This window comes from Nocardia aurea (assembly GCF_003123685.1).
GTDB classification, from domain to species: Bacteria; Actinomycetota; Actinomycetes; order Mycobacteriales; family Mycobacteriaceae; genus Nocardia; species Nocardia aurea.
Genome location: NZ_QCYJ01000131.1, coordinates 1 through 57671, shown reverse-complemented (window position 1 = coordinate 57671; position 57671 = coordinate 1). Strand labels below are relative to the sequence as shown.

Annotated in this window: 49 protein-coding genes and 2 tRNA genes (1 of these 51 running past the window's edge); 38 read left to right on the top strand and 13 right to left on the bottom strand. The window is 67.4% G+C overall.

Features of this window, described 5'->3' with window-relative positions; all coding sequences use genetic code 11:
- Positions 1–272, bottom strand: partial view of an Lrp/AsnC family transcriptional regulator gene (locus tag DAT37_RS35015; protein WP_109529266.1) — the 5' portion only. It extends 244 nt beyond the left edge of the window; 272 of the gene's 516 nt are visible here — the first part of the coding sequence; it begins with the start codon at positions 270–272; the stop codon falls past the left edge of the window.
- 160 nt (positions 273–432) lie between these two features.
- On the opposite strand from DAT37_RS35015, the gene pdhA reads away from it, so the two are divergent.
- The 3 genes from pdhA to DAT37_RS35000 are packed head-to-tail and all read left to right on the top strand — an operon-like array spanning position 433 to position 3877.
- Positions 433–1545, top strand: a complete 1113-nt coding sequence (pdhA, locus tag DAT37_RS35010; RefSeq protein WP_109529220.1) for a pyruvate dehydrogenase (acetyl-transferring) E1 component subunit alpha — start codon at positions 433–435, stop codon at positions 1543–1545.
- Positions 1542–2519: an alpha-ketoacid dehydrogenase subunit beta gene (locus DAT37_RS35005; protein ID WP_109529219.1), complete on the top strand. Its 978-nt coding sequence runs from the start codon at positions 1542–1544 to the stop codon at positions 2517–2519. The genes pdhA and DAT37_RS35005 overlap by 4 nt, the downstream gene beginning before the upstream one ends.
- A gap of 29 nt (positions 2520–2548) precedes the next feature.
- Entirely contained in the window at positions 2549–3877 is a 1329-nt protein-coding gene (locus tag DAT37_RS35000; protein ID WP_109529218.1) for a dihydrolipoamide acetyltransferase family protein, read from the top strand.
- Positions 3878–3919: 42 nt separating this feature from the next.
- Here the strand turns inward: DAT37_RS35000 and DAT37_RS34995 are convergent, their stop codons facing one another.
- Entirely contained in the window at positions 3920–5344 is a 1425-nt protein-coding gene (locus tag DAT37_RS34995) for a benzoate/H(+) symporter BenE family transporter (RefSeq protein ID WP_232840194.1), read from the bottom strand.
- 198 nt (positions 5345–5542) lie between these two features.
- On the opposite strand from DAT37_RS34995, the gene DAT37_RS34990 reads away from it, so the two are divergent.
- The gene (locus DAT37_RS34990; RefSeq protein ID WP_109529217.1) at positions 5543–6376 is read left to right on the top strand and encodes a sulfurtransferase; all 834 of its coding nucleotides are present in this window, start codon (positions 5543–5545) and stop codon (positions 6374–6376) included.
- Between the two features lie 103 nt (positions 6377–6479).
- On the opposite strand, the gene DAT37_RS34985 is transcribed toward DAT37_RS34990, so the two are convergent.
- Together DAT37_RS34985 and DAT37_RS34980 are read right to left on the bottom strand one after the other, a co-directional pair.
- Positions 6480–7157 carry an HNH endonuclease family protein gene (locus DAT37_RS34985; protein ID WP_109529216.1) on the bottom strand — a complete coding sequence of 226 codons (678 nt, stop codon included), beginning with the start codon at positions 7155–7157 and terminating at the stop codon, positions 6480–6482.
- A gap of 113 nt (positions 7158–7270) precedes the next feature.
- Positions 7271–7633, bottom strand: coding sequence for a hypothetical protein (locus DAT37_RS34980; RefSeq protein ID WP_109529215.1), 363 nt, complete (start codon positions 7631–7633; stop codon positions 7271–7273).
- Positions 7634–7855: 222 nt separating this feature from the next.
- Here DAT37_RS34980 and DAT37_RS34975 point away from each other — a divergent pair, with 222 nt between their 5' ends.
- The 4 genes from DAT37_RS34975 (at position 7856) to DAT37_RS34960 (ending at position 15259) form a co-directional block, all read left to right on the top strand.
- On the top strand, positions 7856–10693 hold the full coding sequence (locus tag DAT37_RS34975; protein ID WP_109529214.1) for a DEAD/DEAH box helicase: 2838 nt from the start codon (positions 7856–7858) through the stop codon (positions 10691–10693).
- Positions 10690–11457, top strand: a complete 768-nt coding sequence (locus DAT37_RS34970) for an SWIM zinc finger family protein (protein ID WP_109529213.1) — start codon at positions 10690–10692, stop codon at positions 11455–11457. The genes DAT37_RS34975 and DAT37_RS34970 overlap by 4 nt, the downstream gene beginning before the upstream one ends.
- A gap of 328 nt (positions 11458–11785) precedes the next feature.
- The gene (locus tag DAT37_RS34965) at positions 11786–13954 is read left to right on the top strand and encodes an acyl-CoA dehydrogenase (RefSeq protein ID WP_109529212.1); all 2169 of its coding nucleotides are present in this window, start codon (positions 11786–11788) and stop codon (positions 13952–13954) included.
- Positions 13955–14476: 522 nt separating this feature from the next.
- Positions 14477–15259, top strand: coding sequence for a helical backbone metal receptor (locus tag DAT37_RS34960; RefSeq protein WP_109529211.1), 783 nt, complete (start codon positions 14477–14479; stop codon positions 15257–15259).
- On the opposite strand, the gene DAT37_RS34955 is transcribed toward DAT37_RS34960, so the two are convergent.
- Both DAT37_RS34955 and icmF read right to left on the bottom strand, forming a co-directional pair.
- Entirely contained in the window at positions 15244–15651 is a 408-nt protein-coding gene (locus DAT37_RS34955; protein WP_109529210.1) for a DUF3224 domain-containing protein, read from the bottom strand. The two genes, DAT37_RS34960 and DAT37_RS34955, sit on opposite strands and share 16 nt — an antisense overlap.
- 54 nt (positions 15652–15705) lie before the next feature.
- A complete protein-coding gene (gene icmF / locus DAT37_RS34950) occupies positions 15706–18924 on the bottom strand; it encodes a fused isobutyryl-CoA mutase/GTPase IcmF (protein ID WP_109529209.1) in 3219 nt (1072 codons plus the stop codon).
- A gap of 213 nt (positions 18925–19137) precedes the next feature.
- Here icmF and DAT37_RS34945 point away from each other — a divergent pair, with 213 nt between their 5' ends.
- Genes DAT37_RS34945 through DAT37_RS34925 form a run of 5 tightly spaced genes read left to right on the top strand, consistent with a single transcriptional unit; the run spans position 19138 to position 24548 of the window.
- The gene (locus DAT37_RS34945; protein ID WP_109529208.1) at positions 19138–20670 is read left to right on the top strand and encodes a CoA-acylating methylmalonate-semialdehyde dehydrogenase; all 1533 of its coding nucleotides are present in this window, start codon (positions 19138–19140) and stop codon (positions 20668–20670) included.
- A gap of 2 nt (positions 20671–20672) precedes the next feature.
- Positions 20673–21812 carry an acyl-CoA dehydrogenase family protein gene (locus DAT37_RS34940; protein WP_109529207.1) on the top strand — a complete coding sequence of 380 codons (1140 nt, stop codon included), beginning with the start codon at positions 20673–20675 and terminating at the stop codon, positions 21810–21812.
- A complete protein-coding gene (locus DAT37_RS34935; RefSeq protein ID WP_408637481.1) occupies positions 21809–22879 on the top strand; it encodes an enoyl-CoA hydratase/isomerase family protein in 1071 nt (356 codons plus the stop codon). Before DAT37_RS34940 ends, DAT37_RS34935 begins: the two co-directional genes overlap by 4 nt.
- Complete coding sequence (mmsB, locus tag DAT37_RS34930) at positions 22876–23775, top strand: 3-hydroxyisobutyrate dehydrogenase (RefSeq protein WP_269814823.1); 900 nt, start codon at positions 22876–22878, stop codon at positions 23773–23775. Before DAT37_RS34935 ends, mmsB begins: the two co-directional genes overlap by 4 nt.
- Positions 23772–24548 carry an enoyl-CoA hydratase gene (locus DAT37_RS34925; protein ID WP_109529205.1) on the top strand — a complete coding sequence of 259 codons (777 nt, stop codon included), beginning with the start codon at positions 23772–23774 and terminating at the stop codon, positions 24546–24548. The genes mmsB and DAT37_RS34925 overlap by 4 nt, the downstream gene beginning before the upstream one ends.
- Before the next feature lie 49 nt (positions 24549–24597).
- Here the strand turns inward: DAT37_RS34925 and DAT37_RS34920 are convergent, their stop codons facing one another.
- Positions 24598–25653, bottom strand: coding sequence for an Hsp70 family protein (locus tag DAT37_RS34920; RefSeq protein WP_109529204.1), 1056 nt, complete (start codon positions 25651–25653; stop codon positions 24598–24600).
- A 128-nt stretch (positions 25654–25781) separates the two neighbouring features.
- Positions 25782–26330, bottom strand: coding sequence for a MarR family winged helix-turn-helix transcriptional regulator (locus DAT37_RS34915; protein WP_109529263.1), 549 nt, complete (start codon positions 26328–26330; stop codon positions 25782–25784).
- A gap of 126 nt (positions 26331–26456) precedes the next feature.
- Between DAT37_RS34915 and DAT37_RS34910 the strand changes: the two genes are divergently transcribed.
- Positions 26457–26528 (top strand) — tRNA-Cys (locus DAT37_RS34910).
- A gap of 90 nt (positions 26529–26618) precedes the next feature.
- Here the strand turns inward: DAT37_RS34910 and DAT37_RS34905 are convergent.
- Entirely contained in the window at positions 26619–28025 is a 1407-nt protein-coding gene (locus DAT37_RS34905; protein ID WP_109529262.1) for a purple acid phosphatase family protein, read from the bottom strand.
- A gap of 101 nt (positions 28026–28126) precedes the next feature.
- Positions 28127–28255, bottom strand: coding sequence for a hypothetical protein (locus DAT37_RS46155; RefSeq protein WP_269814822.1), 129 nt, complete (start codon positions 28253–28255; stop codon positions 28127–28129).
- Between the two features lie 19 nt (positions 28256–28274).
- Between DAT37_RS46155 and DAT37_RS34900 the strand changes: the two genes are divergently transcribed.
- Entirely contained in the window at positions 28275–30185 is a 1911-nt protein-coding gene (locus tag DAT37_RS34900) for an alkyl/aryl-sulfatase (RefSeq protein WP_109529203.1), read from the top strand.
- Between the two features lie 94 nt (positions 30186–30279).
- Here the strand turns inward: DAT37_RS34900 and DAT37_RS34895 are convergent.
- The 3 genes from DAT37_RS34895 to DAT37_RS34885 form a co-directional block, all read right to left on the bottom strand.
- Positions 30280–30352: transfer RNA gene (locus tag DAT37_RS34895), tRNA-Arg, on the bottom strand.
- A 106-nt stretch (positions 30353–30458) separates the two neighbouring features.
- Complete coding sequence (locus DAT37_RS34890) at positions 30459–31103, bottom strand: DUF305 domain-containing protein (protein ID WP_232840199.1); 645 nt, start codon at positions 31101–31103, stop codon at positions 30459–30461.
- A gap of 212 nt (positions 31104–31315) precedes the next feature.
- Positions 31316–32212: a DUF3105 domain-containing protein gene (locus DAT37_RS34885; RefSeq protein WP_109529202.1), complete on the bottom strand. Its 897-nt coding sequence runs from the start codon at positions 32210–32212 to the stop codon at positions 31316–31318.
- 92 nt (positions 32213–32304) lie between these two features.
- Between DAT37_RS34885 and argS the strand changes: the two genes are divergently transcribed.
- The 23 genes from argS (at position 32305) to murA (ending at position 57273) form a co-directional block, all read left to right on the top strand.
- The gene (argS, locus tag DAT37_RS34880; RefSeq protein ID WP_109529201.1) at positions 32305–33963 is read left to right on the top strand and encodes an arginine--tRNA ligase; all 1659 of its coding nucleotides are present in this window, start codon (positions 32305–32307) and stop codon (positions 33961–33963) included.
- Between the two features lie 55 nt (positions 33964–34018).
- Positions 34019–35443 (top strand): diaminopimelate decarboxylase, encoded by a 1425-nt coding sequence (gene lysA / locus DAT37_RS34875; RefSeq protein ID WP_109529200.1) that lies wholly within the window; start codon positions 34019–34021, stop codon positions 35441–35443.
- Positions 35440–36795 (top strand): homoserine dehydrogenase, encoded by a 1356-nt coding sequence (locus tag DAT37_RS34870; protein WP_109529199.1) that lies wholly within the window; start codon positions 35440–35442, stop codon positions 36793–36795. The genes lysA and DAT37_RS34870 overlap by 4 nt, the downstream gene beginning before the upstream one ends.
- Positions 36792–37907, top strand: coding sequence for a threonine synthase (gene thrC, locus DAT37_RS34865; protein ID WP_109529198.1), 1116 nt, complete (start codon positions 36792–36794; stop codon positions 37905–37907). The genes DAT37_RS34870 and thrC overlap by 4 nt, the downstream gene beginning before the upstream one ends.
- Before the next feature lie 25 nt (positions 37908–37932).
- A complete protein-coding gene (gene thrB / locus DAT37_RS34860) occupies positions 37933–38889 on the top strand; it encodes a homoserine kinase (protein ID WP_109529260.1) in 957 nt (318 codons plus the stop codon).
- A 310-nt stretch (positions 38890–39199) separates the two neighbouring features.
- Positions 39200–41398, top strand: a complete 2199-nt coding sequence (rho, locus tag DAT37_RS34855) for a transcription termination factor Rho (RefSeq protein WP_198654587.1) — start codon at positions 39200–39202, stop codon at positions 41396–41398.
- 234 nt (positions 41399–41632) lie between these two features.
- Positions 41633–41875: a 50S ribosomal protein L31 gene (gene rpmE, locus DAT37_RS34850; protein WP_109529258.1), complete on the top strand. Its 243-nt coding sequence runs from the start codon at positions 41633–41635 to the stop codon at positions 41873–41875.
- A 113-nt stretch (positions 41876–41988) separates the two neighbouring features.
- The gene (gene prfA / locus DAT37_RS34845) at positions 41989–43059 is read left to right on the top strand and encodes a peptide chain release factor 1 (protein ID WP_109529197.1); all 1071 of its coding nucleotides are present in this window, start codon (positions 41989–41991) and stop codon (positions 43057–43059) included.
- Between the two features lie 28 nt (positions 43060–43087).
- Positions 43088–43981 carry a peptide chain release factor N(5)-glutamine methyltransferase gene (gene prmC, locus DAT37_RS34840; RefSeq protein WP_109529196.1) on the top strand — a complete coding sequence of 298 codons (894 nt, stop codon included), beginning with the start codon at positions 43088–43090 and terminating at the stop codon, positions 43979–43981.
- Between the two features lie 196 nt (positions 43982–44177).
- Positions 44178–44843, top strand: coding sequence for an L-threonylcarbamoyladenylate synthase (locus tag DAT37_RS34835; protein ID WP_109529257.1), 666 nt, complete (start codon positions 44178–44180; stop codon positions 44841–44843).
- 57 nt (positions 44844–44900) lie between these two features.
- The gene (locus DAT37_RS34830) at positions 44901–46046 is read left to right on the top strand and encodes a glycosyltransferase family 4 protein (RefSeq protein ID WP_109529195.1); all 1146 of its coding nucleotides are present in this window, start codon (positions 44901–44903) and stop codon (positions 46044–46046) included.
- An 82-nt stretch (positions 46047–46128) separates the two neighbouring features.
- The gene (locus tag DAT37_RS34825) at positions 46129–46587 is read left to right on the top strand and encodes a hypothetical protein (RefSeq protein WP_109529194.1); all 459 of its coding nucleotides are present in this window, start codon (positions 46129–46131) and stop codon (positions 46585–46587) included.
- 243 nt (positions 46588–46830) lie between these two features.
- Positions 46831–47679: a F0F1 ATP synthase subunit A gene (atpB, locus tag DAT37_RS34820; protein WP_109529193.1), complete on the top strand. Its 849-nt coding sequence runs from the start codon at positions 46831–46833 to the stop codon at positions 47677–47679.
- Positions 47680–47760: 81 nt separating this feature from the next.
- Positions 47761–48009, top strand: a complete 249-nt coding sequence (locus tag DAT37_RS34815) for an ATP synthase F0 subunit C (protein WP_040704792.1) — start codon at positions 47761–47763, stop codon at positions 48007–48009.
- A gap of 5 nt (positions 48010–48014) precedes the next feature.
- Positions 48015–48575 carry a F0F1 ATP synthase subunit B gene (locus tag DAT37_RS34810; protein ID WP_109529192.1) on the top strand — a complete coding sequence of 187 codons (561 nt, stop codon included), beginning with the start codon at positions 48015–48017 and terminating at the stop codon, positions 48573–48575.
- Between the two features lie 19 nt (positions 48576–48594).
- Positions 48595–49404, top strand: a complete 810-nt coding sequence (locus DAT37_RS34805) for a F0F1 ATP synthase subunit delta (RefSeq protein WP_109529191.1) — start codon at positions 48595–48597, stop codon at positions 49402–49404.
- A 58-nt stretch (positions 49405–49462) separates the two neighbouring features.
- Positions 49463–51100: a F0F1 ATP synthase subunit alpha gene (atpA, locus tag DAT37_RS34800; RefSeq protein WP_109529190.1), complete on the top strand. Its 1638-nt coding sequence runs from the start codon at positions 49463–49465 to the stop codon at positions 51098–51100.
- A 116-nt stretch (positions 51101–51216) separates the two neighbouring features.
- Positions 51217–52188, top strand: a complete 972-nt coding sequence (locus DAT37_RS34795; protein ID WP_109529189.1) for a F0F1 ATP synthase subunit gamma — start codon at positions 51217–51219, stop codon at positions 52186–52188.
- 96 nt (positions 52189–52284) lie between these two features.
- Positions 52285–53733 carry a F0F1 ATP synthase subunit beta gene (gene atpD / locus DAT37_RS34790; protein ID WP_109529188.1) on the top strand — a complete coding sequence of 483 codons (1449 nt, stop codon included), beginning with the start codon at positions 52285–52287 and terminating at the stop codon, positions 53731–53733.
- Between the two features lie 6 nt (positions 53734–53739).
- The gene (locus DAT37_RS34785; protein WP_109529187.1) at positions 53740–54117 is read left to right on the top strand and encodes a F0F1 ATP synthase subunit epsilon; all 378 of its coding nucleotides are present in this window, start codon (positions 53740–53742) and stop codon (positions 54115–54117) included.
- A gap of 201 nt (positions 54118–54318) precedes the next feature.
- Positions 54319–54741, top strand: a complete 423-nt coding sequence (locus DAT37_RS34780; protein WP_198654586.1) for a DUF2550 domain-containing protein — start codon at positions 54319–54321, stop codon at positions 54739–54741.
- Between the two features lie 120 nt (positions 54742–54861).
- On the top strand, positions 54862–55443 hold the full coding sequence (locus DAT37_RS34775; protein ID WP_109529185.1) for a cob(I)yrinic acid a,c-diamide adenosyltransferase: 582 nt from the start codon (positions 54862–54864) through the stop codon (positions 55441–55443).
- 549 nt (positions 55444–55992) lie between these two features.
- Entirely contained in the window at positions 55993–57273 is a 1281-nt protein-coding gene (gene murA, locus DAT37_RS34770) for a UDP-N-acetylglucosamine 1-carboxyvinyltransferase (protein WP_198654585.1), read from the top strand.
- The last annotated feature ends 398 nt before the right edge of the window (positions 57274–57671 follow it).

Here is a 57671-nt window from a genome sequence, read left to right as displayed (position 1 = left end):
GCGACCACCGAATCGAGACGATGCTGATCGAGCACCACCGCGACGAACGCCGAGAGCGGATAGCCCAGTGCCCGCGGTTCCACCCGCAACTCGAAACTGCCGAGTACCCCGGCCGCCTCCCATCGCGACATCCTGGCCTGCACGGTATTGCGGGACAGGCCGAGGCGGGACGCGAGTTCGACGCCGGTCGCGCGGGGATTGGCGACGAGTTCGAGCAGTAGGCGCGCGTCGGTGGCGTCCAGCGTCGCCTCGGCGGATTCCTTGCCGGTCATGGAATGCAGTATGCCATCCGAAATGGTGGCCGAATTGTGCATTGTGCTCATCGAGTACCTGCCTGATTGCGCGTTAGGCTATGTAGTGAAAGGTGTGAAGTAGAGCACAGTGCGAGAGCGGGGGGCGTGCCACAGACGGACGGTCAGGAGGCGATCGGCGATGACGGACAAACCCGCGTATCCGGTCCAGTTGGTCCAGCCCGATGGACGCAGGGTGCTCGATCGTGAGCACGCCGCGCTCGTCGCCGATATCGGTACCGTGCGATTGCGGGCCCTGTACGAGGACCTGGTCGTCTCCCGGCGTATCGATACCGAGGCGACGGCACTGCAACGGCAGGGACAGCTCGGCCTGTGGCCGCCGCTACTCGGCCAGGAAGCCGCCCAGGTGGGGTCGGCCCGCGCGTTGCACACCGACGACTACGTCTTCTGCAGTTACCGGGAGGCGGCGGTCGCCTACTGTCGCGGTGTCGATCCCGGCGATCTGACGCGGCTGTGGCGCGGGGCCGCACACCACTGCTGGGATCCCGCCGAGATCAATATGACGAATCCGAATATCGTCGTCGGCTCGCAGGGGCTGCACGCCACCGGTTACGCCTACGCCGCCCACCTGGACGGCGCGGAGATCGCCGCCATCGCGTATTTCGGCGACGGCGCGAGCAGTCAGGGCGATATCGCCGAGGCTATGGGGTTCGCCGCGAGCTGGGGCGCGCCGGTGGTGTTCTTCTGCCAGAACAACCACTGGGCGATCAGCGCTCCGGTCCGGGTGCAGAGTGCCACGCCGATCGTGCAAAGGGCGTTCGGGTACGGCATCCCCGGCGTGCAGGTCGACGGGAACGACGTACTCGCCGTGCTCGCGGTGACCAGGAGGGCGATCGCGCGTGCCCGGGGTGGCGGCGGTCCGTCCTTCATCGAGGCGCTGACCTATCGGATGGGGCCGCACACCACCGCCGACGATCCCACCCGCTACCGCTTCGACGCGGAAACCGAGCAGTGGAAGCGCCGCGATCCGATCGATCGGCTCCGCAGACTCCTCGAACGCGAGGGGAGCTGGGACGGGGAATTCGAGGCGCGGGTCGCCGCGCGGGCCGACGAGGTGGCCCACCGGCTGCGCACCGCGACCATCGATATGCCCGACCCCGACCCCGCCGGGCTGTTCGATCACGTCTACGCCACCCCGCACCGGCTGCTCACCGAGCGGCGGCGGGCCCACGCGGAGTACCTCGCCGGCGATCCCGGCGCGGGCTCCGCGGTACCGGAAGGAGTCCGCCCATGATCACCACCTTCGCCGCCGCGCTCAATACCGGTCTGCGCCGGGCGTTGGAGGACGATCCGAAGGTCGTGCTGATGGGGGAGGACATCGGCAGGCTGGGTGGTGTCTTCCGGGTCACCGACACCTTGCAGAAGGATTTCGGCGACAACCGGGTCATCGATACGCCGCTCGCCGAATCCGGCATCGTGGGAACGGCTTTCGGGATGGCATTGCGCGGGTATCGGCCGGTGTGTGAGATACAGTTCGACGGGTTCGTCTATCCGGCCTTCGACCAGATCGTTTCGCAGGTGGCCAAAATTCATTACCGCACCGGGGGAAAGGTGACCGCTCCCATCACGATTCGCATACCATGCGGCGGCGGGATCGGCTCCGTCGAACATCACTCCGAGTCGCCGGAGGCGTATTTCGCCCATACCGCCGGATTGCGCGTGGTGATACCCAGTACTCCCGAAGACGCCTATCACATGGCGCGCCAAGCGATCGCGCTCGACGATCCGGTGATCTTCTTCGAACCGAAACGACGCTACTGGGATCGCGCCGAGGTCGATTTCGACGCCGAGCCCGAACTGCCGTTGGATCGTGCGCGGATCTGCGTCAGCGGCACCGACGCGACGATCGCCGCGTACGGCGGCACCGTCGCCACCGCCCTCACCGCCGCGAGAATCGCGGCCGAGGAGGGACATTCGCTGGAGGTGATCGATCTGCGCAGCCTCGCGCCGATCGATTTCGACACCATCGAGGAATCGGTCACCAAGACCGGAAGGCTCGTCGTCGTCCACGAAGCTCCGGTCACCGGCGGGCTGGGGGGTGAGATCGCGGCCGAGATCACCGAACGCTGCTTCTATCATCTGGAGGCGCCGGTACTTCGCGTCGGCGGCCACGATATTCCCTACCCCCCGGCGAAACTCGAGAAATATCACCTGCCGGACCCCGACCGCGTCCTGGCCGCGGTCGACCGTTCGCTGTCCGCCGCCTGACGTCCGACCGCCCAGTGAGAGGTGCCCCTGTGCAAGATGACGGCCACGTCCTGGAATTCCGGCTCCCGGATCTCGGGGAGGGTCTGGCGGACGCCGAACTGCTGTCGTGGTCGGTCGGCGTCGGGGACACCGTCGAGCTGAATCAGACGATCGCGGAGGTGGAGACGGCCAAAGCCGTGGTGGCGCTGCCGTCGCCGTTCTCCGGAACGGTCGTCGAACTGCTCGCGAAACCCGGTGACACCGTTCCGGTGGGAGCACCGTTGATCCGGGTGCGCAACGATCTCGCCGTCGCCGCGGCGCCCGAGGCCAACGGTGACCGCCGCACCTCGGTGCTGGTGGGTTACGGTCCGGAAGGCGAACCCGAATCCCGCCGACCCCGTCCCGCGCGGCAGGCCGAACCCACGGCGCCGCAGCAGGATCGGGAGCCGTCGAATGCCGGGCGCGCGGCCGCGACACCCGGTGCGCGCAAACTCGCCAAGGAACTCGGCATCGACCTGTGGTACATCGCGGGCTCGGGCCCCCGGGGCGCGGTGACCGTCGAGGACGTGCGCAGCGCGGTCCCGGTCTCCCAGCCCCGCACTCTCGCCCGTCCGGCGACGACAACGGCCGCCGCCGCGCCCGGGGGCAGCAGCGGGGAAGGTCTCATCAGACCCGCGGCCAGGGAGACTCGCACCCCGATCGCGGGAATCCGCAAACGCATCGCCGGATCGATGACCGTGAGCGCCCGCACCATCCCGCAGGCCAGCACCTTTCTCACCGTGGATTTCACCGCGTCGATGGAACTGCTCGACCATCTGCGCAGTACCAAGGCCTTCTCCGACCTCGCCCCGACGGCGCTCGCGCTGATCGCCAAGGCCGTGATCGCCGGGATCACCGAATTCCCCGGTGTCAACGCGACCTGGGACGACGCCAACCAGCAGATCGTCACCAAGCACTACGTCAACCTCGGCATCGCGGTCGCGACCGAACGCGGACTGCTCGTCCCCAATCTCAAGGAAGCGCAGAGCCTGAGCCTGCGTGACCTGTGCCGGGAGATCGGCTGGCTGGCCGAGACCGCGCGCGCCGGTAACGCGACACCGGTCGACCTGCGCGGCGGCACTTTCACCCTCACCAATATCGGGGTTTTCGGCGTGGATACCGGTGTGCCGCTCGTCAATCCCGGCGAGGGCGCGATCCTGTGCGTCGGCTCGATCAGGAAACGCCCGTGGGTGGTCCGTGACGAACTCGCGGTCCGCTGGGTCACCACACTCGGGGTCAGCTTCGATCACCGCATGATCGACGGTGAGCTGGCCGCGCGCTTCCTCGCGACGGTGGGCGGTCTGCTCGAGGACCCGTTGACATTGCTCAGCCGCGCCTGAGACGAGCACCCTCGATCGCGGCAGCACCGCCCGCGCGGCGGCTCAGTCCCGGTGATCGAGGACGCGGCGGACCACCAGGCCCGCGATCAATGCCCAGAAGGCCGCGCCGATTCCGAGGAAGCCGACGCCGGACGCGGCGATCAGGAAGGTGACGACGCCCGCTTCCCGGTGTCGTTCCGATCTCAGCGCGCCCGCCAGCGCCGCCGCCAGCGTGGCGAGCAGGGCCAGACCCGCGACGGTTTCGAGGGTGCCCGCAGGCGCGGCCGCGATGAACGTCACCAGTGCGGCGGAGCCGAGGGCGAGCAGCAGGTAGGCGCAGCCCGCGGTGACGGCCGCGATCCAGCGGCGTCTCGGGTCGGGGTGGGCGGCGGGCGCCGCGGACAGCGCCGCGCTGATCGCCGCCAGATTGATGGCGTGCCCGCCCGCGGGCGCGCCGAGAACGGTGCCGATCCCGGTGACGGTCATCGCCGCCCGCCACGGCACCCGGTAGTCGAAGGAGCGCATCACGGCGGTGCCCGGAATGTTCTGCGACGCCATGGTGACGATGTAGAGGGGTATCGCGACCCCCAGCATCGCCTGCCAATTCCAGTGCGGCAGTGTCAGTTCCACCGAGGGGACCATCGCGGACAGGTCCAGGCTCCGATGTCCGGCGACGATGCTGACACCGGCCCCGATCACGGCGGTCACGAACGCGGCGATCACCGCCCAGCGTTTCGCGAAGCGCTGCAACACCACCCAGACCACGATCACCGGCACCACCACACCCGGACTGGTGTGCACCGCCTCGACCGGTGCCAGACACAGCGGAACGAGCACCCCGGCCAACATCGCCTGGGCGATCTCCACCGGGATCGCCGCGACCAGATTGCCCAGCCGCTGCCACAATCCGGTGATCACCACCAGGACGCCGGTCAGCGCGAACGCCCCCACCGCGGCGGCCCAGCCGCCCGACACCGCACCCGTACTCGCCAGCAGCGCGGCTCCCGGCGTCGACCACGCAAGGGTGATCGGCATCCGGTACCGATAACTGAGCAGGATCATCCCGACGGCCTGGGTGACACACAGTGCGAGCAGCCCCGACGCGGCCTGCGCGTGCGTCGCGCCCACCGCGCTCAACCCGCTCAGCACCACCGCGAACGAACTGGTGAACCCGACGAGCGCGGTCACCACCCCCGCGCCGATCGGCTGCGCGATACCGGAGTCTGCGACCGGCGCGGAATCCGCGATGACCTCGTTGCCCGGCACGGCCGCCCCCGGTGGGCTCGGTGTGCCGACGGCCGTGGTCGCCGGATCGGGTCCGGATTCCGCGACATGGCCCGCCGACGGCCCGTGGGTGGATTCGGGCGCGGCCACCGATTCGCCCCTCGCCAACTGTGCCGACTGTGCCGACTGTGCCGACTGCGGCGACGCCGGTGATTCCGCCGCGTCGGTGCCCGGCTCGTCCCGCGCCGCTGGAATCTTCGACATTGCACGGATCTTTCCGCCGGTCGCACGGCGTGTCACCTGCCAGTCGGCGGAAACTGGCCTGAATTGTTCCCGCGAGATGTGACCATGGCGATACGGGGGTAGCGTCGCGAACTGCCCTCCTTCATTCCGCGGGGTGAAGCGATATGCGCGCGGGTCGTGCGTAGGGTGAGGGCGTCGGTGCGCGAGATGCGAATCTGAATGAGGAGTCATGGCGTGAGCGCGGTACTGATTTCGGCAACGGAACTCGGAGAAGCGTTGGCGGGCGGCAATACTCGGCTGCTCGATATTCGATGGGCGCTCGGCGACCCGGACGGTCCCCAGCACTATCTGGACGGCCACATCCCCGGTGCGGTCTTCGTCGACCTGGAGACCGAACTGGCCGCGCTGCCCACGCCGGCGAGCGGCAGGCATCCGCTACCCGATGTCGCGCAGTTGCAACGATGCGCGCGCAGCTGGGGGCTGCGGGTGGGCGAATCGGTGGTCGTCTACGACGCGACCGGCGGCATGGCCGCGGCCCGCGCCTGGTGGCTGTTGCGCTGGGCGGGGATCGAGGACGTCCGAATCCTCGACGGCGGGCTGCCCGCCTGGACGGCATCGGGCGGAGCCCTCGCGACGGGGCCCGAAACCGATCCCGAACCCGGCGACGTCAGCCTGGCGTCGGGCCGGTTGCCTGTGGTCGACGCCGACGCGGTCGCCCGCTGGCAGGGTGTGCTGCTCGACGCGCGAGCCTCCGAACGGTATCGCGGCGAGATCGAACCGATCGACCCCAAGGCCGGGCACATCCCCGGTGCGGTGAGCGCGCCGACGGCCGAGAATCTCGACGCCGACGGACGTTTCCGCGCCGCCGAGGATCTGCGCGAACGTTTCGCCGGATTGGGGCCGGGCCCGATCGCGGTCTACTGCGGTTCCGGCGTCACCGCCGCCCACCAGGTCGCCGCCCTCGCCGTGGTCGGCGTGGAAGCGGCGCTGTACCCGGGCTCGTGGTCGCAGTGGTCCAACGATCCCAAGCGCCCGGTCGCCACGGGAGTCTGACGCCGGGGGCATCGCGATGGTGGGCCACCAGCGCGTGGTCGGCCCTCGGGTCGAGTCGGCGAACCGGGTGCGAGGCCGCCGGCATCCGGCACCGGCATCCGGTTCACGGACACCCCCGCGCGACCTCGCGAAGGGCCGTTTCGTCGGCGGCCGTCACCGGAAGGTCGTAGTACACCGCGACCGTGAGGTATTTGGCGGCGTAGAAGCAGTGGTTGGCGGCGGCGGGCGGTAACCATTCGGCCGGGGTGCTGTCACCTTTGGCCTGATTGGTTTCCGCGTCGGTGGCGAGCAGATTGTTCTCGATGTCGTTGGCGAAAAGCACCCGTCGCTCGGGATGCCAGCGCGCGGCGCCCATATCCCAGGCCGCGGCCAGCGGATAGACGTGGTCGATCTGGACCGCGCGGGCCTCGGACTTGCTGAAGTCGACGCGCTGGCCCGTGTAGGGGTCGTCCAGGTTTCCCGACACGACGACGCAGTCGCGGGTGCCCGCCCGAAAGGTGACCGCCGTGAGCTGGGCCGCCAGCACATTGTTGCGGGTGTCGCAGCCGTCGTGACCCGCCGGTCCGGCGTGATCGTCGGTCCACGCCGGGCCGAATACGCAGGCCCGGCCGTCCGAGCAGTCCCGTTCGTAACCGCCCGGATGCGGGCGGGCGGCGACGACGCGCACCCGCGACAACAGATCGTTCAGCTGAACCCCGGGCGGGCTGCCCGGTGCGGGCGCGGTACCGACGTCGAGCGCGCATCCCGCGAGGGCGAGGGCTCCCGCCAGGACGAGCGGCATCCACCGGGGTGGTCCACCCGGGGAGAATTCTCGAGTATCGGCGCGCACCCGCCACTTGTACCCGGCGGCACCGACAGGATCCGGCGCCGCCGGATGTCAGTGCGGAGCGTGGTTCACAGCCAGGCCCGTGCGAGCAGTTCGTCCTCGGCGACCACGTTCGGGCGCGGCGGGAATCGGGTGGCCGCGATCGATTCGGTATGCGCGCCGTCGTGGCCGATCAACCACGAGCCGCCGCGTTCCTCGCATTCCGCGATCTTGGCGAAGGTCGTGAGGAGGAAGGTCACCGCGTCGGCCGGGTCGACCGTCCGGGCCAGCCGCTGTGATTCGCCCTGGCGGGAGAGATCGAGCCAGACCCCCGATTGACCGTCCAGTCGCATGTCGACGATCTTGTCGGCGTTGACGAAGGTGAATTTGCGCCGTTCCCACGGTGTGGTCGGCGTGAAGCTCTGCTCGAGTACCTGGAGCAGAATCGTCATGCTGCTGCCCTGCGCTTTCCTTGGACGCCCGGGCGGGTCGGCCACCCGGCGGTGATTCGCCGCGATGCCATGGCGACAGCGCCGCGATAACCATTCGGATAACGATTCAGATGCGATGACCTGCGGATATACCAGTTTATCCGCTCGGGTGCGGAAATCCAGGACGGTGCGATCGCGGAATTCGGCGCGACCGCTGTCGGAGCCACCTGATTGGATGGGCGGATGCTGCACGGTCTGTGGTCACCGGGGTCGGGGCTGCTGTTGTGGACCGACGACGACGAGGTTCCCGGCACACTTCCCGAGCCGCTCGGCGCGACGCTGCGCTCGTCGAAGTTCCGCCATCGTGCCGACGTCATGCGCGCCGAGGGGACCGACCGCGCGGAGATCGACCACGTGCGGGTGCACGCGATGGCGCCCGCGGCGGCGGCCACGGCGCTGCGGCAGCGATTGCCCGCCGAGGTCGTCTCCGGCGACCTGCGATATCTGGCCCACCTCGCGCACGGAATAGAACGGTGGGTGCGCGCCGGGCGCGTCGTACCGGAATTGCGCCGCGACGACGGTCAGTGGTGGGTGCGCTGGTGCCTGGTCGGGGGTGAACGCCAACGCGCCTGGCTCGCGGAAGCGGCGGTCGCCATGCCCGCCGCGCTCCAGGTGGCGGGCAGGCCCGCCGCGGTGCTGGAGGATCTGGTCGGCGAACTCACCGATCCGATCGCGCGGGAACTGCTCGAAGGGCAGTCCGCCTCGCACGCCTTGACGACCGCGCTGGTGGGGGACGTGCCGTTGGAAGGCGGCAGCCACCAGCTGGCCGAGACGCTGCAACGGTGGCGGGCCAGTCTCACCGTCGACCAGCCGGAACTGGTACTGCGACTGCTCGAGCCCGACGGCATGTTCGGCACCGACGACGAGTCGGTCGCGCTGTGGCGGCTGGAAGTCTGCCTGCGGCTGGCGGGTGAGGCCCCGGCTCCGATTCCGCTGCACGGTGATCCGAGCCTGGTGCGGACCACGATCGAGAAGTTGGGGGAGGCCCAGCGCGCCTATCCGCGTCTGCGTGATCTGCCCGGCGATCCGCAGAGCATGGACCTGCTGTTGCCGACTCCGGTCGTGGCCGATCTGGTCGAACACGGCGCGCACGCGCTGCGGGAGGCGGGCGTCGCCCTGCTGCTGCCGAGGGCCTGGAATATCTCCGCTCCGTCGCTGCGATTGCGGGTGGACAGCGCCGTCCCCGCCGCCGAGAGCACGGTCGGTATGCGCGGTCTGGTCTCCTACCGTTGGGAATTGGCGCTCGGCGATACCGTGCTCACCGCGGCCGAGATGGCCCGGCTGGTCAGCGGTAAATCCGACCTGGTGCAGCTGCGCGGCGAATGGGTGCAGGCCGATCACAAGGTGCTCGCCGCGGCGGCGCGCTACGTCGCCGCCCACACCGACCCCGCGCCGATCACCCTGGCCGATATGCTCGGCGAACTCGGCAGCGGGCGGGTCGACAAGGTGCCGATCACCGAGGTCACCGCGACCGGCTGGGCGGCCGAACTGTTCGACGCGCAACACGAGGTCGAACCCGTGGAACCACCGGTCGGGCTGAAAGCGCAGCTGCGGCCCTACCAACGTCGCGGGGTGACCTGGCTGGCCACCATGAGCCGCATGGGATGCGGCGCGATCCTGGCCGACGATATGGGACTCGGCAAGACCATCCAGGTACTCGCCCTGCTCCTGCACGAACGTGAAGTCGCGCAGACCTTCCCGCGAACCGGCGCGGACGCGACGGCAACCCCCGGACCGACGCTGCTGGTCTGTCCGATGTCGGTGGTCGGCAACTGGCATCGCGAGGCACAGCGGTTCGCGCCCGACCTGCGGGTTCTCGTCCATCACGGCGTCGGGCGGCGGACCGGTCAAGAATTCGACGCGGCGGTGGCCGAAGCGGATCTGGTGATCACCACCTACGCGCTGCTCGCCCGCGATATCGACGATATGCGGCGCGGCGAATGGGAACGAATCGTGCTGGACGAGGCCCAGCACATCAAGAACGCGGGAACGAGACAGGCGCGCGCGGCACGCGCGGTGCCCGCGCGACACCGGCTGGCGCTCACCGGAACCCCGGTGGAGAACCGGTTGGAGGAATTGCGTTCGATCCTCGATTTCGCGATGCCGTCGCTGCTCGGTAGCGCCCAGACCTTCCGCGCGCGTTTCGCGGTGCCGATCGAACGCGAACAGGACCAGAACGCGATATCGCGGTTACGTTTTCTCACCCAGCCGTTCGTGCTGCGCCGCGTGAAAACCGATCCGGCGGTCATCTCCGATCTTCCGGAGAAATTCGAGATGACCGTGCGCGCGAATCTCACCGTCGAGCAGGCCGCCCTCTACCAGGCGGTGGTCGACGACATGCTCGCCAAGATCAAGGACGCCAAGGGGATGGCGCGCAAGGGGGCGGTCCTCGGCGCGCTGACCCGGCTCAAACAGGTGTGCAACCATCCGGCGCATTTCCTCGGCGACGGTTCGGCGGTGCTGCTGCGCGGTCACCATCGCTCCGGAAAATTGGCGCTGGTGGAGGACATTCTCGAATCCGTGCTCGCCGACGGCGAGAAAGCGTTGCTGTTCACCCAGTTCCGGGAATTCGGCGATCTCGTCGCGCCGTATCTGGTGGAGCGTTTCGGCTCCGAACTCCCGTTCCTGCACGGTGGGGTCGCCAAGAAACGCCGCGACGCCATGGTCGAACGATTCCAGTCCGGCGACGGACCGCCGCTGATGCTGCTCTCGCTCAAGGCCGGTGGCACCGGGCTGAATCTCACCGCGGCCAACCATGTCGTGCACCTGGACCGATGGTGGAATCCGGCGGTGGAGAACCAGGCCACCGACCGCGCGTTCCGCATCGGTCAGCGGCGTGACGTGCAGGTGCGCAAACTGGTGTGCGTCGACACCATCGAGGAGAAGATCGACGAGATGATCAACGGCAAACGTCATCTCGCGGAATTGGCGGTCGGCGCGGGCGAGAACTGGATCACCGAAATGGGGACCGACGAATTGCGCGAGTTGTTCGCGCTCGGCGCGGAGGCGGTCGGCGAATGAGCCCCTTCGAGGACTACCGCACATACGGAAAGCGTCGTCCGGTCGACGGCGGGGTCTCCGCGCGCAGCAGGCGCGGCGGCTTCGGCCGGACCTGGTGGGGAAAGGCCCTGATCGACGCGGTGGAGGCGATGGCGGAGCCGGGCCGCCTCGCGCGCGGGCGCACCTACGCGCGATCCGGTCAGGTGGTCAGCTATCGCATCGAACCCGGTGCGGTGACGGCGGAAGTACAGGGGAGCCAGCCGCGTCCGTTCACGGCGGTCTTCACCGTGCGCCCGTTGCGCGAGGAGGAATTGGCGCTGCTGATCGAGACGATTCGCACCGCGCCCGGCATGCTGGCCGAAATAGCCTCCGGCGCGCTGCCGAGCGGACTCGGACCGCATCTGCTCCCGACCACGGCGGCGGATCTGGATTTCACCTGCACCTGCCCGGATCCGGGCTGGCCGTGTAAGCATGTGGCCGCGGTCTGCTACCTGCTGGCCGAACGGCTCGACGAGCGTCCGCGGGAAATCCTCACCCTGCGCGGTCTGGACCTGGACACCCTCATCGGCGGAATCGAACGTGATCCGCAGCCGACGGTCTCCGATGATCCGTACGGGGATCGGGTCACGCTGCCGGATCTGCCGACCCCGGAATTCCGCCCCGCCGCCGACGATCTCGATCCGGTGATCCTGCGCCGCGCCTTGCGGATGCTGGCCGAGGACGAGTCGAGCGCGGCCGCCGGGCTGCGGGAACTGCGGGCGCTGTACGACGTGCTCGGGCGCTGAGTCCGGGCTCCCGGGCCCGGCCGCGCTGGTCGCGCGAAGACACGGGTACTCGGGTTCTGCGGAAACGCGGAGGTTGGCGGGCACCCGGCAGCGCAACCGACCAAGCCTCCCGGACTCGTTCGGGCGGAGTTCGCCCGGTCAGCGCGGATCGGTAGCTTCCTCGCGCCGGGTGCCGTTGACAATTCTGCTCCCATCGCGGCTCGGTGAGAATGCCCTACCGCTGTACCAGCACTGCCACGAACGCGGTGCGCTCGCTCCGGGGAAACCCGGGAACCGGTGATGTCGAGTCCGGTACCGTACGGCTGACGGTATGTCGAGGAGGACACCGATGGGTATCGCATTGACCGACGATCACCGCGAGCTCGCCGCGGTCGCGCGCGCGTTCCTGACTGGCCACAAAGCACGCTGGTCGGCGCGGGAACTGCTCGACTCCGCCGAGGAGGGCCGCCCACCGTTCTGGGCGGAGCTGGCCGGACTCGGCTGGCTCGGTCTGCATATCGACGCCGAATACGGCGGCTCCGGCTTCGGCCTGCCGGAACTGGTGGTGGTCGTCGAGGAGTTGGGCCGTGCCGTGGCCCCGGGACCGTTCGTTCCGACCGTGATCGCCTCGGCCGTGCTGGCGTCCCGTGGCAGCGAGGAACAGAAGTCGCGCCTGCTGCCGGGACTGGCCGACGGATCGGTGACGGCGGCCGTCGGCTTCGGCGGCGAGGTCGGTGTGGACGGCGACGGTCGCGCCGCTGGTTCGGCCGGTGTCGTCCTCGGCGCGGGCATGGCCGACCTGCTGCTCGTGCTCGCCGGTGACGATGTCGTGCTGGTGGAACGCGAACGCGAAGGCGTGTCGGTCGAGGTGCCTGCGAATCTGGATCCGACCCGCAGATCGGGCCGGGTCACCCTGCGCGATGTCGCGGTCGCGCCGTCCGATGTCGTGCCCGCGGCGCGTTCGACCGCACTCGCGCTGGCCAGGACCCTGCTGGCGGCCGAAGCCGTCGGCGGCGCCTCGGACTGTGTCGAGACCGCGGTCGACTACGCCAAGGTGCGCAAGCAGTTCGGTCGCACCATCGCGACTTTCCAAGCCGTCAAACATCATTGCGCGAACATGCTGGTGGCGGCCGAATCGGCGGTGGCCACGGTCTGGGACGCCGCGCGTGCCGCGAGTGCGGACGAGGAGCAGTTCGCGTTGATCGCGGCGGCCGCGGCCGCGCTCGCCCTGCCCGCCTACGTCCACAATGCCGAACTCGATATCCAGGTGCACGGCGGCATCGGATTCACCTGGGAGCACGACGCCCACCTGCATCTGCGCCGTGCGCTCGCCCTGCGGGCCCTGTTCGGCGGCGACGCGCCCGCCCGCGATGTCTTCACGATGACGGCGGCGGGTATCACCAGGGAGAACAGTCTCGACCTGCCCGAGGGGACCGAGGAATTGCGCGCGACGATCGCCGTCGAAGCGCGGCGCCTCGCGGCGCTGGAGGAGACCGCGCAGCGCGACGAACTGATCGCGACCGGCTACATCATGCCGCACTGGCCCCGGCCGTGGGGACGTGCCGCGAGCGCCGTCGAGCAGCTCGTCATCGAGGAGGAATTCACCCGAGCGGGTGTGCGGCGGCCCGACTACTCGATCACCGGGTGGGTCGTCCTGACCTTGATCCAGCACGGAACACCCTGGCAGATCGAACGATTCGTCGAGAAAGCGCTGCGCCAGGAAGAGGTCTGGTGCCAGCTGTTCTCCGAACCCGATGCCGGATCGGACGCGGCGGCGGTCAAGACCAAGGCCACGCGGGTCGAGGGCGGCTGGCGCATCGACGGGCAGAAGGTGTGGACCAGCGGCGCGCATTACAGCCGTCGCGGGCTGGCGACCGTGCGTACGAATCCGGATGTGCCGAAACACGCGGGCATCACCACGGTGATCATCGATATGGAAGCGCCCGGCGTGGAAGTGCGCCCGCTGCGCATGCTCATCGGCGGCTCGGAATTCAACGAGGTGTTCTTCACCGATGTCTTCGTGCCCGACGAGGATGTCGTCGGCGCGCCCGACACCGGGTGGACGGTGGCGCGCGCGACCCTGGGCAACGAACGCGTCAGCATCGGCGGCGGATCGGGGGCGGGCGTCTTTCCGGCGGGAACGCTGGTGCCCATGGTCGCCCGGTATCGGGATCGCTGCGCCGACGCCGACATCAGGGTCGGTCGATTCCTGGCGGAGGAGCACGCGCTGCGTCTGCTCAACCTGCGCCGGGCCGCCCGCAGTATCGAAGGCGCCGGGCCCGGTCCCGAAGGCAATATCACCAAACTCAAACTGGCCGAACATATCGGCGAGCGAGCGGCGATCATGGCCGCGCTGCTCGGCCCCGATCTCGCGCTGGCCGAGGGGCCCACGGAGCTGGCCGGGCTGATGGTGCTCGGCGCGCGCGGCATGGCGATCGCGGGCGGTACCTCGGAAGTGACGCGCAATCAGATCGCGGAGCGGATCCTCGGCATGCCCCGTGATCCGCTCGTCAGCTGACGTCGCGGGCATGATCCGGCCCCCTGCGTCGGATCATGCCGTCGCACCCTCGGCCCCGCGGCGGAGTGTCGGTAGCGGCTCCGTCGCGGATTCGCTTGTCGCGTAACGATCCCGCCGAGTCGGCTCCCCGGAGCCGGTGGTGGATCGTCGCGGCACGCGCGGCCGATAGTGAGCACCCGGCATCGAGGGCGATGGTTCTGCCGGACGAGCTCGGGACGGGACCTTGTCCGGTGGCTACCGGTCTCCCGGCGCCGGGTGCTTCTCCCAGTGTGGTCCCCTCGGGAGCGTGCGGCTACTGCCCGGTCACTGCCACTACGCCGTCCTTCGCGCGGTTCGATACCGGCCGTCCGCATTTCGCGCCCCCGGCAATGTCGTCGGTTTCGATCGATAGTGACGGATGTGAGCTGGGACAACGGGTGTCGGCGCAGGCGCGGTCGGGCAGAGTGGCGGCGCGTCCGGCGGCCGGCGCCGTGTCGCCACCCCGTCGCGGCACGCCCGCGACCCGCGCGGGACCATGGACCCATGAACTCGGTGCGCGTCGAACCGGACGATCTCGGCTTCGTGACGACACTGCCCGCCTCGATCCGGCGGGTGGTGTCGCTGGTGCCGTCGCTCACCGAATCGGTCGCCCACACCTGTCCCGAACTGCTGGTGGCGGCGACCGAATGGTGCACCCATCCCGGCGAACTCGATATCGAACGGGTGCGCGGCACGAAGAATCCCGATATCCGGCGCATCGTTGAACTCGCGCCGGATCTGGTGCTGTGCAACAAGGAGGAGAATCGGCGCATCGACGTCGACCGTCTGCGGTCCGCCGGAGTCGCGGTGTGGGTCACCGACATCGAAACCGTCGATCAGGCCATCGGCTCGCTGACCAGGATGTTCACCTCCGCCCTCGGTCTCGAGCGGCCGGGCTGGCTGATCGAGGCCGAATCCGTCTGGGCGGCACCGGCTCCGGAACCGTCGCGCGCCGCCGTGATCCCGATCTGGCGCGATCCGTGGATGGTGGTCGGCCGTGACACCTTCACCGGTGATCTCGCGGCCCGGCTCGGTCTGTGCCTGGTCCACGCGGTCCGCCCCGACCGCTACCCGAGGATCTCCGTCGACGAACTCACCGTCGACGTGGCGCTGGCGGTCCTACCCGACGAACCCTACGTCTTCACCGAATCCGATGGCCCCGAGGCGTTTCCGGGCATACCGGTCGCGCTGGTCTCCGGCCGCGATCTGACCTGGTACGGGCCGTCGCTCGTCACCGCGCGGGCCGCGCTGCTCGCTCGACTGGCCGACGCTCAGGTGAGGTCGTAGTCGAGCCGGAGGTGATGGGTGCCGTCGGCGTCGACGGTGATGTCGCCGGTTCCGGTGATACCGGCCAATTCTCCGGTGCCGCTGTGCGGAACGATCAGGAAGAACGGATCGCTGCGGTCCCGGCCGGAGGTGGTCGCCGAATGCAGGAAGTTGAAACTGCCCGCGCGGCCGGCGATCACGCCCTCGAACGATTCCATCGCCAGGTAGGTCCCGGTGCCGCTGTCCTGGTCGAACGCGGCGGTGAACACGGTGGCCGCCTGCCCGGCGATCTCACCGTCGAAGATCTTGGTCATGGTGGCCACGCCCACCGGCAGCGCGGTGACGACCACGGGTTCGACGACCACCTCGGCGGGGACGAAGGCGGTCACGGTGAAGGTGCCGGTTGCTTCCATGCGCGCGATGGTAGCGACAGGCACCGACAATCCCGGCGACGCCCACCGGGCGTCTCACACATTGCGGCGGTACTGCCCTCCGACCCGGAAGAAGGTATCGGTGACCTGCTGCAACGTGCACACCCGCGCGGCGTCCATCAGCACATCGAAGATGTTGTCGTCGGTGCGGGCCACATCTTCCAGCCGGGCGAGTGCGGCGTGCGCGTCGTCGCGGTGACGTCGCTGGAAATCGCCGACCCGCGCCAGCTGTGACTGTTTCTCGGTCTCGGTGCCGCGCGCGAGTTCCAGCGTGTGATGGGGTTCGCCGTGCGGGTTGCGGAAGGTGTTGACGCCGATGATCGGCAGCGATCCGTCGTGTTTGCGATGTTCGTACCGCATCGACTCGTCCTGGATCTTGCCGCGCTGGTAGCCGGTCTCCATCGCCCCGAGCACCCCGCCGCGATCACTGATGCGCTCGAATTCGACGAGTACCGCCTCCTCGACCAGATCGGTGAGCTCATCGATGAGAAAGCTGCCCTGCAAAGGATTCTCGTTCATCGCGATACCCCATTCGCGATTGATGATGAGCTGGATGGCCAGTGCCCTGCGCACCGATTCCTCGGTCGGAGTGGTCACCGCCTCGTCGTAGGCGTTGGTGTGCAGACTGTTGCAGTTGTCGTAGATCGCGATCAGCGCCTGCAACGTGGTGCGGATATCGTTGAAATTCATCTCCTGGGCGTGCAGCGAACGGCCCGAGGTCTGAATGTGGTACTTGAGTTTCTGCGAGCGTTCGTCGGCACCGTACCGATCGCGCATCGCGACCGCCCAGATCCGTCGCGCCACCCGCCCGATCACCGAGTACTCGGGATCCATGCCGTTGGAGAAGAAGAACGACAGATTGGGCGCGAACTCGTCGATATCCATACCGCGGGCCAGATACGCCTCGACGTAGGTGAATCCGTTGGCGAGGGTGAACGCGAGCTGGCTGATCGGATTCGCGCCCGCTTCGGCGATGTGATAGCCGGAGATGGAGACCGAGTAGAAATTGCGGACGCCGTTGCGCACGAACCATTCCTGGATATCGGCCATCATGCGCAAGCTGAATTCGGTCGAGAAGATACAGGTGTTCTGGCCCTGATCCTCCTTCAGGATGTCGGCCTGCACGGTGCCGCGCACCATCGCCAGGGTCCTGGCGCGAATCTCGGCGGCCTCCTCGGTATTCGGCTCGCGACCCTTGTCCGTCGTGAACGCCAGCACCGCCTGATCGATCGCGGTGTTGAGGAAATACGCGAGGATGGTCGGCGCCGGACCGTTGATCGTCATCGAGACCGAGGTGGTCGGCGCGGTCAGGTCGAAACCGTCGTAGAGCGCCTTCATATCGTCGAGCGAGGCGATGGACACACCCGACGTGCCGACCTTGCCGTAGATATCGGGACGTTCGGCGGGGTCGTGGCCGTAGAGGGTCACCGAATCGAAGGCGGTGGACAGCCTCTTCGCGTCGGAATGCTCGCTGAGCACCTTGAAACGCCGGTTGGTGCGGAACGGGTCACCCTCCCCGGCGAACATGCGCGCCGGATCCTCGTTGTCGCGTTTGAACGGGAAGACACCCGCGGTGAACGGGAAATATCCCGGCAGATGTTCGGCGCGCAGGAATCGCAGCAGTTCGCCGTGATCGGTGAATCGGGGCAGGGCCACCCTCGGAATCGAATTACCCGACAGGGTCTCGCGCCGCAGCGGTGTGTGGATCTCACGGTCGCGTACCCGCACGACCCGTTCCGCACCCGAATACGACCGGGCCAGTGCGGGCCATTCGGCGAGGAGTGCCGCATTGTCGTCGGTCAGTTCGCCACGGGCGCCGTCGAGCAGAGCGCCCAGCGCCGTATCGTCCGGCAGTTCCGCCGCGACCAGTTCCAGCCGCTGCACGCGTTGGGCCGCCGCGGCCTGTCGCGCCGTCTCCGCGTGGTAACCGCGGACGGTTTCGGCGATCTCGGCCAGATAGCGCACCCGCGCGGGCGGGATGATCTGGGCGAATCGGGTCGACGCGCGCGTCTGTACGCGCGGCAGTACCCCCGGTTCCAGCGGTAATCCGAATTCGGTCAGGCGTGCGGTCAGATGTTGGTAGAGCGCGGTGACGCCGTCGTCGTTGAAGGTCGCGGCGCTGGTGCCGAAAACCGGCATATCCTCCGGCCCCGCGCCGAAGGCCTCGCGATTGCGGATCAATTGGCGTGACACATCGCGCAGCGCGTCCGCGCCGCCGCGTCGCTCGAATTTGTTGATCGCGACCACGTCCGCGAAATCCAGCATGTCGATCTTCTCCAGCTGCGATGCCGCCCCGAATTCGGGTGTCATCACATACAACGAGAGATCGACGTGGTCGATGATGGCGGCGTCGCCCTGACCGATACCGGGTGTCTCCAGGATCACCAGGTCGTATCCGGCGGCCTTGCACGCGGTCACGATGCCGTCGATATCGCCGGGCAATTCGTGCCCGCCCCTGGTGGCCAGCGACCGGAAGAAGAGGTGGTCGCCGTCGAGCGAGTTCATCCTGATGCGGTCGCCGAGCAGCGCGCCGCCGCCACGCCTGCGGGTGGGGTCGACCGCGAGGATCGCGACGCGCAGCTTGTCCTGCTGGTCCGATCGCAGCCTGCGCACCAATTCGTCGGTGAGCGAGGATTTCCCCGAACCGCCGGTGCCGGTGATGCCGAGGACCGGCACCGGGCGGGCCGCCGCCGCTTCGGTGAGGGCCTGCCGATCCGCGGCGGGCAGGGTGCCTTCCTGGAGACAGGTGATCGCCCGCGCCAGGGCCGGTCGTTCGCCCGCCAGCACGGCGTCGAGCACCGGGGGTGTGACGGCGAGGTCGTAGTCGCAGTCGCGGATCAGCCGGTTGATCATGCCCGGCAGGCCGAGCCGCTGTCCGTCCTCGGGGGAGAAGATGGTGACACCCGCGTCGGCCAGGCGCGCGATCTCCTCGTCGACGATCACCCCGCCACCGCCGCCGTAGATCCGGACGTGTCCGGCCCCCGCCTTTTTCAGCGCGTCGGCGAGATATTCGAAGTATTCGACGTGGCCGCCCTGATAGGAGCTGACCGCCACACCCTGCACGTCCTCGGTCAGCACGGCGTCGACGACTTCGCTGACCGCGCGGTTGTGGCCGAGGTGGATCACTTCGGCGCCCTGGGCCTGCAAGATCCTGCGCATGATGTTGATCGCCGCGTCGTGACCGTCGAAGAGGGCGGCCGAGGTGACGAATCGGATGGGGTTGTTCGGCGTGTGCAACGCGCGGTCATCGGCCACGAGAGTCCCTCCGGGGAGTCTGTCACGATTAAGTTCGATGCCCGATACTAGGACGTCAAACTAATCCTACGGTGATGGCCGTCACAGCGCTATGCAACCGCGCGCGGTGGGAAGGATCACATCACCGCCGTGGCCATTCATTTACTTGGACATCCAACTATAGGATGACCGTAGATCGCGCGATGCGCGATGTCGACAACGAAGAGGACTGGCATGGTTCGCGAACTCACGCACTTCATCGGTGGACAGCATGTCCCCGGCGCTTCCGGCAAATTCGGCGACGTCTTCGACCCGAATATCGGACAGGTGCAGGCCAGGGTGCCGCTGGCGAGCAAATCCGAGGTCGAGGCGGTCATCGCCGATGCCGAGGCCGCGCAGCCGGGCTGGGCCGCGACCAACCCGCAGAAGCGGGCCAGGGTCATGATGAAATTCCTGGCCCTGGTCCAGGACGAGATGGATTCCCTCGCGGCGCTGCTGTCCTCCGAACACGGCAAGACCATCGCCGACGCCAAGGGCGACATCCAGCGCGGACTCGAGGTCATCGAATTCGCTGTCGGCATCCCGCACCTGCTCAAGGGCGAGTACACCGAGGGCGCGGGCACCGGCATCGACGTCTACTCGATGCGTCAGCCGCTCGGCGTGGTCGCGGGTATCACCCCGTTCAACTTCCCGGCGATGATCCCGCTGTGGAAGGCGGGCCCCGCGCTGGCCACCGGTAACGCGTTCGTGCTCAAGCCGTCCGAGCGCGACCCCTCGGTGCCGCTGCGCCTGGCCGAACTGTTCCTGGAGGCGGGTCTGCCGCCCGGCGTGTTCAACGTCGTCAACGGTGACAAGGAAGCCGTCGACACGCTGCTGCACGATCCGCGCATCAAGGCGGTCGGCTTCGTCGGCTCCACCCCGATCGCGCAGTACATCTACGAGACCGCGACCGCGAACGGTAAGCGCGCGCAATGCTTCGGCGGCGCGAAGAACCACGCCATCGTCATGCCCGACGCCGATCTCGACGACGTCGCCGACCAGTTGATCGGCGCGGGCTACGGCTCGGCGGGCGAACGCTGCATGGCCATCTCGGTGGCGGTGCCGGTCGGCGAAGAGACCGCGGACCGCCTGGTCGCCAAGCTGACCGAGCGCGTGCACAAGCTCAATGTCGGGCGGTCCGACGATCTCGGCGCCGACTACGGGCCGCTGGTCGGGCTCGACGGCGTCAACCGGGTCAACAACTACGTCCAGGTCGGCATCGACGAGGGCGCCTCGCTCGTGGTCGACGGACGCGGCCTCACCGTCGAAGGCGGCGAGGACGGTTTCTTCGTCGGCGCGACCCTGTTCGACAATGTCACCCCCGAGATGCGGATCTACCAGGAAGAGATCTTCGGCCCGGTGCTGACCGTCGTGCGCGCCAAGGATTACGAAGAGGGCCTGCGCCTGGCCAACGAGCACGAATACGGCAACGGCGTCGCGATCTTCACCCGCGACGGCGACACCGCCCGTGATTTCGCCGCGCGCGTGCAGGTCGGCATGGTCGGCATCAACGTCCCGATCCCGGTCCCGATCGCGTACTACACCTTCGGCGGCTGGAAGCGTTCGGGCTTCGGCGACCTGAACCAGCACGGCCCGGACTCGATCCGCTTCTACACCAAGACGAAGACCGTCACGCAGCGCTGGCCGGAAGGCGAAAGGAAAGCAGCATCCCCGGGGCACTCCGCGAGCTCCGCGCCCAACGCCTTCGTCATTCCCACCATGGATTGACGATGTTCGATCTCGATGAAGACGAAAAGGCGATCCGCGACACCGCGCGCGGATTCGCCGACGAGTTCCTCGCGCCGCGCGCGCTGGAATGGGATGAGCAGAAACACTTCCCGGTGGACGTGCTGCGCAAGGCGGGCCCGCTCGGCCTCGGCGGCATCTACGTTCGCGAGGACGTGGGCGGTTCGGGGCTGCGCAGGCTCGACGCGGTGCGCATCTTCGAACAACTGGCCACCGGCTGCCCGTCCATCGCGGCGTACATCTCGATCCACAACATGGCCACCTGGATGATCGACAGCTACGGCGACGAGAGCCAGCGTCATCACTGGCTGCCGCGCCTGACCTCGATGGAACATCTGGCCAGCTACGCGCTGACCGAACCGGGCGTCGGCTCGGACGCGGCGGCGCTGAGCACCAAGGCGGTGCGTGACGGCGAGGACTACATCCTCAACGGCTCCAAGCAGTTCATCTCGGGCGCGGGGTCCAACGACGTCTACGTGATGATGGTGCGCACCGGAGACGACGGCGCACGCGGAATCTCGGCCTTCATCGTCCCGGCCGACACTCCCGGACTCTCGGTGGGGCCGAACGAGCGGAAGATGGGCTGGAACGCCCAGCCGACCCGCCAGGTGATCCTGGAAGATGCCAGGGTGCCCGCCGCCACCCGGCTCGGCGCCGAGGGCGACGGTTTCCGGATCGCCATGAACGGGCTCAACGGCGGTCGCCTGAATATCGCGGCCTGCTCGGTCGGCGGGGCCCAGGCCGCGCTCGACAAGACCGTCCCGTATCTGGCCGAGCGCAACGCGTTCGGCAAGGCGCTGCTGAAGAACCAGGCGTTGCAATTCGAACTCGCCGATATGCGTACCGAATTGGAGGCCGCGCGCACGCTGCTGTGGCGTGCGGCGGGCGCGCTCGACGCCGACTCTGCCGACAAGGTCGAAATGTGCGCCATGGCGAAACGTTTCGCGACCGACGTCGGCTTCGAGGTGGCCAACAAGGCGCTGCAATTACACGGTGGCTACGGCTACCTGGCCGAATACGGCCTGGAGAAGATCGTCAGGGATCTGCGCGTGCACCAGATCCTGGAAGGCACGAACGAGATCATGCGGGTGGTCGTCGCCCGCGCGGTGGTAGGAGCGGCATAGTGACCGAACCCGAAGTTCTGATCGACAAGCGCGACGGGCTCGGCCTGATCACGCTGAACCGGCCCAAGGCCATCAATGCGCTCAATCACGCGATGGCACTGGATATCACCCGCGCGCTGCGGGAATGGGCCGCCGACGACGAGGTGCGCACCGTCGTGGTCACCGGGGCCGGTGAACGCGGTCTGTGCGCGGGCGGCGATATCGTCGCCATCCACACCGACGCGAAAGGCGGTGGTGCGAACGTCGATTCGCCGACCGGCGTCTTCTGGCGCGACGAGTACATCCTCAACGCGCTCATCGGCCGCTACCCGAAGCCGTATGTCGTCGTCATGGACGGCATCGTGATGGGCGGCGGTGTGGGGCTGTCCGGGCACGGCAGCCACCGCATCGTCACCGAACGGTCCAAGATCGGCATGCCCGAGGTCGGCATCGGTTTCGTTCCCGACGTCGGCGGCACCTACCTGCTCTCGCGCACCCCCGGTGAGATCGGCACGCATGTCGCGCTGACCACCGCGCGGATGGGCGCGGGCGATGCCATCGCGGCCGGATTCGCGGACTACTACGTGACTTCGGAGAATATCGCGGCGCTGCTGGAAACCCTGCGGACCGAATCCGCCGATATCGCGATCGCCAAATTCGCCTCCGACGCACCGGAATCCGCGCTGGTGGCGCAGCGGAGCTGGATCGACGCCTGCTACAGCGCCGATTCGGTCGAGGAGATCGTCGCCCGATTGCGGGCCGACGGCACGCCCGAGGCCACCCGGGCCGCCGAGGACATCCTCGGTAAATCGCCTGTCGCGCTGAAGGTCACGTTGCGTTCGCTGCGCAACGCGCGCGGCCTGCCGAATCTGGAGGCGGTGCTGAACGAGGAGTACCGGGTGTCCATCGCGGCGCTGGCCTCCCACGACCTGGTCGAGGGCATTCGCGCCCAGGTCATCGACAAGGACCGCGATCCGCGGTGGAATCCGGCCACCCTGGCCGAGGTGTCCACGGCGGCGGTCGACGCCTACTTCGCCGAATTGGGCGTCGGGGAACTGGGTTTGAACATTCCGGAAGGACAGCAGTGACCAAGAAGATCGGCTTCCTCGGCCTCGGGCACATGGGCGGCCCGATGGCGGCCAACCTCGTCACGGCGGGCTACGACGTACTCGCCTTCGACCCGGTGCCCGCCGCGCAGGACAAGGCGCGCGAGGACGGCGCGACCGTCGTCGCCACCGCTGCGGCCGCCGCCACCGACCGCGACGTGGTCATCACCATGCTGCCCAACGGCAAACTGGTACTCGACGTCTACGCCGACCTGCTGCCCGCCGCCACCCCCGGCACCCTGTTCATCGACTGCTCGACCATCGATGTCGCCGACGCCAAAGCCGCGGCGGCACTGGCCGTCGGCGCGGGCCACCGCGCCCTGGACGCCCCCGTCTCCGGCGGAGTCGCGGGCGCGGCGGCGGGCACGCTCACCTTCATGGTCGGCGGCGGCGAACAGGATTTCGCCGATGCGGCCGATGTGCTGAACATCATGGGCGGCAAAGTGGTGCACTGCGGCGGGTCCGGCGTCGGCCAGGCCGCCAAGATCTGCAACAACATGCTGCTCGGCATCTCCATGATCGGCCTGTCCGAGGCACTGGTACTGGGCGAGAAACTGGGCCTGAGCCACCAGTCCTTCTTCGACGTGGTCTCGACCGCCTCGGGCCAGAGCTGGGCCCTGACCAGCTACTGCCCGGTGCCCGGCCCGGTGCCGACCAGCCCCGCCAACAACGACTACCAGCCCGGTTTCGCCACCGCGCTCATGACCAAGGATCTCGGCCTGGCCGCGAACGCCTTGCGCGACAACGGAGTCGACGGTCTGCTGGGCCTGCTCGCCTCGGAGATCTACACCCGGTTCAACCAGGATCGGGCCGGTCTGGACTTCTCCGCTATCGTCACCGATATCCGTAGCCGTTCCGATCAAGAGGATGCCGAGTGACCGATTTCGACACGATTCTGCTGGAACGTAAGGGCCGGGTCGGCTGGATCACGCTGAACCGCCCGAAGGCGCTCAACGCGCTCAACGAGCAGGTTCTCGACGACGTCATCGCCGCGCTCGACGAGCTGGAGCGCGACGAGGAGATCGGGGCGGTCGTGATCACCGGCTCCGAGCGGGCCTTCGCCGCGGGCGCCGACATCAAGGAAATGCAGCCCAAGTCGTACATGGACGTGTTCCTGAACGATTTCTTCGCGCGCTGGGACCGGCTGGCGAATTTCCGCAAGCCGACCATCGCCGCCGTCGCCGGGTACGCGCTCGGCGGTGGCTGTGAGCTCGCCATGCTCTGCGACATCCTGATCGCGGCCGACACGGCCAAATTCGGGCAGCCGGAAATCAAACTGGGCGTCATCCCCGGTATCGGCGGTTCACAGCGGCTGACCCGCGCGATCGGCAAGGCCAAGGCCATGGACCTGGTGCTGACCGGCCGGAACATGGACGTCGAGGAAGCCGAGCGGGCGGGTCTGATCTCGCGGATCGTGCCCGCCGCCGAACTGCTCGACACGGCACTCGAGGTGGCGACCACCATCGCCTCGATGTCGCTTCCGGTCGCCATGATCGCCAAGGAATCGGTCAACCGGTCCTTCGAGACGACCCTCGCCGAGGGCCTGCGCTTCGAACGCCGCGTCTTCCACTCCCTGTTCGCCCTCGAGGATCAGAAGGAAGGCATGGCCGCCTTCGTCGAGAAGCGTCCCGCGAAGTTCGAGAACCGCTGAGCGGCGGAGCCCGGCCGAAATCCCACGGCCGGGCTCCCACGGCCTTGGATCAGTTGTTCGACAGCTGAGGTCTCGTGCCCAGTTCCACCTGGGTCGGTGCGGTACCCCCGTCGGGGGTCCGGTCCGAATTATGTTCTATGGCAAGAAGTCCGGCGATCGTCGCGCCGAGGGCCACGGTCACGGCGACGGCGGCGATGACTTTGCGGCGGGTGACCGGCGGGCGCGGCATGACGATCGCCGCGCCTTTGCGCATCCGCGCCATCCTGACATCGCCGTGGTGACGTTCGGCGGCGAGCAGTACCGCGCCGCGTGCCGAGACGTATTCCGGCTCAGGGTCGTAGATGATCGGCAGATCGATCAGTGCGGCCAGTTCCGCGCGGACGTCAGGGCTGCGGCTGCACCCGCCGAGCAGGACCAGGCCGTCCGGTTGGACGCCGCTCTCCTCGATGAGTTGGTGGACGAACGAGGCCGAATGGTGGATCCCCGCCGAACACAATTCCACCAGGTCGCTGCGGGTGATGACGGCCCGCCCGCCGGAGATGGCGTCCAGCGCCGTGATCACCCGCGCGCTGCTCAGCGCCTCGCGATGTCTGCGGCTGGTTGATCTGTCGGTGAGGACGCCGCCGCGGGCCAGTTGCCAGCGCAACAGCGCGTCGTAGCCGTCGCCGCCCAGGACGGTGCTGTGTTTGCTCGACAGCACCGCGTCGGTCCGGCAGTCGACGTGGGTGAGCGTCAGCCCCGATGCCCCGAGGTCGTAGAGAATGACCGTGCCGCTGTCGGGGAGTTGTCCGGTGAAACGCAGGTAGCGCAGTTGGGCGAGGGGTTCGTCGACGATGGTGAGCGGTTCGTCGCCCGCGCCCGCCCGAATGGATTCGGCGTGCAGCGGGCACCGGCAGGTGACGGCGGTGCCGCTGATGAGTTCGTCACGCTGATCGGCCGAGCGGCGCATCCGCACGATCGCCTCGAGAACGGGTTCCTCGACACCGCCGCCCGCTCGGCGCGCGACGTGGCAGCGTTCGATCGGCGGAAGATGCGGTTGGTCGGAATGCGTCAGCACCGCGCGAGCGCCGCCGGCACCCGCCGACACTCCGAGAACCAGCACCATGGATCCATGGTGAACCTTTTCTCCGCCGCTGCCAAGACAATGGCTCGAGTAATTCGCTCGATGGATGCCGGACTGTCATCGAATGTCCGATTCGGCAGTATAAAGAACTGACCGGTCGGATTTAACGCCTAATTCTCCTGGGCAGACCACACCGGTGCGACACCCTCGGTGTCGAAGTCTCCGGCCGCGTGCCGGAACTCCGAGAGTAGCTGTAGCAGCAGTTGCACCCGGTCCGGTGGCAGCCCCGGCAGCGCGAACACTCGGGCGTTCAGATCCTCGGTGGCCCGCGCGACCAATTCTCGACCGGCATCGGTGATTTCGATCAGGGTGGCGCGCCGATCACTCGGATGCGGCACCCGCACGACCAACTCGGCGGCCTCCAATCGGTCGACCGTATTGGTCACGCTGGTCGGATGCACCTGAAGGCGCGCACTGGCCTTCGCCATCGGAAGCGCGCCGGTCTTGCTGAAGCTCAGCAGCATGAGCAGTTCGTACCGCGAGAAGGTCAGACCGGTGGGCTTGAGCGCCTCGTCCACCCGCGCCATGACGATTTGCTGAGCTCGCACCAGCGAGGTGACCGCGGCCATCCCATCGGCGACATCGCCCCACCCGTGACCGACCCATTGGCGGTGGGCCTCCTCGATCGGGTCGAGCGGGAGCGGGCGTGGCGGAGACATGAACTCGATCATCCCATGCCGGGCGAATCGAATGGCCGAGGCGGCGAAACGGCACCGCACGCATTGAAATCAGCGTGAACGCAAGCCTGGTCCCATGGCGACGCGACCGGCATTGTCGTTGACGAGGCGGGCGTGGCTGAGTGGTTGAGGCAACGGTCTGCAAAGCCGTTTACGCGGGTTCAATTCCCGCCGCTCGCTCGATGACAGGCACCGCGTGCGCTGTCGCGGGTCCGGAGAGACGAAGCGCCGTCGTCGATCCGGGCCCGCCCTCGTCTCGGCTGCTGCTCGTCAGGAAAGACCGGAGAAATCGCGTAGGACAACGTGATTGCGGTCGCCGGGAACGCCGAGTGTGTATTCGGGGAGCAAGCCGAAGTATTCGCCGCGTGTCACCGCGCTCCACGCTCGGGCGGCCGGGGTGCGGGTCTTGTAGAAATTCACCATGTAGCCGCCTTCGTACACGCGCAGCAGGGAATAGCCGCCCGGGTATTCCTTGACCGCGGCGACTTCCAGGAATTCCACGGCACAATCCGCGTCGGGACGGGTACGGCGATTGCGGTGGGTGTGGCCCGCGTGATGCAGGAAGACACCGGGCGCTCGCGTGTAGAGCGCTTGCAGTTCGGCGCTGTCGGCGGCGTTCAGGACGAAACCGGGTCCGGCGGTATTGGTGAGACCGGATTCCCTGGTGACGGGATGGTGGCCGAAGACCAGTGTCGGCCGGTCGGGGTCGGCGCGCAGTACCTGCGCCAGACGGTCGAATTGGGTCGGGTCGATCCGTCCGCCCGCCGCGTCGAGATCGCTGGTGTCGAGTCCGAGCACCCGCAGACCGCCGATCTCGTGCTCCACCAATTCCTGACGCGCGGTGAAGATTTCGCCCCAGCAGTCGTGATGATCGGCGGGGGCGGGGCGACAGTCGCGATAGTCGTCACCCAGGTGGGGGCGATCGTGATTACCACGCACCACGAGGTAGTCCTGTCCGAGCGCGCCCCACGAATCCAGTCGGGTGCGCACCGTCCTCGATTCCTCGGGCCGGGCCTCGCTGGTCAGGTCGCCCGCGAGAAGCAGTCGTTGCGCTGCGCGATCAGGTCGGCGCAGATCATCGAGAAGTGCGCTCAGCATGACCTCGGGGTAGGGCGGCTGCCCGGGCGCTTGGCGGAAACCGGGCGGAAAGTCTCCGACGACGAGACCGCTCACCGTCTCGCCGTAGTGCACGTCGTTCGCCAGGGCGAGAGTGCGCAGCAACCGACCCGGAGGCGGGACCAGGGTAGTGAACTCACCGGTCGTTTCCGGCGAACCCGGTGCCAGCGTGGTCAGGTTCAGCGCGGGAGTCGCGCGATTGCCGTCCGACCAGGCCTCGAACCGGTAGCGCCGTCCCGGCTCCAAGCCGTGGATCTCGGCGTAGTGGAACGGTGTCGACTCCGATTCCACGTATCGCACGGTCGGGGTCCGCGCCGCGTCCGCGGGTCCGATCCTGACCTCGCCGCCCGCCGCGACCGGCACCAATCCGCCGTCGGTACCGGGGGTGACGGTCGTCCACGTCATGATCACGGAGTCGCCGGTGACCGTCACCACTTCCAGATCGGTCGCGATCACCGGATTCGATTGGGCGCGAGCCGAACCCGTGCGCGCCAACGGTGTCAGCGCCGCGAGTCCGAGAATGCCGAGCGCGGTCCGGCGCGACGGTCCGCAGCAGGTCATGCGGCCGAGATTACCGGCCGCATCCGGGGTCGGGTCGGCCCGAGTGCCGACGACTTCCTCGTGTGCGCGGGGCGGCTGCCGTGCCGGGCGCTTCGACAGGGTCACCCCGGCGCGACGAACTCGTCGAGCGACTGCCCGATGTCCGTTTCGCCATCGTGCTGTTCACCCGCCGAGGGTGACGCCCACACCGACGCGGCTGTCGAGAATCTCGGGCAGGTGTAGCCGTCCATCGACTTCCCGGGAGACGAAATGACCGTTTCGGCACATGAGGCGACCTCGCAGACCAAGTCGATGGGTGAACAGGCGCGGGAGTACTTCGCCTTCGACGATCAGCGCGATTACGACGACGTCGGCCGTGGCATGATCGCCGAACTTCCCGACGGTGGGCGAATCACCGATCGGGACGGCCGGGTCGTCTGGGATCTGGCCGAATTGCGGCGATCGGTGAAATCCGATGCCCCCGACACCGTGCATCCGAGCCTGTGGCGGCAATCGCAGTTGATCACCGTCGGCGGGCTGTTCGAGGTCGTTCCCGGCATCTACCAGGTGCGCAACCACGACATCGCCAATGTCACCTTCGTCGAAACCGCCGATTCGGTGGTCCTGATCGACGCGGGCCAGGGCATCCGTAACTCCGAAGTCGCCCGCGATCTGTATTTCGCGCACCGTCCACGCAAACCGATCGCCGCGATCATCTATACCCACACCCACGGCGATCACTTCGGCGGTGCGCTCGCTTTCGCCTCGCGTGAGGATGTGGCGACCGGGAAAGTCGCCGTCATCGCACCCGGCCTCGACTTCGATCGCCTGGCCCTCGGCGAGAACGTCCTCGCGGGCAATGTCATGGCCCGGCGCGCCCAATACTTCTTCGGCGAACTCCTCCCGACCGGTGAGCGCGGCTTCGTCTCCTGCGGTATCGGCACCGCGATAACCCCCGCGGCCATCGGCTATATCGCCCCGACCGACCTCATCACCGAAACCGGCACCCGGCGCACCTTCGGCGGCATCACCTTCGAATTCCAGTACACGCCCGACACCGAGGCGCCGGAGGAAATGCATATCTGGATTCCTGAATATCGGGCGCTGACCTGCGCGGAGAACGCCAATCACAGCCTGCACAACATCCAGACCCTGCGCGGCGCGCGCACCCGCGACGCCTCGAAATTCGCCCACTATCTCGACGAGGCCCTCGAACGCTACGGCGACGAGGCCGAAGTCCACTTCGGCCCGCACACCTGGCCGGTGTGGGGTAACGCCCACGTGCGCGAATTCCTCGAATCCCAACGCGACGCCTACAAATACATCTACGACCAGGCCCTGCGTTTGGCCAACCACGGCTACCGGCCCATCGAGATCGCCGAACGCATCACCTTCCCCGAATCCCTGGACAAAGCCTGGTGGAACCGCGGCTACCACGGCACCCTCAGCCACGACCTCAAAGCCGTCTTCCACAAGGAACTCGGCTGGTTCAACGGCAATCCCGCCACCCTGTACCCGCATCCGGAGAACGTCTCGGCGCCCCGCTACGTCGAGGCCATGGGCGGCGCGGCGGCCGTCATCGACCTGGCGCGCACCGCGTGCGGCGACGGCGACTACCGCTGGGCGGTACAACTTCTCGACCACGTCGTCACCGCCGAACCCGACAACGCCGAAGCCAAGAACCTCCAGGCCGACGCCTACGAACAACTCGGCTACCAGGCCGAAGGCCCCCAGTGGCGCAACGCCTTCCTCACCGCCGCCCTCGAACTGCGCGAAGGCGCCCGCCGCGACGTCCCCACCGCCGCCGCGGGCCTGGACATGGTGATGGGCATGCCCATCGACCTACTCTTCGACTACGCCGCCATCCGCTTGAACGGCCCCGCCGCCGTCGAACACTCGGCCCGCTTCGCGCTGAACATCACCGACCTGGACGGCCCGCACTCCTTCCAGGTCCGCAACGGTGTCCTGCACTACTGGCCCAAAGAACTCGCCACCCCCGACGCCACCATCACCCTCGACCACCGGGGACTCGTGGCGATCGTCTTCCAGCCCTCGACCTTCGACAAACTGCTGGCCTCGGGCCAGATCACCGTCGACGGCGATGTCGAGAAGCTTCGGTCGGTGCTGCGGTTGTTCGACGAATTCGATCCGCAATTCAATATCGTCACCCCGATCGACTGACCCAGGGCCCACACCGGACCGAATGCGCGTCGGCGGTAAACAACGAGAAAGGCTCCGGCCAGCGTTCGTGCTGGTGCGGAGCCTTTGTCTTCGGTGCCCTCGGCAGGATTCGAACCTGCGGCCTTCTGCTCCGGAGGCAGACGCTCTATCCCCTGAGCTACGAGGGCGGGATAGTTCTCGATCGGGGGGATCAGCCGTCCGATCGGGCGGGGAAAGCGTATCGCATCGGGTGCTGTCCGCCAAAAAGTAGGTGGGGCCGGGGGATTTGGGGTGTCAGTTGAGGGGGAGGGGGGCACCGCCGCGAGCGGTCAGCAGGGTGGTGAGGAGTTGGGATTCGTTCTTCTGGCTGGCGGCCATTCCCGCCGCGAGGGTGCGCACGGCGGTCGTTTCGGCGTGATCGGCGGCGTATTCGATCATGGTGAGACCGCCTTGATGGTGGCGCAGCATGAGTCGCAGGAACATCGGATCCAACTCGGCGGGGGTGGCCTGGCGCAGGGCGGCGAGTTCGGCGGCGGTGGCCATGCCCGGCATGGTCGACGTGGGGCCGTTCATGCCGTGGTTGTCGGTGCCGCCGTGGTCGTGACCGCTGCCGCGGGTCTCGGTCATCCAGCCCATGTAGCCGTCGAGGCCCTGCGAGGGTTTGCCCCAGAGTTGGAGCCAGCCCTGCATGCGACCGATCTGGGCCTGCTGGGTGGTCATGATGTCGTAGGCGAGCCTGCGCACGTCGGCATCGGTGGAACGCATCAGGGCGATGCCCGCCATCTCGACCGCTTGCGCGTGATGGGCCGACATGTCCTGGGTGAAGCCGACGTCGACGGTTCCCGGGTCCGGTTCGGAGGAACCGTCGAGCGGGATGCGGGCCAGGGTGCCGATGGCGAAGCCGATGAGGATGGCGCCGATCGCGCCGATGATCAGCAGCGCGGTCCGCTGGGTGCGGAACTGAGCGCCGAATCCGTCTTCGGATGGTTCCTGGTCGCCGAGATTCGACGCGGTGGCGGAAACGTCCGCTGATTCGGCGGGTTCGCCGATCGAATCGCCCGAGGTGTGGGGTGCGGACGAAGCCAGGGCCGTGGGTTCTTCCGGATCGGACCCGAAAGACTCCGATCCGGGAGACGCGGGCGACGGTCCCACTACTGTCCAGGTACCGGAGCGGGCGCGAGACCGGTCGGCAACGACGGCACGCCGGGGATGTTCGGCATCGCGGGAACCCCGCCGCTACCGCTCAGCTCCGCCGGATCGGTGACGATGCCCGACCCGTCCATCGGCACCGCGTCGGGGCCTACGGGTGACGGATCGAACGGCGACGGGTTCTCGCGGTCGAAGTACGGATTGGAGCAGTCGGCGCCGACCTCGGGGTACACGCCGTAGGGGTTCTGGCGCAGCGCGGTGATGAACTGGTTGATCCGCTTGTCGTCGGGGCTGTCCAGTTTCAGCTGGTGACCCCAGGACTGCAACGAGATCGCCTTGTCGAGTCCCGGGTAGGGCGACATCAGCGTGTAGGCCTTGCCCTCGACCTTCTTGCTCAACGTCTCGACGCCCGCGGCGTCGACCTTGTCAGGGTTGTAGGCGATCCAGACCGCGCCGTGTTCGAGCGAGTGCACGGCGTTCTCGGAACGGATCGCCTTGCTGTAGACGACACCGGTGCACGCCGCCCACGCCGAATCGTGGGGTCCGCCGAAGGGCGGGGTCTGGTCGTAGGCCACCCGCTGGGTCGGCTCCACATGCTTGCCCGCGCCCTGCGCGTAGTCCTTCTTCAGCACACCCTCGATCTGGTCGGAGGGGTCCTTCTTCTGCGCGCTCGGCGTGAATTTCTCCAGGTCGGCTTGGTCGCGGTATTTCGGGACCAGGCTGTATGCCAGGGCGCCGATCAATGCGATGATCACCACGGCCCCGCCGATGGCCATCCACGGGATCTGGCGCTTCCCCGGAAGCCGGCTCTTGCCGCCGCCCCCTTTTTTGAGGGAGGGCGAGCCCTTCCCTGCGGCTCGGACGGCCTTGGCCGACTTCGAGGCATTGCTACTCGGCATCGCTCGTGTGCTCTCTCGACGTGATGATTGCGCTGTGCTGCGTGGTGCCCACCCGAAGGTGTTCACCTGCCCAGACCATAGGATAGAGACTCGTGACTCCAGCTGACCTTGCAGACCTCCTCCGTGCGATCGCCGCGAAGGTGCTCGCCGAACGTGGACTGGACCCCCAGGTCCTCCCCGACGAGGTCACTGTCGAGCGTCCGCGTAATCCGGAACACGGTGACTATGCCACGAATGTGGCGCTTCAGGTCGGGAAGAAGGCGGGCGCGAACCCGAGGGAGCTGGCGGGCTGGCTGGCCGAAGCGCTGGCCGCCGCGGACGATATCGCCTCGGCCGAGGTCGCCGGTCCCGGCTTCCTCAATATCCGTCTCGCCGCCGCCGCGCAGGGTGCGATCGTGTCGAAGGTGCTGGCCGCGGGCACGGCGTACGGCACCGGCGACGCGCTGGCCGGTACCGCGATCAATCTGGAATTCGTCTCCGCGAATCCGACCGGTCCGATCCACCTCGGCGGTACCCGGTGGGCGTCGGTCGGCGACGCTCTCGGCCGCATCCTGGCCGCGCAGGGCGGCGATGTCACCCGCGAGTACTACTTCAACGACAACGGCGCGCAGATCGACAGGTTCGCGAACTCGCTCGTCGCCGCCGCCACCGGCGCGCCGACCCCGCAGGACGGTTACGCGGGCGCCTACATCAACGAGATCGCCGCGACGCTGCTCGCCGAGCATCCGGACGCGCTGACCCTGCCGGAGCCGCAGCGTCACGAGCTGTTCCGGCGCGAGGGCGTCGAGTTGATGTTCACCCACATCAAACAGACCCTGCACGATTTCGGCACCGATTTCGACGTGTACTTCAACGAGAGTTCGCTGTTCGCCTCCGGCGCGGTCGAGAAGGCCGTTGAGGAGTTGAAGGCCTCGGGCAATCTGTACGAGAAGGACGGCGCCTGGTGGATCGCCAGCACCGAATACGGCGACGACAAGGACCGTGTCGTCATCAAGAGCGACGGCACCTCCGCCTATATCGCCGGTGATATCGCCTACTTCCAGAACAAGCGGGCCCGCGGCTTCGATCTGTGCATCTACATGCTCGGCGCCGATCATCACGGATACATCGGCAGGCTCAAGGCCGCCGCGGCCGCGTTCGGCGACAACCCCGACACCGTCGAGGTGCTCATCGGCCAGATGGTGAATCTGGTGAAAGACGGTGTGGCCGTGCGGATGAGCAAGCGCGCGGGCACCGTCGTCACACTCGACGACCTGGTCGAGGCGATCGGCGTCGACGCCGCGCGCTATTCGCTGGTTCGTTCGTCGGTCAACTCCGGTATCGATATCGATCTGGACCTGTGGACCAAACAGAACAACGAGAATCCGATCTATTACGTCCAGTACGCGCACGCGCGCACCTGCCGCATCATCGACAACGCTTCCGCCTTCGATTTCCCCTCCGTCGCACCGGATTTCGCGCTGATGAGTTCGGATCGGGAGGGTGAGCTGATTCGCACCATCGGGGAATACCCGCGCGTGGTGACCAGCGCCGCCGAGATGCGCGAACCGCACCGGGTCGTGCGCTACCTGGAGGAACTGGCCGGGGCCTATCACCCCTTCCAGTCCGACGACGACATGCGGGTGCTGCCCCGGGGGGAGGAGCCGGTCAGCGCGCTCAACGCCGCGCGGCTCGAACTGGTCAAAGCGACCCGTCAGGTGCTGGCGAACGGCCTCGGACTGCTGGGTGTCAGCGCGCCGGAGCGAATGTGAGTGCGTCACTGTCGAGTCGCGCGTGCGCGCTCGCCGATCTCAGGAAGGAAGCACGGTGAGTGCTCATCCCGCCGGTCCCCGGCACGCCGAAATCCCGCACGCCCCGAATCTGGCCGAGCGGCCTTCGGATCCGGGGCAGATGATCGACCTGCCCGCGAACGTCTGGCCCCGCAACGCCTCCCGTGACGACGACGGCGCGGTGCGGTTCGCAGGCGTGCCGGTGCGGGATCTGGCCGCCGAGTACGGAACCCCGCTGTTCGTCGTCGACGAGGACGATTTCCGCTCCCGCTGCCGGGATATGGTGCGCGCCTTCGGGCTCGACGCGCGGGTGCACTACGCCTCCAAGGCATTCCTGTGCGGCGAGATCGCCCGCTGGATCCGCGACGAGGGCCTGTCGCTGGACGTCTGCTCCGGCGGCGAGCTGGCGATCGCCCTGCACGCGGGCTTCCCCGCGAAGCGAATCGCGTTGCACGGCAACAACAAATCGGTGGACGAGCTGGAAACGGCGGTGCGCGCCGGTGTCGGCCACGTGGTGGTCGACTCGCTGATCGAGATCGAGCGTCTCGAGGCGGTCGCGGGCGCGGCTGGGGTGGTGCAGGACGTGCTGGTGCGCGTCACCGTCGGCGTGGAAGCCCACACCCACGAATACATCTCGACCGCGCACGAGGATCAGAAGTTCGGCTTCTCGATCGCGGGCGGCGACGCGATGGAGGCGCTCGCGCTGGTCTTCGAGGCGAAGAACCTGCGACTGGTCGGCCTGCACAGTCATATCGGATCGCAGATCTTCGAGATCGACGGATTCGAGATCGCGGCGCGGCGCATGCTCGGCCTGCTGCGTGACGCCATCGACAAATTCGGCGCGGAACGCACGGCGCAGATCTCGATTCTGGACCTCGGTGGCGGACTGGGTATTTCGTACCTGCCCAACGACAATCCGCCGCCGCTGGACGAGTTCGCGGCCAAACTGCGCGGGCTCGTCGAAGCGGAAGCCGCGTACGCGGGCCTGCCGACGCCGAAGATCGCGGTCGAACCGGGTCGCGCCATCGCCGGTCCCGGCACGGTCACCCTCTACGAGGTCGGCACCACCAAGGATGTCTCCCTCGACGGCGGACTGCGCAGGCGCTATGTCAGCGTGGACGGCGGCATGAGCGACAACATCCGCCCCGCGCTGTATCAAGCGGACTACGACTGCCGACTGGTCTCGCGCTCGTCGGATGCCCAGCCGGTCGTCGCACGCGTGGTCGGAAAACATTGCGAGAGCGGCGATATCGTCATTCGTGACACCTGGATGCCCGCCGACGTCGGCCCGGGCGACCTGATCGCGGTGGCCGCCACCGGCGCGTACTGCTACTCGATGTCCAGCCGCTACAACCAGTTGACCCGCCCGGCGGTCGTCGCCGTCCGTGACGGTCAGCCGCGGCTGATCCTGCGCCGGGAAACGGTCGCAGATCTGCTCAGCCTGGAGGTGCAACAGTCATGACCGCAGTGGCCAAGAACGGTAACTGGGGAGCGGATCGACCGCTCGGCGTCGCTGTCCTCGGTATGGGCAATGTCGGCACCGAGGTGGTGCGGATTCTGCGCGACCACGCCGAGGACCTGCGCTCGCGCGTGGGCGCGCCGGTGGTGCTGCGCGGTGTCGCCGTGCGCGATCTCGCCAAGGATCGCGGGCTGCCCGCCGAACTGCTCACCACCGACGCGGACGCGCTCGTCGCCCGCGACGACGTCGACCTCGTGGTCGAGGTGGTCGGCGGTATCGACCCGGCCCGTCGCCTCATCCTCGCCGCGCTGAACGCGGGCAAATCCGTGGTGACCGCGAACAAGGCGCTGCTCGCCGACTACACCGGCGAACTCGCCGCGGCCGCCGAACGCAACCGCGCCGACCTCTACTTCGAGGCCGCCGTCGCCGGTGCGATCCCGGTGGTGCGTCCGCTGATCCAGTCGCTGTCGGGTGACCGGGTGAACCGGGTCGTCGGCATCGTCAACGGCACCACCAATTTCATCCTCTCCGCGATGGACGAGACCGGCGCCGACTATTCGGCGACGCTGGCCGAGGCCACCCGCCTCGGTTACGCCGAAGCCGATCCGACGGCCGATGTCGAGGGCTACGACGCCGCGGCCAAGGCCGCGATCCTGGCCTCGCTGGCTTTCCACACCCGGGTCACCGCCGCCGACGTCTACCGCGAGGGCATCTCGAAGATCAGCGCCGAGGACCTGGAAACGGCCTCGGCGGTGAATTGCACGGTCAAGCTCCTCGCCATCTGCGAGCGGGTGGGCGCGGGACCGGGTGAGCCCACCCCGTCCGAGGGCGGCAAGGAGCGCATCTCGGTGCGCGTCTATCCGGCGCTCATTCCTCGCAAACATCCGCTGGCCGCCGTCAGCGGCGCGTTCAACGCCGTCGTGGTGGAAGCGGAGAACGCCGGACGGCTCATGTTCTATGGTCAGGGCGCGGGCGGCGCTCCGACCGCGTCCGCGGTACTCGGCGATCTGGTCATGGCGGCCAGGAACAAATTCTTCGGTGGCCGCGCTCCCGGCGAATCGGTTTATGCTGAGCTACCGATCGCGCCGATCGGCGATACGCCCACTCGCTACCACGTGAATCTCCAGGTCGAAGATGTCCCGGGGGTCCTGGCGAAGGTCGCGGGCGAATTCGCCAACCACGGCGTCAGCATTTCCACCGTGCGCCAGGAAGGGCACGGCGAGGGTGCGCGCCTGGTCGTCGTCACCCATCACGCGGTGGAGTCGGCGCTCGCGGATACCGTCGCCGCTCTCGCGGAGATGACATCCGTCACCAATGTGACCAGCGTTCTGAGATTGGAAGGCACCGAGGAATGAGTACCGGTATCGGGCAGCAGGGCGGGAAGGCGATCGCCCCGCAAGCCGGCGTGCATTCGCGCTGGCCTGGTTTGATCGCGGCCTACCGTGATCGTCTGCGGGGTGCGGCCGACTGGGAGCCGGTGACCCTGTTCGAGGGCGGCACCCCGTTGGTGCCCGCGCCGTACCTGTCCGAGCTGACCGGCTGCGAGGTGTACCTCAAGGTCGAGGGTGCGAATCCGACCGGTTCCTTCAAGGACCGCGGCATGACGATGGCGATGACCGACGCCAAGTACCGCGGCCAGAAGGCGGTGCTGTGCGCGTCCACCGGCAACACCTCGGCGTCGGCGGCGGCCTACGCCACCCGTGCCGGGATGAGCTGCGCGGTGCTGATCCCGCAGGGCAAGATCGCGATGGGCAAACTGGCCCAGGCCGTCATGCTCGGCGCGAAGATCATCCAGGTCGACGGCAATTTCGACGACTGCCTCGAACTGGCCCGCAAGGTGACCTCGGACTTTCCCGAGGTCGGGCTGGTGAATTCGGTGAACCCGGCGCGGATCGAGGGGCAGAAGACCGCCTCGTTCGAAATCTGCGACGTGCTCGGTCGAGCGCCGGACGTGCACGCGCTGCCCGTCGGCAACGCGGGCAACATCACCGCCTACTGGCGCGGTTACCGCGAGTACTACGCCGACAACATCACCACCGGTCTGCCGCGCATGCTCGGCGTGCAGGCGGCCGGGGCCGCGCCGCTGGTCAACGGCGCACCGGTCTCGAATCCCGAGACCATCGCGACCGCCATCCGGATCGGCGCGCCCGCCTCGTGGAACGGCGCGGTCGAGGCCAAGGAACAGTCCGGCGGCGCTTTCCGGGCGGCCACCGACGACGAGATCCTCGAGGCGTACCGCCTGGTCGCCGCGCGGGAGGGCGTCTTCGTCGAACCCGCGTCCGCGGCCAGCGTCGCGGGCGTCCTCGCGGCGCACAAGGAGGGTTGGCTCGACTCCGGGCTGACCATCGTGTGCACCGTCACGGGTAACGGTCTGAAGGATCCCGATACCGCGCTGTTGGGAATGCCGCAGGTACAAGCGATTCCGGTCGATCCGGTCGCCATCGCCGCCGAACTCGAGCTGGCCTGAGTTGAATTCGCGCGACAGTCAAGTGGTGGCCGCGACCCTGCCCGCCGGGCTCTCGGTCACCGCGCGGGTCCCCGCATCGACGGCCAATCTGGGTCCCGGATTCGACTCGCTCGGTATGGCATTGGGCATCTACGACGAGATCGAGGTGCGCACCACCGAATCCGGTCTCACGATCCGGGTCGAGGGTGAGGGCGCCGACGACGTGCCGTGGGGCCCTTCGCATCTGGTGGTGCGGGCGATCGAGCGCGGTCTCGAATCGGCGGGCGTCTGGGCCGACGGTCTCGATGTGGTGTGCCGCAATGTGATTCCGCATTCGCGCGGACTCGGCTCCTCGGCGTCGGCCGTGGTCGGCGGACTGGCCGCGGGCTGCGCCCTCGCCGCCCGGCTCGATCCGGCTCTGGCCACCGACCCGGCCCGCCTCGTGCAGCTGGCCTCGGAATTCGAAGGCCACCCGGATAACGCGGCGGCAAGTGTGCTCGGCGGAATCGTGGTGTCCTGGACCGAAACCGCCGCCGAAGCGGGGGCCGAAGGCGAGGATGTGCCGGATCACAGCCGGGTGTACCGCGCGGTGAGACTCGACCCGCACGCGTCGCTGCACCCGGTCGTCCTGATCCCCGAGGTGCGTTCGTCGACCGCGCACACCCGCGGTCTACTGCCCGAGACCGTGCCACACGCCGACGCGGCCTTCAATGTGAGCCGGGCGGCGCTTGCCGTCGTCGCGCTGACCGAGCGTCCCGACCTGCTCCTGCCCGCGACCTGCGACAAATTGCACCAGACCCAGCGCGCGCCCGCGCTGCCACTGACGACGGCCTGGATCGCCAGGCTGCGGGCCGCGGGAATCGCCGCGACCGTCTCCGGCGCCGGTCCGACCATCCTGGCCCTCGGGACCAGCGAATTCCCCGCGGATCTGCGCCGACTCGCGGTCGCGGACGGGCTCCGGGTGGTCGAACCGGGACTCGCCGAGGGCGTCCGAGTCGGCTGACGGCGAGTCCGTCTTGCCGATGCTTACCGTTGCCAGCTATCCTGGGCAAGTCCGTACATCGTGCGCATCAGACGCCGGTGCTTCATCAGGGCAATCGCTCCAGCAGGCTCCAGGCTCGAGCCTCCAGGCCATGGGGGTGCTGCGTAGCTGCGCAACTGGAATGATCTCTCCCACCTTTCATAATCCGGTGGCGAAGCCGCCGGTCCGGCGGGGCAGGTGATATACGGCATCCGAGTCCGGCACGGTGCCCGGACTGCGGGACGAAACCCTCGACACAGCACACGGCAATCGAGGGAAGGAAAGGATTTCCGTGACAGATACGGACCTGCTCGCGACCCCCGGGGTGGAATCCAACCCGAGTTCCTCGGGTGGCAGCGAAAGTGACTCCGGGCAGATTTCGAAGATGAGCGAAAAAACCGACGTCGCACGATCGGGGCTGACTGGAATGTTGTTGCCGCAGTTGCGCGCGCTCGCGGGGGAACTCGGTATCCGAGGCACCTCCGGAATGCGCAAGGGCGATTTGATCGCCGCCATCAAGGAAAATCAAGCCGGAAAGCCGGCCAAGTCGGACAAGCCCGCGCGCGGCGAGGGGAAAGGTGAGCAGGCGACCCTCGATGTGACGCCGCCCGCCAAGGAAGCCGCTCCCGCGAAGGCGTCCGCACCGGTGAAGGAGAAGGCGACCGAGGTCGCGCAGACGAAATCCGCTCAGGTCGATTCGGCAGCGGTCGAATCCCCCAAGCTCGATTCCCCCAAGGCGGATTCCCCCAAGGCGGAGGCAAGGGCCGACAACGGCCGAGCCGAGACCGCGAAGGCCGACACGGGTGCCGCGGGTGGTTCGGAGACCTCCGAGGATTCCGGCCGCGAGTCGGGGCAGCGCGGCCGTGGTCGGCAGCGTCGCGGTCGTGACCAGGCTCGATCGGGCGGCGGCGAATCGGCCGATGCGCGCGGTGACGAGCCGAAGCAGGACAGCGACCAGGGCGAACGTCGTCGTGAGCGCAACCAGGGCGACCGCGGTCAGGGCGAGCGTAACCAGGGCGACCGTAACCAGGGTGAGCGCGATCGAGGCGAGCGCAGCCAGGGCGACCGCAACAGCCAGGGCGACCGCAATCAGGGCGATCGTGATCGCGGTGAGCGCAGCCAGGGCGACCGCAACAGCCAGAGCGACCGCAACAGCCAAGGTGACCGCAACCAGAACGGCAGCGCGGGCCCGCGTGGCGAGAGTCGCGGTGCCGACCGGGGCGGCGACGACGAAGAAGGCGGTCGCGGACGTCGCGGACGCCGGTTCCGGGAACGTCGTCGCGGTCGTGACCGTGAAGGCGCCCCGAGCGTCGGCGAGGCACGTGAGCTCGAGATTCGCGACGACGACGTGCTCCAGCCGGTCGCGGGCATCCTCGACGTGCTGGACAACTACGCCTTCGTTCGCACCTCGGGCTACCTGGCCGGACCGAACGATGTCTACGTGTCGATGAATCTCGTCCGCAAGAACGGCCTGCGCCGCGGTGACGCGATCACCGGTGCGGTGCGCGCCCCTCGCGACGGCGAGCAGAGCAATCAGCGGCAGAAGTTCGATCCGCTGGTGCGTCTGGACACCGTCAACGGCGGTGACGTCGAGGCGGCCAGGCGTCGTCCCGAGTTCAGCAAACTGACCCCGCTGTACCCGAATCAGCGACTGCGCCTGGAAACCCAGCCCAACAAGCTGACGACCAGGGTCATCGACCTGATCATGCCGATCGGTAAGGGCCAGCGCGCCCTCATCGTCTCGCCGCCCAAGGCCGGCAAGACGACGATCATGCAGGACATCGCCAACGCGATCGCGACCAACAACCCCGAGTGCTACCTCATGGTCGTCCTGGTCGACGAACGTCCGGAAGAGGTCACCGATATGCAGCGTTCGGTGAAGGGTGAGGTCATCGCCTCGACCTTCGACCGGCCGCCGTCGGATCACACCTCGGTCGCCGAACTCGCCATCGAGCGCGCCAAGCGCCTGGTGGAAATGGGCAAAGACGTTGTGGTGCTGCTCGACTCGATCACCCGATTGGGCCGCGCGTACAACAACTCCTCGCCCGCTTCGGGTCGTATCCTCTCCGGTGGTGTCGATTCGACCGCGCTGTACCCGCCCAAGCGGTTCCTCGGCGCGGCCCGCAATATCGAGAACGGCGGCTCGCTGACGATCATCGCCACCGCGATGGTGGAAACCGGTTCGACCGGTGACACGGTGATCTTCGAGGAGTTCAAGGGCACCGGCAACGCCGAGCTCAAGCTCGACCGCAAGATCGCGGAACGGCGTGTGTTCCCGGCGGTGGACGTCAATCCGTCCGGTACCCGTAAGGACGAGCTGCTGCTCAACCCGGACGAGGCGGCGGTGCTGCACAAGCTGCGTCGCGTGCTGTCCGGACTGGACTCACACCAGGCGATCGATCTGCTGATCGACCGACTGAAGAAGTCCAAGAACAACCTGGAGTTCCTGATGCAGGTCAGCAAGACCGCACCGGGCGCGCTGGACGAATAACCGAACGACACCGAAAGGGCCTCGCGTACGCGGGGCCCTTTCGGCATTTCCGGCCCGGACGCGGAAAAGTTCAGGAACAAATGGCGGGTGGGGGGTGTTCCTCTAGCGTACGAACGGTTCTGGCATACTGGATCGCCGTGCGTCTGTGCGTTCGCGCAGACAATCCCGCCTAGTCGGTTCCGGTTCACGCTCACACTCGTGGGCGACCCGGCGACCAATATCGAGAGGACATCCATGAAGGCAGGAATCCACCCGACCTACGTCGACACCACCGTCGTCTGTGGTTGCGGTAATACCTTCCAGACTCGCAGCACCAAGGAGTCGGGACACATCACCGTCGAGGTCTGCTCGCAGTGCCACCCGTTCTACACGGGTAAGCAGAAGATCCTCGACACCGGTGGCCGTGTCGCCCGCTTCGAGGCTCGCTACGGCAAGCGCGCGGGCAAGAAGGCCGACGCCGAAGCCGACGCCAACTAGCTTCCCCGCCGACGCCCGGTCCTGCATCGCAGGCCGGGCGTCGGTGCGTTTGCAGCGGCATTCCCGGTGGCCGTGGTCTTCGCCGCCGGGCACATCTGAGAGGAAGCCCAACCATGACGCAGCCGTCCGCGATCGATGACATTCTGGCCGAGCACGCGGGTCTGGAGATGCAGCTGGCCGATCCGGCCCTGCACAACGATCCGGGTGCGGCCCGCCGAGTCGGCAAGCGTTTCGCCGAACTCGCGCCGGTCATGGCGACGCACAGCAAACTGAGCGCCGCCCGCGACGATCTCGCGGCCGCCAAGGAATTGGCCGCCGACGATTCGTCCTTCGCGGCCGAGGTGCCCGAGCTGCAAGCCCAGGTCGTCGAGCTGGAACAGACGCTGGCCGATCTGCTGGCCCCGCGCGACCCGCACGACGGCGACGACGTGGTGCTGGAAGTGAAATCCGGTGAAGGCGGCGAGGAATCCGCGCTGTTCGCCTCCGACCTGGCTCGCATGTACGTGCGCTACGCCGAGCGGCACGGCTGGAAGGTCGAGATCCTCGGTGTCACCGTCTCCGATCTCGGCGGCTACAAGGACGCGACACTGTCCATCAAGAGCCGTGACGCGACCCGCGACGGCGTCTGGTCGCGCCTGAAATTCGAAGGCGGCGTGCACCGCGTGCAGCGGGTGCCCGTCACCGAATCGCAGGGCCGGATCCACACCTCGGCGGCCGGTGTCCTGATCTACCCCGAACCCGACGAGGTCGAAGAGGTGCAGATCGACGAGACCGATCTGCGCATCGACGTGTACCGGTCCTCGGGTAAGGGTGGTCAGGGCGTCAACACCACCGACTCCGCGGTTCGCATCACCCACCTGCCCTCCGGCATCGTGGTGACCTGCCAGAACGAGCGTTCGCAGTTGCAGAACAAGGCCCGCGCCATGCAGGTGCTCGCCGCCAGGCTGCAAGCCCTCGCCGAGGAACAGGCCGATCAGGAGGCCGCCGCGGGCCGGGCCGGGCAGATCCGCACCGTCGATCGCTCCGAACGCATCCGCACCTACAACTTCCCGGAGAACCGGATCGCCGATCACCGCATCGGCTTCAAGGCGCACAATCTCGACACCGTCCTCGACGGTGAGCTCGACGCGCTGCTCGACGCCCTGGCGAAGGCGGATCGCGAAGCGCGCATGTCGGGGGAGTGACCGGGACAGGAAAGGCGGGTGTCGGCCGATGACACGAATCGCGCTGCGTCCGGCTGTCGACGAGGCCGCCGAGATCCTCGGGCAGGCCGGGGTGCACAGTCCTCGCGCCGATGCCGAACTGCTGGCGGCGCATCTGCTCGGTGTGCAGCGCACCCGGCTGATACTGGTCCCGCTGATCGAACCGGAGCAGCTGGAGCGGTATCGCGAACTGGTCGCACGTCGCGCGCAACGCATTCCGCTGCAACACCTGACCGGTGTCGCGTCGATGGGGGAGATCGACCTCGCGGTGGGACCGGGCGTATTCGTCCCGCGCCCGGAGACCGAATTGCTTTTCGCCTGGGCGCTGGCGTTTCTCGAGACCCTGCCGCGCGATCACCCGCCGACCGTCGTCGACCTGTGTACCGGTTCGGGCGCGCTGGCCCTCGCCATCGCGCACGCCCGTCCCGACGCGCGGGTACACGCGGTCGAACTCGACCCGGACGCGCTGCGATGGGCCCGCCGCAATGCCGACGACCGCGCCGCCGACGGTGACACCGCGATAGTCCTGCACGCCGACGATGTCACCGACCCGGCACTGCTCACCGAACTGAACGGCCGCGTCGACGTGGTCGTCGCCAATCCGCCCTACATTCCCGAGGACGCGGTCCTCGACCCGGAAGTCGCCGATCACGATCCGCACCGCGCGTTGTTCGGGGGGACCGACGGGCTCGACGTGATCCGGGGCATGGTCCCCACCATCACCAGGCTCCTTCGTCCCGGCGGCGCGACGGCCATCGAACACGACGATTCCAACGGCTCGGCGCTGGCGGCGGTGTTGAACGCCGAGGTCGGGATGTTCACCGATGTCGCCGAACATCCGGACCTCGCGGGCCGTCCACGGTTCGTCGTCGCGCGCAGGGCGGTTTCCGGCGATCAGGGGTGATCCGGTCGGAGACCGAAGCGGCCTAGACGTCGAGGTCTAGCGCGGACACGGATGCTCGCTCGGGCCACCGAACGACATGATTCGGCTCCGTTGGATCGAGAACGGTGAAACGTGGTGCCGATCACCGACACGGTGGGTTCGAGGCCGCGACGGCCTGATACCAGTCGCGGCCGGGTCGCGTGACAGTATGGGGGCCGTGAGTACCGTCTACGACTGCGCGGATCCCGACTCGCGCGCCGCCGGACTGGCCGCGGCCACCAGTGCACTGAAGTCAGGGCGACTCGTGGTGATGCCGACCGACACGTTGTACGGCCTCGCCGCCGACGCGTTCGATTCCGCCGCGGTGAGTTCGTTGCTGGCCGCCAAGCGCCGCGGTCGCGATATGCCGGTGCCGGTTCTGGTCGGGTCGTGGAACACCATCGATGGTCTGGTGTTCTCGGTGCGTCCGCAGGCCCGTGAACTGATCCGCGCCTTCTGGCCGGGCGGCCTGAGTCTCGTTGTGGAACAAGCGCCTTCGCTCGCCTGGGATCTCGGCGATACCAGAGGAACGGTGATGCTGCGCATGCCGCTGCATCCGGTGGCGCTGGAACTGCTCGACAAGGTCGGTCCGCTCGCGGTGTCGAGTGCCAATGTCTCGGGGCAGCCCCCCGCCAAGACCGCGCCCGAGGCGCGCGATCAGCTCGGAGATCTGGTCGGGGTGTACCTCGACGGCGGCCGTTCCGACCATGCCGTCGCCTCCACGATCGTCGATCTCACCGCGGACCGGCCTCGCATCCTGCGCGAGGGCGCGGTGCCGGTCGAGAAGATCGCCGAAGTGCTCGGCATGGCGCCCGACGAGTTGACCAGTGCCGCTACGCGGTGAGCGGCGACCGATGCGCGAGCGCCGAACGGACCGACGGGTGATCGGGCGGTCCGCCGAATGAGTTCCATCGTTCCGTTGCGCGAGCTGCTGCTCGTCCTCTTGATCTCGGCGACGGTGACCTTCCTCGCCACCGGCGGTATCCGGGTGCTCGCGATCGCCTTCGGCGCGGTCGCGGTCCCGCGTGAGCGTGACGTCCACGTCACGCCGGTCCCGCGCATGGGCGGGGTCGGCATGTACGTCGGCTTGGTCGCGGCCGTATTGTTCGCGCACCAATTACCCGCTCTGCGCAGGGGTTTCGATTACGCCCCTGATATCCCCGCGGTGCTCGTCGCGGCGACGCTGATCGTGCTCGTCGGCATCGTCGACGACCGATGGGGTTTGGACGCGCTGACCAAATTCGCCGGGCAGGTCACCGCGGCCGGTGTGATGGCCGTGATGGGCCTGAGCTGGTACAGCATCTACAACCCGTTCACCAATTCCACGATTTCGCTCGACGCCTTACAGGGCGGTCTGGTGACGGTCGCCGTCACCGTCACTCTGGTCAACGCGATGAACTTCGTCGATGGTCTCGACGGCCTCGCGGCCGGACTCGGGTTGATATGCGCGGCCGCGGTATTCGTGTTCGCCGTGGGCCTGATGAACGAACAGGGCGGTTCGGTCGACACCTATCCGCCCGCGCTGCTGGCGGCGGCGATGGCGGGCGCCTGTCTGGGATTCCTTCCGCACAATTTCCAGCCCGCCCGAATATTCATGGGCGATTCGGGATCGATGTTGATCGGTCTCGTGCTGGCGGCGATCTCGACGAGTGCGTCGGGCCGGATTCCGCTCCAGGGTTTCGGCCCGCGCGACATCGTCGGTCTGCTCTCGCCGCTGCTGCTGGTCGGCGCCGTGATGTTCATTCCGGTGCTCGATCTCGTATTGGCGATCGTGCGCCGCGTCCGCGCCGGGGTCAGTTTCTCGACTCCCGACAAAATGCACTTGCATCATCGCTTACTACAGATCGGCCATTCGCATCGTCGCGTGGTGCTGCTCATCTATTTGTGGGTCGGCGTGCTCGCGTTCGGCGCGGTCGGGAGTTCACTGATGGATCGGCGGCTCGTCGTCCTGCTGATGGCGGGCGGGCTGGTCTTCGCGCTGGTGGTGACCGCTATTCCCGGTATGCGACGCGGGGAGCCCGCGGGCGACCAGCAGTCGCACGGGTAAAGTCGGTCCACGTGAGCGAGCGGATCGACAATACGGCGTCAAGTAAAGACGCGACCGTCCAGACCGTCAGCGAGGCCCGATCGTGAGCTTCACCCCGACCCCCGTCCCCGGTCCCGACGCGCCCCTGCGCGCGGCACTGCGCTACGGCCTGATCGGCCTGGCGGTGCTGATCGTGCTCTCGGTCGCCATCGCGACCGCCACCGCCGGTGTGGAGGGTCTCTGGGGGGCTCTGCTCGGGGCGGCGATCGGCGGCGGATTCATCCTCACCACGGCGGCCGTGATCCTCTTCGGCGCGAAACTGCCGCCGAGCACCGCGGGCCTTGTGATGCTGGTCAGCTGGGTCGGCAAGGTGCTCGTCGTGCTGATCGTGGTCGGCGTGCTCAACAACTTCGACTTCTACGACCGCACCGCGCTGTTCCTCACCGTGATCGGCGCGCTGCTCATCGTCCTCGGGGCCGAGACCTACGGTGTTCTGCGCCAGAAGGTTCCGTACGTGACGACCCCCGCCGGAGACTCCGAACCGGACCCCGCGCCCGAATAACATCACCCCCCTACACAGCGTCGTAGATAACTTGGTAAAGTGTTGGTAAGCAAGCGACCAAGTAGGGGGGATCGACCGGATCCCTCCCGGTGCCGCTATGCTTACTGCCGTGCCGGGCTCCGAGGGGTTCCGGTTCTGCATGTCGACGAACGTCGCCGACACACGTACAGACGCCCGGGCGGGTATTGCCGCACAGCTGCTGACGAATTTCGAGCCGACCTGAGTCGACCCAATTGATCGTCAATGTCCGATCGAACCGCGGGAATGAACGTACCCGCGGCCCGAACACGGGAGAGAACGCTGAGCGTCACCACTCTGGCGGGCGAGTTCCACGCGCCGTCGCTTACCGACTTCTTCCCTCCAGCTGTGCTGTTCGAGGGAACACCGTTCGAACTCGATCGATTGATGCTGATTCGGTTGCTGATGACGGCGGTTCTGGTCGGCTTCATGCTGCTGGCATTCCGCTCGCCGAAGCTCATTCCGCGCGGTATCCAGAATGTCGCCGAGACCGGACTCGTCTTCGTCAAGGAACAGATTTGCGACGAGATCCTCGGTAAGGAAACCGGTCGCAAGTTCTTCCCCTTGATCGCGACCATCTTCTTCACGGTCCTCTTTCTGAACTTCTCCGGCATCGTTCCGGGTTTGAACATCTCGTCGAACGCCCGAATCGGTATGCCGCTGGTGCTGGCAGTCGTCGCCTATGTCGCGTTCAACTACGTGGGTATCAAGAAGTACGGATTCCTCAAGTACATGCGCAGCAGCATCGTGGTGCCGAATGTGCCGCCCGCGCTGCACGTACTGCTGATCCCGATCGAGTTCGTCTCGACCTTCATCCTGCGTCCCTTCACGCTGACCGTCCGACTCATGGCCAATATGCTGGCCGGCCACATCATGCTGGTGCTGTTCTTCAGCGCCACCTGGTTCTTCCTCTTCGACGCCGCCGCCTGGATGAAGGTGTTCTCGCCGTTCTCGCTGCTGGCCGGACTCGGCTTCACGCTGTTCGAGATCCTGGTCATCTTCCTGCAGGCGTACGTGTTTTCGCTGCTGACCGCCGTCTACATCGGGCTCGCGCAGCACGCCGACGACCACTGATCCGACCCGAACCAACTAACTGCCAAACCTGCTACACCGTGCCGACCGGCCGGTGAGCAACAGAAAGGGAATGGAAGACTCATGAGCCTCGCGTACCTGGCCCAGGAAGCTGCTACCTCCGAATCGACGTTCAAGGGCTTCGGCGCCATCGGCTACGGTCTGGCGGCCATCGGCCCCGGCATCGGTGTGGGCATCGTCGTCGGTAAGGCCATCGAAGGCATCGCCCGCCAGCCCGAGCTGCAGGGCACGATCCGCACCAACATGTTCCTCGGTATCGCGTTCACCGAGGCGCTGGCGCTGATCGGTCTCGTCGCCGGCTTCATTTTCTGATTCCGATGTACCAGTACAGTTTGCTCGCCGCGTCGGAGGGTGAGGATGTCAATCCCCTCATCCCCGAGGTGTACGACATCGTCTGGTCGGTGGTCTGCGTCGCGATCATCGCGTTCGCTTTCTACAAGTACGTCGTCCCGCGCCTGACCAAGGTGCTCGACGAGCGTTCAGACAAGATCGAGGGCGGAATCGCCCGCGCCGAGGCCGCGCAGGAAGAGGCCCAGGTCACGCTGCAGCAGTACCAGCAGCAGTTGGCCGACGCCCGCCTCGAGGCCGCGCGTATCCGTGAGGATGCCCGCACCCAGGGCCAGCAGATCCTCGCGCAGATGCGCACGGAGGCCCAGGCCGAGAGCGACCGCATCGTCGCCGCCGGTCACAGCCAGCTGGAAGCCCAGCGCCAGCAGATCCTGACCGAGCTGCGTTCCGAAGTCGGCCGTACGGCCGTCGACCTGGCCGAGAAGATCATCGGGCAGTCGGTTTCGGACGAAGCCAAGCAGTCGGCGTCGATCGAGCGGTTCCTTGCCGAACTCGACGACACCGATGCCGGCATCGGGGTCGGAAGGTAACGACGCGAAAGTGAGAAGCATGTACGCAGCGAGCCGCGAGGCAAGCGCCCGGTCGCGGGAGGCGCTTCGGGCCGCTCTGACCGGAAGCAACGGTGTCGCCGCCACCACGGGCTCGGAACTGTTCGCCGTTGTCGCCGTGCTGGACGATCAGCGTTCGCTGCGTGTTGCGCTCGCGGACGTGTCGGTACAGGGCTCGGCGCGCGCCGAGCTGAGCGAGCGGGTCTTCGGCGGCAAGGTCAGCCCCGCCACGCAGGCGGTGTTGACCACCGCGGTGGCACAGGACTGGTCCCGTACCGCCGATCTGGTCGACACCCTGGTGTTGCTCGGCCAGGAGGCACTGCTGGAGTCGGCGGCCGACAGCGGCCGGCTCGACGCGGTCGAGGACGAGTTGTTCCGGCTCGGCCGGATCGTCAGCGACAACCCGGATCTGGAGCAGGCGCTGTCGGATCGTGCGAAGCCCGCATCGGCCAAGCGCGAACTGCTCGCGGGACTGCTGACCGGCAAGGTCGAGCCCATCACCCTCACACTGGCCGAACAGGTGGTGACCCGGCAGCGCGGCGGCATCGACACGTCGTTCGACGAGTTGGCCGACCTGGCAGCGGGCCGTCGCGACCAGATCGTCGCGCACGCGCACGCCGCGATCGCCCTGACGACGCAGCAGCGGGAGCGGCTCGCCGCCTCCCTGGGGCGCATCTACGGCAAGCCGGTCACGGTGCACGTGCAGGTCGACCCGAGTCTGCTCAGTGGCCTGGTCGTCCGCGTCGGTGACGACGTGATCGACGGCAGTGCCATCGGCCGACTGGAGCGGCTGCGTCGCGAACTCGCCTGAGTCCCGCAGCGCACCACCAACCGACATTCGAGACCCACACAGCGAGAGCAGGAAGAACATGGCGGAGCTGACGATCTCCTCCGACGAGATCCGTAGCGCGATCGAGAGCTACACACAGAGCTACACCCCCGAGACCTCCATCGAAGAAGTCGGTGTGGTCACCGACACCAGCGACGGCATCGCGCACGTTTCCGGCCTGCCCTCGGCGATGGCCAACGAGCTGCTCGAATTCCCGGGTGGCGTGCTCGGCGTGGCGCTCAACCTGGAGGACCGCGAGATCGGTGCGGTCATCCTCGGCGAGTACGCCCAGATCGAAGAGGGCCAGCAGGTTCGCCGTACCGGTGACGTGCTCTCGGTCCCGGTCGGCGACAAGTTCCTCGGTCGCGTGGTGAACCCGCTCGGCCAGCCGATCGACGGGCTCGGCGACATCGAGGCCGAGGAGCAGCGCGTACTCGAGCTGCAGGCCGCGACCGTGCTGGAGCGTCAGCCGGTCGAGGAGCCGCTGGCCACCGGCATCACCGCCATCGACGCCCTGACCGCGATCGGCCGTGGCCAGCGTCAGCTGATCATCGGCGACCGCAAGACCGGCAAGACCGCGGTCACCATCGACGCGATCCTGGCGCAGAAGGCGAACTGGGAGTCGGGCGATCCGAGCAAGCAGGTTCGCTGCATCTATGTCGCCATCGGTCAGAAGGGTTCCACCATCGCGGGCGTCAAGACCGCGCTGGAGGCCCACGGGGCGATGGAGTACACCACCATCGTCGCGGCGCCCGCGTCGGATTCCGCCGGCTTCAAGTGGCTCGCGCCGTACACCGGTTCGGCCCTCGGCCAGCACTGGATGTACCAGGGCAAGCACGTCCTCATCGTGTTCGACGACCTGACCAAGCAGGCCGAGGCCTACCGCGCTATCTCGCTGCTGCTGCGTCGCCCGCCGGGCCGCGAGGCGTACCCGGGTGACGTCTTCTACCTGCACTCGCGTCTGCTGGAGCGTTGCGCGAAGCTGTCCGACGCGATGGGCGCGGGCTCGATGACCGGTCTGCCGATCATCGAGACCAAGGCCAACGACATCTCGGCCTTCATCCCGACCAACGTCATCTCCATCACCGACGGCCAGGTCTTCCTCGAGTCCGACCTGTTCAACAAGGGCGTCCGCCCGGCGATCAACGTCGGTACCTCGGTCTCCCGCGTCGGTGGCGCCGCCCAGACCAAGGGCATGAAGAAGGTCGCCGGTTCGCTGCGTCTGGAAATGGCGCAGTTCCGCGAGCTGGAGGCGTTCTCCGCCTTCGCCTCGGACCTCGACGCCGCGTCGCTGGCGCAGCTCGAGCGTGGCGCCCGCTGGGTCGAGCTGCTCAAGCAGGATCAGTACTCGCCGGTCGCGGTCGAGGACCAGATCGTCTCGATCTACCTGGTCGACGCCGGCTACTACGACTCGGTTCCGGTCGCCGACATCCGCCGCTTCAACGCGGAGCTGATCGAGGATCTGCACCGCGACGCGGCCGACGCCTTCAAGTCCATCGAAGGCGGCAAGGTGCTCACCGGTGACGCGGCCGACGCCATCAAGGCGGCGACCGACAAGTTCAAGCAGGGCTTCCTCGCTTCCGACGGCAGCCGCGTGGTGAACGAAGCCGAAGCGGGCGAACTGGACCACGAAGAGGTCGAGTCGCTGTCGGTCACCCGTAAGCACGTCGAGAAGTAAGCGCGGATCAGCGATGCTTTTTCCGATCAGCGGCACGAGCGGGCACGGGGGCGACGTCACGCGTCGCCCGGTCGTGCCCGCCCAGGCCGCCAGTGCGAATGAAGGGAGTGTGAACCGTGGCAAATTTGCGTGAATTGCGCTCCCGCATTCGTGGTGTGAATTCGATCAAGAAGATCACCAAGGCCCAGGAGCTGATCGCGACCTCGCGAATCTCCAAGGCGCAGGCCAGGGTCGCGGCGGCGAAGCCGTACGCGGAGGAGATCACCAAGGTTCTCGGGGAACTGGCGAGCGCGTCGCAGAATCTGTCGCACCCGCTGCTCACCGAACGTCCGAACGCGCGTCGTGCCGCCGTCCTGGTCATCACCAGTGACAGCGGTATGGCCGGTGGTTACAACTCGAACGTGCTCCGGCGCGCCGAAGAGCTGATGACCACGCTGCGCGGCGAGGGCAAGGAGCCGGTGCTGTACGTGATGGGCAAGAAGGGTGTGACCTACTACACCTTCCGCGGCCGGGATCTGATCGGCTCGTGGGCCGGGTTCTCGCAGCAGCCCAAGTACAGCGATGCCTCGGCCGCGTGCGCGCACCTGGTCGAGAGTTTCATGGCGGGCTCCGAGAACGAGGTTCCGAATCCGGACGGCAGCGGCAGTATCGCGGGCGTCGACGAGTTGCACATCGTGTACACCCGTTTCGTCTCGATGCTGACCCAGACCCCCGAGGTGCGCAGGCTCGCCCCGATCCAGGTGAGCTTCGTCGACGAGAACTTCGACCTCGGCGAGGACAGTTTGTCCGACTCGCCGACCGCGCAGATCTCGGCGCAGTACGAATTCGAGCCCGACGCCGACGTATTGCTGGCGGCTCTGCTGCCCAAGTACGTCAACACGCGTATCTACGCGTCGTTGCTCGAGGCAGCGGCATCCGAGTCCGCGGCTCGGCGCACCGCAATGAAGGCGGCCACCGACAACGCGAACGAACTCGCCAGTGTGCTTCAGCGCGAGGCGAACTCGGTCCGTCAGGCCCAGATCACGCAGGAAATCAGCGAAATCGTCGGCGGCGTGAACGCGCTGGCGTCGAGCTCGGACCGCGACTAAGCGCCGCGGCATGAACAACTGGCCCGAACGCGGCGGCTTGCGTAACCACGCAGGGCCGGTGCATGCCGCAAATCGACACAGAGAGAACCAATCCAAATGACCGCAGCTGTCACTCAAGACAACACGAGCCGGACCGGCGCAGCCGCAGGCCGCGTCGTCCGGGTCATCGGCCCCGTCGTGGACGTCGAGTTCCCGCGTGGCGCGATCCCCGAGCTGTTCAACGCTCTGCACGCCGAGATCACGCTGACCTCGGTCGCCAAGACCCTGACCCTCGAGGTCGCCCAGCACCTCGGCGACGGCATCGTGCGCACCATCTCGATGCAGCCGACCGACGGCCTGGTCCGCGGCGCGTCCGTCTCCGACACCGGCAAGCCGATCTCGGTGCCCGTCGGTGACGTCGTCAAGGGCCACGTGTTCAACGCGCTCGGCGACTGCCTCGACACCCCGGGACTCGGCCGCGACGGCGAGCAGTGGGGCATCCACCGCAAGCCCCCGAGCTTCGATCAGCTCGAAGGCAAGACCGAGCTGCTCGAGACCGGCATCAAGGTCATCGACCTGCTGACCCCGTACGTCAAGGGCGGCAAGATCGGCCTGTTCGGTGGCGCCGGTGTCGGCAAGACCGTGCTGATCCAGGAGATGATCACCCGTATCGCGCGTGAGTTCTCCGGCACGTCGGTGTTCGCCGGCGTCGGCGAGCGCACCCGTGAGGGCACCGACCTGCACCTGGAAATGGAAGAGATGGGCGTCCTCCAGGACACCGCCCTCGTCTTCGGCCAGATGGACGAGCCGCCGGGCACCCGTATGCGGGTGGCTCTCTCGGCGCTCACGATGGCCGAGTACTTCCGCGACGTGCAGCACCAGGACGTGCTGCTGTTCATCGACAACATCTTCCGGTTCACCCAGGCCGGTTCCGAGGTGTCGACGCTGCTCGGCCGCATGCCCTCCGCCGTCGGTTACCAGCCCACGCTGGCCGACGAGATGGGTGAGCTCCAGGAGCGCATCACCTCGACCCGTGGTCGGTCGATCACCTCGCTGCAGGCCATCTACGTGCCCGCCGACGACTACACCGACCCGGCTCCGGCGACCACCTTCGCCCACCTGGACGCGACGACCGAGCTTTCCCGCCCGATCTCGCAGAAGGGCATCTACCCCGCTGTCGACCCGCTGACCTCGACTTCTCGTATCCTCGAGGCCTCGATCGTCGGCGATCGGCACTTCGCGGTGGCCAACGAGGTCAAGCGGATCCTGCAGAAGTACAAGGAACTGCAGGACATCATCGCCATCCTCGGCATGGACGAGCTGTCCGAGGAGGACAAGGTCCTCGTCGGTCGCGCCCGTCGCCTGGAGAAGTTCCTCGGCCAGAACTTCATCGTGGCCGAGAAGTTCACCGGCCAGGTGGGCTCGGTGGTTCCGCTGGAGCAGACCATCGACGACTTCGACCGCGTCTGCAAGGGCGAGTTCGACCACTTCCCGGAGCAGGCGTTCAACTCCTGCGGTGGTCTCGACGATGTCGAGGCGGCTGCCAAGAAGATCGCCGGGAAGTAGTCACCCATGGCCGAAATGTCAGTAGATCTCGTCGCTGTCGAGCGTCGGCTCTGGTCGGGTCAGGCGTCGTTCGTCAGCGCCCAGACCACCGAGGGCCAGGTCGGCATCATGGCGGGCCACGAACCGCTGCTCGGCCAGCTGGTCGAGGGCGGCATCGTGAACATCGTTCCTGTCGAGGGCGAGCGGATCGTCGCGGCGGTGCACGGTGGCTTCTTCTCGGTCACCGCCACGTCCGTACGGATCCTGGCCGAATCCGCTGAATTCGCGGGTGAGGTCGACGTGGAGGCGGCACGCAAGGTGCTCGCCGACGCGGCGGCCACCGACGAAGACCAGAAGGTGGCCCAGGCTCAGGTGCGCGCGGTCGAGAAGGTCGCGCAGCACTGAGACCCTCTGGTTCGTGAACAACTCTGCATAGATCCGATTGTCGGCGGCGAAGATATCTTCGCCGCCGACAACGGTATTCGGGGCATCCAGCCCCACCTGTTCGGCCGTTTGTACACTCGTGTTTGAATATCGAATCGGCAGGGTATCCGGCGGGGCTCGTGAACGGCCGTCGAGAAGGGACGAACAGCATTGCAGACCGGGATGGTTGTTCTGATCATTCTGGTGTCGGTGCTGGTCGCACTCGCCCTGATATCCGTCTACCGGCTCGTCATGTTGCGCCGCGGCGGCACGGCCGCGCTGCTGCGGGTGCTGCCCGCGCAGGGGGGCCAGGGTTGGCGGCACGGCCTGATCCGATACGACGAGGATCGCCTCGTCTTCTACAAGCTCACGAGTCTGCGACTCGGCCCCGATTCCACCATTCGACGGCGTGGCATCGAGATCGGTGACCGTCGAGTTCCGGTCGGCGACGAATACGACATCATGACCGACGACATCATCGTCACCGCGGTCGCCGACACCGACGGCGACTACGAGCTCGCACTCGATCGCGGCGCCCGCGCGGCATTTCTGTCCTGGGTCGAATCCCGACCGTCGGACCGCACCCGCCGCATGCCGGGGATGTAACCGCCCGGCGTTACGCTCGCAAGCGCAACGACCGAATTCGACCGCGCGGACTCCCGCCGCCGGGAACCCCGGCAGGCAGCGTCGCGACCGGCGAGAACACGCGGAGAGGCGGACAGCCGCATGAGTGTGCACCTGACTCGGATCTACACCAGGACCGGTGACGACGGGACCACGGGCCTGAGCGACTTCTCCCGGGTCGACAAAACGGATCCGCGACTCGTCGCCTACGCCGACTGCGACGAGGCCAACGCGGCGCTCGGCGTCGCGATCGCGCTCGGACAGCCCGATCCCGCCTTGCTCGGGGTGCTGCGGCAGATACAGAACGACCTCTTCGACGCGGGCGCCGATTTGTCGACCCCGGTCGTCGCCGAGCCGAAATACCCGCCGCTGCGGATATCCCAGGACTACATCGATCGGCTCGAAGGCTGGTGCGACGAGTTCAATGCCGAACTGGCGCCGCTGAATTCGTTCATCCTTCCCGGCGGCACCCCGCTGGCCGCGCTGCTGCACACCGCGCGCACGGTGGCGCGGCGGGCGGAACGGTCGGCGTGGGCCGCGGTCGCGGCTCATCCCGAAGACACCGCCGTCCTGCCCGCGAAATATCTCAACCGCCTGTCCGACCTGCTGTTCATCCTGAGCCGGGTCACCAACCCCGAGGGTGACATTCTGTGGAAGCCCGGCGGCGGTAAGAAGGATCAGTGATTCCGACTCGTGCGGGATGGTTCGCGGCGCGGTAGGCGCGATGCGGCCCGGTGTGATGGGGAAGACGTCCACAGCGCCGCGTTCGTCCGCCGATCCGTGCCGATCGCATGGCTCTGCCGTCCGGGTCGAGTTTCGAAACAAGTTGCGAACCAATAGGTTTCAACCGCCGAACGTGCGTGCCTCGCGGGAGGCGGCGAAATCTTTCCTCGGTATGTCATCGATCGATGCCGTCGACGTGCCGCGTCGTCCCGGTGACGACCGGGAGTGAGGCGCGGCCGGACACGCCGACCACCCGATCGTCCCCGGATCGATCGGTGTGGCACTCCCGAAGTGTCGAGATCACGCCCGCCGTCGAGGCGGTCACCCGGAGTCGGGGCGTGCCGCACGAGCGGATCGTCCCGGGGGTACGACCCGGCCGGAAGTGAGAGCGGATTCCGATCTCCGCCGCGCGAGGACTTCGGGACGAATCAGGCAACCGACCTGTCAGTCGGTGTACCGGGATCGCGTACACGCGCGTATCTCCCGCCGACGATGGATAAGCTAGCCGGTGTGAGCGAACGGTTTCTGGTCACCGGGGGCAACAGGCTCGTCGGCGAAGTCGCAGTGGGAGGCGCTAAGAACAGCGTCCTCAAGCTGATGGCTGCTGCCCTATTGGCGGAGGGGACCTCGAGGATCACCAACTGCCCCGACATCCTCGACGTGCCGCTGATGGCCGAAGTGCTGCGCGGACTCGGCTGCGAGGTGACCATCACCGACGAGTCGCCGGGTGATCGTTCCGTGGTGACCATCAACACCCCGGCCGAGCCGAAATACCACGCGGACTTCCCCGCGGTGACCCAGTTCCGCGCCTCGGTCTGCGTCCTCGGACCGCTGATGGCGCGGTGTAAGCGCGCCGTTGTCGCGCTGCCCGGCGGCGACGCGATCGGTTCGCGTCCACTCGACATGCACCAGGCGGGCCTGCGACTGCTCGGCGCGACCAGCGAAATCGAGCACGGTTGCGTGGTCGCGCGCGCCGACGAATTGCAGGGCGCGCGGATCCGGCTGGATTTCCCCTCGGTCGGCGCGACGGAGAACATCCTCATGGCGGCGGTACTCGCCGAGGGGGAGACCGTCATCGACAACGCGGCGCGCGAACCCGACATCGTCGACCTCTGCAACATGCTCGTACAGATGGGCGCCCGCGTCAGCGGCGCGGGTACTTCGGTGCTGACCATCCAGGGGGTCGAGCGCTTGTCGCCGACCGACCACCGCGTCATCGGCGATCGCATCGTCGCGGCGACGTGGGGGATCGCCGCGTCGATGACCATGGGGGATGTGAAGGTCACCGGGATCAACCCGAAACACCTGTCCCTTGTGCTCGACAAACTGCGCTCGGCGGGCGCGCGCATCTCCTTCGACGTCGACGGCTTCCGTGTGGTGCAACCGGAGCGTCCGCGCGCGGTCAACTTCTCGACCCTGCCGTTCCCCGGATTCCCGACCGACCTCCAGCCGATGGCGATCGGCCTGGCGGCGATCGCGGACGGCACCTCGATGATCACCGAGAACATCTTCGAGGCCCGGTTCCGTTTCGTGGAGGAGATGATCCGCCTCGGTGCCGACGCGCGTACCGACGGACACCACGCGGTCGTCCGCGGAATCCCGCGACTGTCCAGCGCTCCGGTGTGGTCCTCCGACATCCGCGCCGGCGCCGGCCTCGTGCTCGCCGGCCTGGTGGCCGACGGAGTGACCGAAGTCCACGATGTCTTCCATATCGACCGTGGCTACCCGAATTTCGTGGAGCAGCTCCAGTCGCTGGGTGGCCTCGTCCAGCGCGTGGGCGGCGCCGACTGACCTTGCCGGCAGGTTACGTCGATACCGCATCGATGAAAACTGTTCCTGACCAGGCGATTTGACATCGTGCACGCCGACACGTAACTTTATCCAAGTCAGAGCGACACGGACACCGACCCGGGGCTCAGCGGAGACGCTGAGAACGCTCAACGGAAACGTTGGGACAGGGAAACGAGGTAGTACGAGGAGCGCCTGGCGATCGCACTGGTTCGGTTGAGATCCTGGATTTGGTTTCGGGTGATTGGCTGCGCTAAGCTGGATAAGTTGCCTCACTGATTGATCGAGCGAATTGCTTGTGAGATGGTGTGTGCGTGTGTTCTTTGAGAACTCAATAGTGTGTCGATGAATGTCAGTGCCAAATATTTTATTTGGTTCCGATGCTTTCATACCCCCGTGTG

Excerpts from the sequence above, each read along its gene's own strand:
- DAT37_RS34810 (WP_109529192.1), top strand. The coding sequence starts at position 48,015 with ATGTACCAGTACAGTTTGCTCGCCGCGTCGGAGGGTGAGGATGTCAAT.
- atpA (WP_109529190.1), top strand. The coding sequence starts at position 49,463 with ATGGCGGAGCTGACGATCTCCTCCGACGAGATCCGTAGCGCGATCGAG.
- thrC (WP_109529198.1), top strand. The coding sequence starts at position 36,792 with ATGAGTACCGGTATCGGGCAGCAGGGCGGGAAGGCGATCGCCCCGCAA.
- DAT37_RS34915 (WP_109529263.1), bottom strand. The coding sequence starts at position 26,330 with ATGTCTCCGCCACGCCCGCTCCCGCTCGACCCGATCGAGGAGGCCCAC.
- DAT37_RS34805 (WP_109529191.1), top strand. The coding sequence starts at position 48,595 with ATGTACGCAGCGAGCCGCGAGGCAAGCGCCCGGTCGCGGGAGGCGCTT.
- DAT37_RS34980 (WP_109529215.1), bottom strand. The coding sequence starts at position 7,633 with ATGACGATTCTGCTCCAGGTACTCGAGCAGAGCTTCACGCCGACCACA.
- atpD (WP_109529188.1), top strand. The coding sequence starts at position 52,285 with ATGACCGCAGCTGTCACTCAAGACAACACGAGCCGGACCGGCGCAGCC.
- DAT37_RS34975 (WP_109529214.1), top strand. The coding sequence starts at position 7,856 with ATGCTGCACGGTCTGTGGTCACCGGGGTCGGGGCTGCTGTTGTGGACC.
- DAT37_RS34780 (WP_198654586.1), top strand. The coding sequence starts at position 54,319 with ATGGTTGTTCTGATCATTCTGGTGTCGGTGCTGGTCGCACTCGCCCTG.
- DAT37_RS34870 (WP_109529199.1), top strand. The coding sequence starts at position 35,440 with ATGACCGCAGTGGCCAAGAACGGTAACTGGGGAGCGGATCGACCGCTC.
- atpB (WP_109529193.1), top strand. The coding sequence starts at position 46,831 with ATGTCCGATCGAACCGCGGGAATGAACGTACCCGCGGCCCGAACACGG.
- DAT37_RS34920 (WP_109529204.1), bottom strand. The coding sequence starts at position 25,653 with ATGGTGCTGGTTCTCGGAGTGTCGGCGGGTGCCGGCGGCGCTCGCGCG.
- prfA (WP_109529197.1), top strand. The coding sequence starts at position 41,989 with ATGACGCAGCCGTCCGCGATCGATGACATTCTGGCCGAGCACGCGGGT.
- DAT37_RS34960 (WP_109529211.1), top strand. The coding sequence starts at position 14,477 with ATGAACTCGGTGCGCGTCGAACCGGACGATCTCGGCTTCGTGACGACA.
- DAT37_RS34955 (WP_109529210.1), bottom strand. The coding sequence starts at position 15,651 with ATGGAAGCAACCGGCACCTTCACCGTGACCGCCTTCGTCCCCGCCGAG.
- DAT37_RS34775 (WP_109529185.1), top strand. The coding sequence starts at position 54,862 with ATGAGTGTGCACCTGACTCGGATCTACACCAGGACCGGTGACGACGGG.
- DAT37_RS34985 (WP_109529216.1), bottom strand. The coding sequence starts at position 7,157 with ATGCCGCTCGTCCTGGCGGGAGCCCTCGCCCTCGCGGGATGCGCGCTC.
- DAT37_RS34815 (WP_040704792.1), top strand. The coding sequence starts at position 47,761 with ATGAGCCTCGCGTACCTGGCCCAGGAAGCTGCTACCTCCGAATCGACG.
- DAT37_RS34905 (WP_109529262.1), bottom strand. The coding sequence starts at position 28,025 with ATGACCTGCTGCGGACCGTCGCGCCGGACCGCGCTCGGCATTCTCGGA.
- DAT37_RS34995 (WP_232840194.1), bottom strand. The coding sequence starts at position 5,344 with ATGTCGAAGATTCCAGCGGCGCGGGACGAGCCGGGCACCGACGCGGCG.
- DAT37_RS35005 (WP_109529219.1), top strand. The coding sequence starts at position 1,542 with ATGATCACCACCTTCGCCGCCGCGCTCAATACCGGTCTGCGCCGGGCG.
- pdhA (WP_109529220.1), top strand. The coding sequence starts at position 433 with ATGACGGACAAACCCGCGTATCCGGTCCAGTTGGTCCAGCCCGATGGA.
- rpmE (WP_109529258.1), top strand. The coding sequence starts at position 41,633 with ATGAAGGCAGGAATCCACCCGACCTACGTCGACACCACCGTCGTCTGT.
- DAT37_RS34945 (WP_109529208.1), top strand. The coding sequence starts at position 19,138 with ATGGTTCGCGAACTCACGCACTTCATCGGTGGACAGCATGTCCCCGGC.
- DAT37_RS34990 (WP_109529217.1), top strand. The coding sequence starts at position 5,543 with ATGAGGAGTCATGGCGTGAGCGCGGTACTGATTTCGGCAACGGAACTC.
- DAT37_RS34970 (WP_109529213.1), top strand. The coding sequence starts at position 10,690 with ATGAGCCCCTTCGAGGACTACCGCACATACGGAAAGCGTCGTCCGGTC.
- DAT37_RS34965 (WP_109529212.1), top strand. The coding sequence starts at position 11,786 with ATGGGTATCGCATTGACCGACGATCACCGCGAGCTCGCCGCGGTCGCG.
- DAT37_RS34830 (WP_109529195.1), top strand. The coding sequence starts at position 44,901 with ATGAGTTCCATCGTTCCGTTGCGCGAGCTGCTGCTCGTCCTCTTGATC.
- DAT37_RS34940 (WP_109529207.1), top strand. The coding sequence starts at position 20,673 with ATGTTCGATCTCGATGAAGACGAAAAGGCGATCCGCGACACCGCGCGC.
- prmC (WP_109529196.1), top strand. The coding sequence starts at position 43,088 with ATGACACGAATCGCGCTGCGTCCGGCTGTCGACGAGGCCGCCGAGATC.
- DAT37_RS34785 (WP_109529187.1), top strand. The coding sequence starts at position 53,740 with ATGGCCGAAATGTCAGTAGATCTCGTCGCTGTCGAGCGTCGGCTCTGG.
- DAT37_RS34900 (WP_109529203.1), top strand. The coding sequence starts at position 28,275 with ATGACCGTTTCGGCACATGAGGCGACCTCGCAGACCAAGTCGATGGGT.
- DAT37_RS34885 (WP_109529202.1), bottom strand. The coding sequence starts at position 32,212 with ATGCCGAGTAGCAATGCCTCGAAGTCGGCCAAGGCCGTCCGAGCCGCA.
- DAT37_RS46155 (WP_269814822.1), bottom strand. The coding sequence starts at position 28,255 with ATGGACGGCTACACCTGCCCGAGATTCTCGACAGCCGCGTCGGTGTGG.